The organism is Sphingobium sp. FG125 (assembly GCF_057809795.1).
On record NZ_JBMDKQ010000003.1, the window covers coordinates 1 to 54,136 of the forward strand.

The 54,136-nt window shown below is 62.8% G+C and carries 62 protein-coding genes (1 of these 62 cut by a window edge); 36 read left to right on the forward strand and 26 right to left on the reverse strand.

All coding sequences use genetic code 11. The features are described 5' to 3' along the window. Positions 1-28 precede the first annotated feature (28 nt). Positions 29-643: a superoxide dismutase gene (locus ACODSR_RS03170; RefSeq protein ID WP_489073672.1), complete on the reverse strand. Its 615-nt coding sequence runs from the start codon at positions 641-643 to the stop codon at positions 29-31. Between the two features lie 212 nt (positions 644-855). Here ACODSR_RS03170 and ACODSR_RS03175 point away from each other — a divergent pair, with 212 nt between their 5' ends. After that, positions 856-1,419 carry a urate hydroxylase PuuD gene (locus ACODSR_RS03175; protein ID WP_489073674.1) on the forward strand — a complete coding sequence of 188 codons (564 nt, stop codon included), beginning with the start codon at positions 856-858 and terminating at the stop codon, positions 1,417-1,419. Positions 1,420-1,645: 226 nt separating this feature from the next. Here ACODSR_RS03175 and ispZ read toward each other — a convergent pair whose 3' ends face one another. From ispZ to dapF, 4 genes are all read right to left on the reverse strand, one after another. Continuing rightward, positions 1,646-2,284 carry a septation protein IspZ gene (gene ispZ / locus ACODSR_RS03180; protein ID WP_489073676.1) on the reverse strand — a complete coding sequence of 213 codons (639 nt, stop codon included), beginning with the start codon at positions 2,282-2,284 and terminating at the stop codon, positions 1,646-1,648. Between the two features lie 102 nt (positions 2,285-2,386). Next, the gene (ftsY, locus tag ACODSR_RS03185) at positions 2,387-3,325 is read right to left on the reverse strand and encodes a signal recognition particle-docking protein FtsY (protein WP_489073677.1); all 939 of its coding nucleotides are present in this window, start codon (positions 3,323-3,325) and stop codon (positions 2,387-2,389) included. Beyond that, entirely contained in the window at positions 3,315-4,697 is a 1,383-nt protein-coding gene (gene mtaB, locus ACODSR_RS03190) for a tRNA (N(6)-L-threonylcarbamoyladenosine(37)-C(2))-methylthiotransferase MtaB (RefSeq protein WP_489073679.1), read from the reverse strand. Before mtaB ends, ftsY begins: the two co-directional genes overlap by 11 nt. Continuing rightward, positions 4,697-5,497, reverse strand: a complete 801-nt coding sequence (dapF, locus tag ACODSR_RS03195; RefSeq protein WP_489073681.1) for a diaminopimelate epimerase — start codon at positions 5,495-5,497, stop codon at positions 4,697-4,699. The genes mtaB and dapF overlap by 1 nt, the downstream gene beginning before the upstream one ends. Before the next feature lie 101 nt (positions 5,498-5,598). On the opposite strand from dapF, the gene ACODSR_RS03200 reads away from it, so the two are divergent. Together ACODSR_RS03200 and ACODSR_RS03205 are read left to right on the forward strand one after the other, a co-directional pair. Next, entirely contained in the window at positions 5,599-5,889 is a 291-nt protein-coding gene (locus tag ACODSR_RS03200) for a type II toxin-antitoxin system RelE/ParE family toxin (RefSeq protein ID WP_489073683.1), read from the forward strand. After that, on the forward strand, positions 5,879-6,175 hold the full coding sequence (locus ACODSR_RS03205; protein ID WP_489073685.1) for a HigA family addiction module antitoxin: 297 nt from the start codon (positions 5,879-5,881) through the stop codon (positions 6,173-6,175). Before ACODSR_RS03200 ends, ACODSR_RS03205 begins: the two co-directional genes overlap by 11 nt. Here the strand turns inward: ACODSR_RS03205 and ACODSR_RS03210 are convergent. After that, complete coding sequence (locus ACODSR_RS03210) at positions 6,156-7,574, reverse strand: amino acid permease (protein ID WP_489073687.1); 1,419 nt, start codon at positions 7,572-7,574, stop codon at positions 6,156-6,158. The two genes, ACODSR_RS03205 and ACODSR_RS03210, sit on opposite strands and share 20 nt — an antisense overlap. Before the next feature lie 101 nt (positions 7,575-7,675). Between ACODSR_RS03210 and ACODSR_RS03215 the strand changes: the two genes are divergently transcribed. The 10 genes from ACODSR_RS03215 (at position 7,676) to rplS (ending at position 12,976) form a co-directional block, all read left to right on the forward strand. Next, entirely contained in the window at positions 7,676-7,951 is a 276-nt protein-coding gene (locus ACODSR_RS03215; protein WP_489073688.1) for a BrnT family toxin, read from the forward strand. Continuing rightward, the gene (locus ACODSR_RS03220) at positions 7,911-8,168 is read left to right on the forward strand and encodes a BrnA antitoxin family protein (RefSeq protein WP_489073690.1); all 258 of its coding nucleotides are present in this window, start codon (positions 7,911-7,913) and stop codon (positions 8,166-8,168) included. The genes ACODSR_RS03215 and ACODSR_RS03220 overlap by 41 nt, the downstream gene beginning before the upstream one ends. A 216-nt stretch (positions 8,169-8,384) precedes the next feature. Beyond that, complete coding sequence (gene ffh / locus ACODSR_RS03225) at positions 8,385-9,860, forward strand: signal recognition particle protein (RefSeq protein ID WP_119747831.1); 1,476 nt, start codon at positions 8,385-8,387, stop codon at positions 9,858-9,860. A gap of 41 nt (positions 9,861-9,901) precedes the next feature. Continuing rightward, positions 9,902-10,366 (forward strand): 30S ribosomal protein S16, encoded by a 465-nt coding sequence (gene rpsP / locus ACODSR_RS03230; RefSeq protein WP_489073691.1) that lies wholly within the window; start codon positions 9,902-9,904, stop codon positions 10,364-10,366. Between the two features lie 5 nt (positions 10,367-10,371). Further along, on the forward strand, positions 10,372-10,866 hold the full coding sequence (gene rimM / locus ACODSR_RS03235) for a ribosome maturation factor RimM (protein WP_489073692.1): 495 nt from the start codon (positions 10,372-10,374) through the stop codon (positions 10,864-10,866). A gap of 31 nt (positions 10,867-10,897) precedes the next feature. Beyond that, positions 10,898-11,167: an AbrB/MazE/SpoVT family DNA-binding domain-containing protein gene (locus tag ACODSR_RS03240; RefSeq protein WP_489073693.1), complete on the forward strand. Its 270-nt coding sequence runs from the start codon at positions 10,898-10,900 to the stop codon at positions 11,165-11,167. Then, a complete protein-coding gene (locus ACODSR_RS03245) occupies positions 11,164-11,538 on the forward strand; it encodes a type II toxin-antitoxin system VapC family toxin (RefSeq protein ID WP_489073694.1) in 375 nt (124 codons plus the stop codon). Before ACODSR_RS03240 ends, ACODSR_RS03245 begins: the two co-directional genes overlap by 4 nt. A gap of 56 nt (positions 11,539-11,594) precedes the next feature. Further along, positions 11,595-11,867, forward strand: a complete 273-nt coding sequence (locus ACODSR_RS03250; protein WP_489073695.1) for a hypothetical protein — start codon at positions 11,595-11,597, stop codon at positions 11,865-11,867. Next, positions 11,864-12,601 (forward strand): tRNA (guanosine(37)-N1)-methyltransferase TrmD, encoded by a 738-nt coding sequence (gene trmD, locus ACODSR_RS03255; RefSeq protein ID WP_489073696.1) that lies wholly within the window; start codon positions 11,864-11,866, stop codon positions 12,599-12,601. Before ACODSR_RS03250 ends, trmD begins: the two co-directional genes overlap by 4 nt. Positions 12,602-12,607: 6 nt before the next feature. Further along, complete coding sequence (rplS, locus tag ACODSR_RS03260) at positions 12,608-12,976, forward strand: 50S ribosomal protein L19 (protein WP_217673508.1); 369 nt, start codon at positions 12,608-12,610, stop codon at positions 12,974-12,976. A gap of 94 nt (positions 12,977-13,070) precedes the next feature. On the opposite strand, the gene ACODSR_RS03265 is transcribed toward rplS, so the two are convergent. Next, positions 13,071-15,692 carry a TonB-dependent receptor plug domain-containing protein gene (locus ACODSR_RS03265; RefSeq protein ID WP_489073697.1) on the reverse strand — a complete coding sequence of 874 codons (2,622 nt, stop codon included), beginning with the start codon at positions 15,690-15,692 and terminating at the stop codon, positions 13,071-13,073. Positions 15,693-15,925: 233 nt separating this feature from the next. On the opposite strand from ACODSR_RS03265, the gene ACODSR_RS03270 reads away from it, so the two are divergent. Continuing rightward, positions 15,926-16,444 carry a GNAT family N-acetyltransferase gene (locus tag ACODSR_RS03270; RefSeq protein ID WP_489074142.1) on the forward strand — a complete coding sequence of 173 codons (519 nt, stop codon included), beginning with the start codon at positions 15,926-15,928 and terminating at the stop codon, positions 16,442-16,444. 12 nt (positions 16,445-16,456) lie between these two features. On the opposite strand, the gene ACODSR_RS03275 is transcribed toward ACODSR_RS03270, so the two are convergent. The 3 genes from ACODSR_RS03275 to ACODSR_RS03285 all read right to left on the reverse strand — a co-directional run bounded on the left by ACODSR_RS03275 (position 16,457) and on the right by ACODSR_RS03285 (position 19,198). Further along, positions 16,457-16,948 (reverse strand): DUF4402 domain-containing protein, encoded by a 492-nt coding sequence (locus ACODSR_RS03275; RefSeq protein ID WP_489073698.1) that lies wholly within the window; start codon positions 16,946-16,948, stop codon positions 16,457-16,459. Positions 16,949-16,996: 48 nt separating this feature from the next. Then, positions 16,997-18,286, reverse strand: coding sequence for an MFS transporter (locus ACODSR_RS03280; protein WP_489073700.1), 1,290 nt, complete (start codon positions 18,284-18,286; stop codon positions 16,997-16,999). 114 nt (positions 18,287-18,400) lie between these two features. Further along, positions 18,401-19,198: a TrmH family RNA methyltransferase gene (locus ACODSR_RS03285; protein ID WP_489073702.1), complete on the reverse strand. Its 798-nt coding sequence runs from the start codon at positions 19,196-19,198 to the stop codon at positions 18,401-18,403. A gap of 128 nt (positions 19,199-19,326) precedes the next feature. Here ACODSR_RS03285 and ACODSR_RS03290 point away from each other — a divergent pair, with 128 nt between their 5' ends. Further along, a complete protein-coding gene (locus ACODSR_RS03290) occupies positions 19,327-20,406 on the forward strand; it encodes an AI-2E family transporter (RefSeq protein WP_489073704.1) in 1,080 nt (359 codons plus the stop codon). A gap of 116 nt (positions 20,407-20,522) precedes the next feature. Here ACODSR_RS03290 and ACODSR_RS03295 read toward each other — a convergent pair whose 3' ends face one another. From ACODSR_RS03295 to rplJ, 7 genes are all read right to left on the reverse strand, one after another. Then, positions 20,523-20,795 carry an HPr family phosphocarrier protein gene (locus tag ACODSR_RS03295; protein WP_119747854.1) on the reverse strand — a complete coding sequence of 91 codons (273 nt, stop codon included), beginning with the start codon at positions 20,793-20,795 and terminating at the stop codon, positions 20,523-20,525. After that, positions 20,792-21,196: a PTS sugar transporter subunit IIA gene (locus ACODSR_RS03300; protein ID WP_489073706.1), complete on the reverse strand. Its 405-nt coding sequence runs from the start codon at positions 21,194-21,196 to the stop codon at positions 20,792-20,794. The genes ACODSR_RS03295 and ACODSR_RS03300 overlap by 4 nt, the downstream gene beginning before the upstream one ends. 22 nt (positions 21,197-21,218) lie before the next feature. Further along, entirely contained in the window at positions 21,219-22,157 is a 939-nt protein-coding gene (gene rapZ / locus ACODSR_RS03305; RefSeq protein ID WP_489073708.1) for an RNase adapter RapZ, read from the reverse strand. Beyond that, on the reverse strand, positions 22,154-22,600 hold the full coding sequence (locus tag ACODSR_RS03310; RefSeq protein WP_489073709.1) for an HPr kinase/phosphorylase: 447 nt from the start codon (positions 22,598-22,600) through the stop codon (positions 22,154-22,156). The genes rapZ and ACODSR_RS03310 overlap by 4 nt, the downstream gene beginning before the upstream one ends. Positions 22,601-22,833: 233 nt before the next feature. Continuing rightward, positions 22,834-23,196, reverse strand: a complete 363-nt coding sequence (locus tag ACODSR_RS03315; protein WP_489073711.1) for a hypothetical protein — start codon at positions 23,194-23,196, stop codon at positions 22,834-22,836. Between the two features lie 366 nt (positions 23,197-23,562). After that, positions 23,563-23,934 (reverse strand): 50S ribosomal protein L7/L12, encoded by a 372-nt coding sequence (gene rplL / locus ACODSR_RS03320; RefSeq protein ID WP_006956160.1) that lies wholly within the window; start codon positions 23,932-23,934, stop codon positions 23,563-23,565. 72 nt (positions 23,935-24,006) lie between these two features. Beyond that, a complete protein-coding gene (gene rplJ / locus ACODSR_RS03325; RefSeq protein WP_006956162.1) occupies positions 24,007-24,522 on the reverse strand; it encodes a 50S ribosomal protein L10 in 516 nt (171 codons plus the stop codon). A 386-nt stretch (positions 24,523-24,908) separates the two neighbouring features. On the opposite strand from rplJ, the gene ACODSR_RS03330 reads away from it, so the two are divergent. Together ACODSR_RS03330 and ACODSR_RS03335 are read left to right on the forward strand one after the other, a co-directional pair. Beyond that, positions 24,909-25,199, forward strand: a complete 291-nt coding sequence (locus ACODSR_RS03330) for a type II toxin-antitoxin system RelE/ParE family toxin (protein WP_489073713.1) — start codon at positions 24,909-24,911, stop codon at positions 25,197-25,199. A gap of 46 nt (positions 25,200-25,245) precedes the next feature. Further along, positions 25,246-25,533 (forward strand): addiction module antidote protein, encoded by a 288-nt coding sequence (locus ACODSR_RS03335; protein ID WP_489073715.1) that lies wholly within the window; start codon positions 25,246-25,248, stop codon positions 25,531-25,533. Here ACODSR_RS03335 and ACODSR_RS03340 read toward each other — a convergent pair. After that, positions 25,530-27,635, reverse strand: coding sequence for a RelA/SpoT family protein (locus tag ACODSR_RS03340; RefSeq protein WP_489073717.1), 2,106 nt, complete (start codon positions 27,633-27,635; stop codon positions 25,530-25,532). The two genes, ACODSR_RS03335 and ACODSR_RS03340, sit on opposite strands and share 4 nt — an antisense overlap. A gap of 111 nt (positions 27,636-27,746) precedes the next feature. Here ACODSR_RS03340 and ACODSR_RS03345 point away from each other — a divergent pair, with 111 nt between their 5' ends. From ACODSR_RS03345 to ACODSR_RS03360, 4 genes are all read left to right on the forward strand, one after another. After that, positions 27,747-28,229 (forward strand): winged helix-turn-helix transcriptional regulator, encoded by a 483-nt coding sequence (locus ACODSR_RS03345; RefSeq protein ID WP_489074144.1) that lies wholly within the window; start codon positions 27,747-27,749, stop codon positions 28,227-28,229. A gap of 70 nt (positions 28,230-28,299) precedes the next feature. Next, positions 28,300-29,406: a sensor histidine kinase gene (locus ACODSR_RS03350; RefSeq protein WP_489073719.1), complete on the forward strand. Its 1,107-nt coding sequence runs from the start codon at positions 28,300-28,302 to the stop codon at positions 29,404-29,406. Continuing rightward, complete coding sequence (locus tag ACODSR_RS03355) at positions 29,403-30,206, forward strand: LytR/AlgR family response regulator transcription factor (protein ID WP_006956171.1); 804 nt, start codon at positions 29,403-29,405, stop codon at positions 30,204-30,206. Before ACODSR_RS03350 ends, ACODSR_RS03355 begins: the two co-directional genes overlap by 4 nt. Positions 30,207-30,295: 89 nt before the next feature. After that, positions 30,296-30,589, forward strand: coding sequence for a GIY-YIG nuclease family protein (locus tag ACODSR_RS03360; protein WP_489073721.1), 294 nt, complete (start codon positions 30,296-30,298; stop codon positions 30,587-30,589). Between the two features lie 78 nt (positions 30,590-30,667). Here ACODSR_RS03360 and ACODSR_RS03365 read toward each other — a convergent pair whose 3' ends face one another. Next, the gene (locus tag ACODSR_RS03365; RefSeq protein ID WP_489073723.1) at positions 30,668-31,084 is read right to left on the reverse strand and encodes a GtrA family protein; all 417 of its coding nucleotides are present in this window, start codon (positions 31,082-31,084) and stop codon (positions 30,668-30,670) included. A 42-nt stretch (positions 31,085-31,126) separates the two neighbouring features. On the opposite strand from ACODSR_RS03365, the gene ACODSR_RS03370 reads away from it, so the two are divergent. Then, a complete protein-coding gene (locus ACODSR_RS03370; protein WP_489073725.1) occupies positions 31,127-33,025 on the forward strand; it encodes a hypothetical protein in 1,899 nt (632 codons plus the stop codon). On the opposite strand, the gene ACODSR_RS03375 is transcribed toward ACODSR_RS03370, so the two are convergent. Further along, a complete protein-coding gene (locus tag ACODSR_RS03375; protein ID WP_489074146.1) occupies positions 32,987-33,415 on the reverse strand; it encodes a nucleoside deaminase in 429 nt (142 codons plus the stop codon). The genes ACODSR_RS03370 and ACODSR_RS03375 overlap by 39 nt on opposite strands. A 69-nt stretch (positions 33,416-33,484) precedes the next feature. Next, positions 33,485-33,706, reverse strand: a complete 222-nt coding sequence (locus ACODSR_RS03380) for a hypothetical protein (RefSeq protein WP_489073727.1) — start codon at positions 33,704-33,706, stop codon at positions 33,485-33,487. 143 nt (positions 33,707-33,849) lie between these two features. Here ACODSR_RS03380 and rpmB point away from each other — a divergent pair, with 143 nt between their 5' ends. After that, the gene (gene rpmB, locus ACODSR_RS03385; RefSeq protein WP_119747881.1) at positions 33,850-34,143 is read left to right on the forward strand and encodes a 50S ribosomal protein L28; all 294 of its coding nucleotides are present in this window, start codon (positions 33,850-33,852) and stop codon (positions 34,141-34,143) included. A 183-nt stretch (positions 34,144-34,326) separates the two neighbouring features. On the opposite strand, the gene ACODSR_RS03390 is transcribed toward rpmB, so the two are convergent. Then, positions 34,327-35,310: an esterase-like activity of phytase family protein gene (locus ACODSR_RS03390; protein WP_489073729.1), complete on the reverse strand. Its 984-nt coding sequence runs from the start codon at positions 35,308-35,310 to the stop codon at positions 34,327-34,329. Between the two features lie 188 nt (positions 35,311-35,498). On the opposite strand from ACODSR_RS03390, the gene ACODSR_RS03395 reads away from it, so the two are divergent. Then, the gene (locus ACODSR_RS03395; protein ID WP_489073731.1) at positions 35,499-35,906 is read left to right on the forward strand and encodes a hypothetical protein; all 408 of its coding nucleotides are present in this window, start codon (positions 35,499-35,501) and stop codon (positions 35,904-35,906) included. A 141-nt stretch (positions 35,907-36,047) separates the two neighbouring features. Here ACODSR_RS03395 and ACODSR_RS03400 read toward each other — a convergent pair whose 3' ends face one another. Next, positions 36,048-36,290, reverse strand: coding sequence for a hypothetical protein (locus ACODSR_RS03400; RefSeq protein ID WP_489073733.1), 243 nt, complete (start codon positions 36,288-36,290; stop codon positions 36,048-36,050). Positions 36,291-36,368: 78 nt separating this feature from the next. Further along, positions 36,369-36,584: a circumsporozoite protein gene (locus ACODSR_RS03405; protein ID WP_119747887.1), complete on the reverse strand. Its 216-nt coding sequence runs from the start codon at positions 36,582-36,584 to the stop codon at positions 36,369-36,371. Between the two features lie 216 nt (positions 36,585-36,800). Here ACODSR_RS03405 and ACODSR_RS03410 point away from each other — a divergent pair, with 216 nt between their 5' ends. The 6 genes from ACODSR_RS03410 to ACODSR_RS03435 all read left to right on the forward strand — a co-directional run bounded on the left by ACODSR_RS03410 (position 36,801) and on the right by ACODSR_RS03435 (position 44,285). Further along, positions 36,801-37,772, forward strand: a complete 972-nt coding sequence (locus ACODSR_RS03410) for an ArsR/SmtB family transcription factor (protein WP_489073735.1) — start codon at positions 36,801-36,803, stop codon at positions 37,770-37,772. Next, positions 37,769-38,680, forward strand: coding sequence for a methylenetetrahydrofolate reductase (gene metF / locus ACODSR_RS03415; RefSeq protein ID WP_489073737.1), 912 nt, complete (start codon positions 37,769-37,771; stop codon positions 38,678-38,680). Before ACODSR_RS03410 ends, metF begins: the two co-directional genes overlap by 4 nt. Before the next feature lie 118 nt (positions 38,681-38,798). After that, positions 38,799-39,845, forward strand: coding sequence for a homocysteine S-methyltransferase family protein (locus ACODSR_RS03420; RefSeq protein ID WP_489073739.1), 1,047 nt, complete (start codon positions 38,799-38,801; stop codon positions 39,843-39,845). Between the two features lie 116 nt (positions 39,846-39,961). Then, positions 39,962-42,562, forward strand: a complete 2,601-nt coding sequence (metH, locus tag ACODSR_RS03425) for a methionine synthase (protein WP_489073741.1) — start codon at positions 39,962-39,964, stop codon at positions 42,560-42,562. 109 nt (positions 42,563-42,671) lie between these two features. Continuing rightward, the gene (locus ACODSR_RS03430) at positions 42,672-43,784 is read left to right on the forward strand and encodes a helix-turn-helix domain-containing protein (RefSeq protein ID WP_489073743.1); all 1,113 of its coding nucleotides are present in this window, start codon (positions 42,672-42,674) and stop codon (positions 43,782-43,784) included. Positions 43,785-43,790: 6 nt separating this feature from the next. After that, positions 43,791-44,285, forward strand: a complete 495-nt coding sequence (locus tag ACODSR_RS03435) for a hypothetical protein (RefSeq protein ID WP_489073745.1) — start codon at positions 43,791-43,793, stop codon at positions 44,283-44,285. Positions 44,286-44,470: 185 nt separating this feature from the next. Here the strand turns inward: ACODSR_RS03435 and ACODSR_RS03440 are convergent, their stop codons facing one another. Further along, positions 44,471-45,637: a pyridoxal phosphate-dependent aminotransferase gene (locus ACODSR_RS03440; protein ID WP_489073747.1), complete on the reverse strand. Its 1,167-nt coding sequence runs from the start codon at positions 45,635-45,637 to the stop codon at positions 44,471-44,473. Between the two features lie 135 nt (positions 45,638-45,772). Beyond that, positions 45,773-46,930 carry a pyridoxal phosphate-dependent aminotransferase gene (locus tag ACODSR_RS03445; RefSeq protein WP_489073748.1) on the reverse strand — a complete coding sequence of 386 codons (1,158 nt, stop codon included), beginning with the start codon at positions 46,928-46,930 and terminating at the stop codon, positions 45,773-45,775. A gap of 142 nt (positions 46,931-47,072) precedes the next feature. Here ACODSR_RS03445 and ptsP point away from each other — a divergent pair, with 142 nt between their 5' ends. The 6 genes from ptsP to ftsH all read left to right on the forward strand — a co-directional run. Beyond that, positions 47,073-49,346: a phosphoenolpyruvate--protein phosphotransferase gene (gene ptsP, locus ACODSR_RS03450; RefSeq protein WP_489073750.1), complete on the forward strand. Its 2,274-nt coding sequence runs from the start codon at positions 47,073-47,075 to the stop codon at positions 49,344-49,346. An 84-nt stretch (positions 49,347-49,430) separates the two neighbouring features. After that, the gene (locus ACODSR_RS03455; protein WP_489073752.1) at positions 49,431-50,423 is read left to right on the forward strand and encodes a helix-turn-helix domain-containing protein; all 993 of its coding nucleotides are present in this window, start codon (positions 49,431-49,433) and stop codon (positions 50,421-50,423) included. Between the two features lie 95 nt (positions 50,424-50,518). After that, complete coding sequence (locus ACODSR_RS03460) at positions 50,519-51,457, forward strand: hypothetical protein (RefSeq protein WP_489073754.1); 939 nt, start codon at positions 50,519-50,521, stop codon at positions 51,455-51,457. After that, a complete protein-coding gene (gene tilS, locus ACODSR_RS03465) occupies positions 51,448-52,428 on the forward strand; it encodes a tRNA lysidine(34) synthetase TilS (protein ID WP_489073756.1) in 981 nt (326 codons plus the stop codon). The genes ACODSR_RS03460 and tilS overlap by 10 nt, the downstream gene beginning before the upstream one ends. 94 nt (positions 52,429-52,522) lie before the next feature. Continuing rightward, entirely contained in the window at positions 52,523-52,714 is a 192-nt protein-coding gene (locus ACODSR_RS03470; RefSeq protein ID WP_489073758.1) for a hypothetical protein, read from the forward strand. Positions 52,715-52,791: 77 nt separating this feature from the next. Next, positions 52,792-54,136, forward strand: the 5' portion of a protein-coding gene (ftsH, locus tag ACODSR_RS03475; protein ID WP_489073760.1) for an ATP-dependent zinc metalloprotease FtsH. The gene runs 605 nt beyond the window's last position; the window shows 1,345 of its 1,950 coding nt (coding positions 1-1,345); it begins with the start codon at positions 52,792-52,794; its stop codon lies off the right edge, out of view.

Below are 54,136 nucleotides of genomic sequence, written 5' to 3' on the forward strand. Positions count from 1 at the left end.
GCAATGTCGCAGGGCCACGGCACTTGGATCAGCCCGGCTGGTCGGCGCGGCTGACGCCTTCGCCGTCCAGGTTGAGCGCGACGAAGTCCCAGTCGATCGCTTCCTTCAGCAGCTTTTCGGCATAGGCCGGGCGCAGGTTGCGATAGTCGATATAATAGGCATGTTCCCATACATCGAGGATCAACAGCGGCGCATGGCCTTCATGAGCGACCGGCGTGTCGGCGTCATGATAGGAGGTGACTTCCAGCTTGCCGTCCTTGAGGATCAGCGCGGCCCAGCCGCTGGCGAAATGGCCGACGGCTTCGGCTTTCAGCTTTTCGACCAGCGCATCGACCGACCCGAAGCTTTCGTTGATCAGGTCGAGCAGCTTGCCCGACGGTGCCTTCTTTTCAGGCGACAGGCACAGCCAGTAGAAGCTGTGGTTCCAGATCTGGCCGACCTGGTTGAACAGACCGCCCTTGGACGATTTGATCAGCTCGACCAGCGACTTGCCCTGGAGGGCGGCGTCGGCGGCGACCAGTTCATTGGCCTTTACGACATAGGCGTTGTGATGTTTGCCATGATGATAGTCGAAGGTTTCGGCGGACAGGATGTCGCCAAAAGCATCCTTGGCATAGGGCAGGGCGGGCAGGGTGAAGGCCATGAAATACTCCTCGGTTCATGGATGGGATTGGCCACATAACGAAGCTGCGGCCTTAAGGCTCCGTGCCCGTAGCAGGCTTATTGCGCTGCGGAAAACAGGATATTTTCGTTCTAAATTGAGGAAATATCCATGTGACATATCCGTAACGATGACATAGACTTTCCGGTCAGGCCGCCCGATACATGCGGCGGCCGAAAAATGGGGGTAGGGTCATGGCGAAGTTTTTCGGCAATCTGCATCTCGTGCTGGCGGCGGGGCTTGTCCTTGCGCTGCTGGTGATCCTCGCGGTTCCCGCGAACACGATACCGGAGCAGGCGATTTTGCGCTGGCTCCATCTGTTTTTCGGCATCACCTGGATCGGCCTGCTCTATTATTTCAACTTCGTGCAGATCCCGACCATGCCCAAAGTGCCCGCGGAGTTGAAACCGGGCGTGTCCAAATATATCGCGCCGTCGGCTTTGTTCTTCTTTCGCTGGTCGGCCGCGCTCACCGTTCTGACCGGTGTGGTCATCGCTTGGCGCAGCTTTTATCTGGTCGAGGCGCTGACCTTCAAGCCGGGCTTCGTGCTGATCGGCATCGGCATGTGGCTGGCGCTGATCATGGCGGCCAATGTGTGGTTCGTGATCTGGCCGAACCAGAAGAAGGCGCTGGGACTGGTCCCTGCCGAAGATGCGGTGAAGGCCAAGGCGGCGGTTACCGCGATGATCTTTTCGCGCACCAACACGTTGCTGTCGCTGGCGATGCTCTATTGCATGATCAACTTCAACGGCGGTTGAGGGCGGAATATGTGTCGGGGCTATGTCATCCTCCCCTTTAAGGGGAGGTGGCAACCCGTAGGGTTGACGGAGGGGTGTCGCGCTATCGATAGGGTGACACCGCTCCGTCTGGCCTTCGGCCCGACACCTCCCCTTGCAGGGGAGGATCAGGGGGCGCGCTAAGCAGGTCAACTGGGACTCCAGGACCTTGCCTCGAAACGAACGGGGTGAGGATATGGGTCGGCCCTCAACCCTGCGGCGGAGACGTGCCGCCAATCTCGTCGCTGTCGAGCTTGTCGCCAAGGTTCAGGCCGTGGCGCATCAGCATCGGGATATTGGCGGCGGCAAAGACCACCGACACGATGGTCACGCCCCACACCTTGACCGCCAGCCAGCTGTCGAAGCTCATCGTGCGGCGCATCACTTCATTGGCGATGGCCATGGCGACGAAGAAGATCGCCCAGTTGCGCGACAGCTTGCGCCAGCCGGTTTCGGACAGGCCATCATAGGCGGCCTGGAGCAGATATTTGAGCAGCGGCTTGCCGCGCAGCAGCCCGCCAAACAGCATCAGCGCGAAGAAGCTGTAGATGATCGTCGGCTTGATCTGGATGAAGCTCTGGTCATGGAAATAGATGGTCAGGCCACCGAAAAACAGCACCAGCGCGGCGGACAGCCACAGCATGGGCGACACTTTGCCCAGTTTCCATTTCGATACGATCACCGCGACGACGATGGCCGCCATGAAGGCGCCGGTGCCGACGATCATCCCTAAGAATTTATAGCCCAGGAAGAACACCAGCAGCGGCCCGAAATCGAGCGCCAGGCTGAGCGTGCCCCCATGTCCAGGGCTGTGAGCGGGACTGTTGGCGGGTTTGGTGTCGGCCATTTTTACTCCGTCATGCCAGCGAAGGCTGGCATCCCGCTTTTCTTGAGGTCGGGCAAAAGGAAGAGGGACCCCAGCGTTCGCTGGGGTGACGGTTGAGGCTCATCACCGCGCATAAGCGGTCCCGGCAATCGCCCGCGCCATGTCGCCAGCGTCGAAGGGGCGGAGATCCTCGATCTTTTCGCCCACGCCAATGGCATGGATCGGCAGGCGATATTTTTCCGCCGCCGCGACCAGCATGCCGCCGCGCGCGGTCCCGTCCAGCTTGGTCATGACCAGGCCCGTGACATGGGCGACTTCTTTGAAAACCTCGATCTGGCTCAACGCATTCTGTCCCGTGGTGGCATCCAGCACCAGCACAACGTCGTGGGGGGACGCCGGGTTCAATCGGCCAAGGATGCGGCGGATCTTGGCCAGCTCGTCCATCAACTCGCTCTTGTTCTGGAGCCGGCCTGCGGTATCGACGATCAGCACGTCGATGCCGGTGGCGGTCGCCTGCTTGACCGCGTCGAACACGATACCCGCCGCGTCGCCGCCTTCCTTACCCGCGACGATGGGGATGCCAAGGCGATCGGCCCACACCTTGAGCTGGCCAATCGCGGCGGCACGGAACGTATCGCCCGCCGCCAGCATCACGCCATAATCCTGTTCCAGGAAATTATGCGCCAGCTTGGCGATGGTCGTGGTCTTGCCGGACCCGTTGACGCCGATGACGAGGATGACCTGCGGGCGCGGGAAGGCCTCGATCTCCAGCGGGCGGGCGACCGGGGCTAGCACCTTTTCGATTTCCTCGGCGATGATCTCGCGCAGATATTCCTCGGTCAGTTCCTTGTTGAACCGCCCTTCGGCCAGCCGTTCGCGCACCCGACCCGCCATGGCCGGGCCAAGATCGGATACGATCAGCGCTTCCTCAATCTCGTCGAGCGTCTGATCGTCGAGCGCGGCCTTGCCGAACAGGCCGGTCAGATTTTCGCCAAGCTTGTCGGATGTGCGCCGTAGGCCGCCGAACAGGCGATCGCGCCAGGATGTGCCACTATCTGTCATGGCTGGCCTCTTGCGCGATCAGCGCGCCATTCTCAAGGCCGCTGATCGTTGCGCGCACGATAGAGGAGGGCGTCTGCGGGGTGGCAAAGCGCACCGGGGCGAAATTTTCGGCATGGCCGGAAAGCCCGCTGCGCTCGACCAGCACCGACTGGCGGGTGCCGACCAGGCTGGCGAGCCAGCCGGTGCGCTGGGTTTCGCAGGCGGCGCGCAGCCGGGCGGCGCGGGCCTTGATGATGGCGCGGTCCACTTGCGGCATCCGCGCGGCGGGCGTGCCGGTGCGCGGCGAGTAGGGGAAGATATGGCCGTGGACGATGCGGCAGTCGGCCACCAGCGCCAGGCTGCCCGCGAACATCGCCTCATTCTCGGTCGGGAAACCGGCGATGATGTCTGCGCCAATGCTGATGTCCGGGCGCGCAGCGATCAGTCGATCAACGATGCGGACGGCGTCGGCGCGGCTGTGGCGGCGCTTCATGCGTTTCAGGATCATGTCGTCGCCCGCCTGGAGGGACAGGTGCAGATGCGGCATCATCCGGGGTTCGTGGGCGATCAGGTCGAACAATCGATCGTCAATCTCCACGCTGTCGATGGAGGAGAGGCGCAAGCGGGGCAGGTCCGGCACGCCGTTCAGGATGCGCTCGACCAGCAGGCCCAGCGACGGGTTGCCGGGCAGGTCGGGACCGTAGCTGGTGACGTCCACCCCGGTCAGCACGATTTCCTTGTACCCCGCCGCGACCAGTTCCTTCGCCTTCTCGACTACGGCCCCGGCAGGGACGGAGCGGCTGTTCCCCCGGCCATAGGGGATGATGCAGAAAGTGCAGCGATGGTCGCAGCCATTTTGCACCTCCAGGAAAGCGCGGGCATGATCGGCAAAGGCGCTGGCCATATGCGGCGCGGTGTCGCGCACGGCCATGATGTCGGCGACGCGGACTTTCTCCAGGGTTATCCCGGCGAATGCCGGGTTTTCGCTTTCTTCTTCTCTCTGCGTCCTCTGCGCCTCTGCGCGCAAAATATTCTGTTCGCGCAGAGGCGCAGAAGACGCAGAGAAAAAATGGTCTGACTGTCGCCGGGGGTCTGGGAGATAGGAAGCCGCCTCCATCTTCTCCCGGTTGCCGACCACCATGTCGACTTCGGCCATGGCGGCGAAGGTTTCTGGCTCGGTCTGCGCGGCGCAGCCGGTGACCATGATCCGCGCGTCGGGCCGGTCGCGGCGGGCGCGGCGGATCGCCTGCCTTGTCTGGCGCACGGCTTCGGCGGTGACGGCGCAGCTGTTGATGACGATCAGATCGTCCTGATCCGCCGCCATGTCGCGGATCGCCTCGCTCTCGGCAATGTTGAGGCGGCAGCCCATGGTGATGATGTCGGGGCCGCTCATTAGAAGCGCGACCAGTCGGCCTCGCCATCGAACACATGGGTGGCGGGGCCGGTCATGCGGATCGTGCCGCCCGGCGCCCAGTCGATGATGAGGTCGCCGCCGGGCAGGCTGACGGTCACGGGGCCGCTGACCAGCTTGCGACGGACGGCGGCGACGGCGGTGGCGCAAGCGCCGGTGCCGCAGGCGCGGGTCAGGCCAGCGCCGCGTTCCCACACGATCAGGCGGATATGATTGTCGTCCACGACCTGCGCGAAGTTGACGTTCACGCGGGCAGGGAAGAGCGGGTCCGTCTCGATAATCGGGCCAAGCCGGGCGGTGTCCACCGCATCCAGATCATCGACGAAGAAGATGACATGGGGGTTGCCGACATTGACGGCGGCGGGCGGGGGCAAATCCTCCCAGCTGGCGCTCATGGTCAGCGTGTCCATGGCGTAGGCGAGCGGGATCGCGTCCCACTCGAAGCGCGGCGCGCCCATATCGACACTCGCGCCGCCATCGACCGCCTTGGCATCCAGCAGGCCCGCCTGCGTGCGGATCAGCACGTCGCGGCCCACGAACAAGGGCACGCAGCGGGTGGCGTTGCCGCACGCCTCGACCTCGCTGCCGTCGGCGTTGAATATCTGCATCGACACGTCGGCGTCGGGCGCATTGCCGATCAGGATCAGCTGGTCGCAGCCGATCCCGGCATGACGATCGGCAATGGCGCGGGCGCGGCCTTCCGTCATCTCGACCGCGTCGGTGCGCGCGTCGATCACGACAAAATCATTGCCCAGGCCATGCATTTTGGAAAAGCGTCCCATGATGGGGGCGCATGTAATGGGAGGGAAGGGAAAAGGCCAGTGGCTGCCGCGATGTAACGTCTGGGTTGACATGCTGGGCATTGTAACGTATAACGTTACATATGGAGATTGAGAGCATTGCGCATAAAGCGCTGCGTCGCTTTTTCGAGACGGGTAACGCCAAAGGATTGGTGGGCGATGTTGGCAGGCTCCGCAAGATGCTGGCTTTCATCGATGCGGCACCGTCTCTGGATGTGCTGGCTCAGCCGCCCAACTATGGTCTGCATACCCTGACCGGGGACCGGGCTGGCACATGGTCAATGACGGTTACGCGCAATTGGCGATTGACCTTTCGCATGAATGACGAGGGGGCATTGATCGATATGGATTTGGAGGATTATCATGGCGCTTAAGATGCACGCTTCGCTGGCGGTCCATCCCGGCGACTGGCTGAGGACTGAAATGGTAGAGGCGCATGGCCTCAAGATCGGCGATCTGGCCGATCATCTGGGAGTGACGCGGCAGACCGTCAGTCGCCTGCTCAACCAGCGGCAGGATTTGACGGCTGACATGGCGATCCGCTTTGAAAAGCTGTTCGGCATCGACGCCGATACGCTGATGCGGATGCAGATACGCCATGATCTTGCTGTCGCGCGAGACCATGCCGATGAACTGTCGGTCAAGCCGCTGGCGGCCTGAGACCAGCCGCCGCCGTCGCCCGCTTCTGCCCATAGAGAAAATACACCAGCAGCCCCACCGCATTCCATCCCAGGCAGGCCAACATCGTCTGCATCGGCAGGCTGATGAACAGATAGGCGCAGCCGCCCATTGCGCCGAGGCCAACGAACCAGGCGGCAGGCGTGCGGAAGGGGCGGCGCATGTCGGGGAGGCGACGGCGTAGCACCAGCAGGCACAGGCCGACCGAGGTGAAGGCGATCAGCGTGCCGGCGTTGGCCAATGCGGCGATCTCGTCGATCGGCAGCAGTCCGGCGATGATCGCGACCAGTATGGCGGTCACCATCGTGATCCGCGCAGGCGTGCCGCGCCTGGAGATTTTCGCCAGGCTTTGGGGCAGAAAGCCGTCGCGCGCCATCACCAGGAAGATGCGGCTCTGGCCATAGAGGAAGCCGAGCAGCACGGTCGGCAGGGCGATGACGGCGGCGATGGCGACGATCCGTGCCACGCTGCCTTGACCCATTTCGCGCAGGATCAGCGCCAGCGGCTCCGGGCTGTCGGCAAAGCGGGTGAAGGGCATCGCGCCGATCGCGGCGGCGGCGACCAGAACATAGATGAGCGTGCAGACAACCAGCGATCCGACGATGCCAATGGCCAGATCCCGCTCCGGGTTCTTGGCTTCTTCCGCTGCTGTCGAGATGGCGTCGAAGCCGTAAAAGGCGAAGAAGATGATGGCGGCGGCCGCCATGACGCCGCGCTCCACCCCGTCCGGTCCCATATGCTTGGCAAAGCCGAACGGCATGAACGGCTCCAGATTCTGCGCGTCGAAGGCGGGCAGGGCGACCCAGACGAACAGGCTCAACGTCGCGATCTTGATGAGGACGAGAATGGTGTTCAGTCGCGCGCTTTCGTGGGTGCCGAGCATCAGCAGACCCGCGACCACGGCGATGATGAAGATGGCAGGCAGGTTGATGAGGCCGCCCAGTTCCGGTCCCTGCGTTAGCGTTTCGGGAAAGCCGATCGCGGTGAGCAGCGGCGCGGCATAGCCCGACCAGCCGACCGCCACGGTCGATACGACAAGGCTATATTCCAGGATCAGGCTCCACCCCACGATCCAGGCTATGCCTTCGCCCAGCACGGCATAGGAGTAGCTATAGGCGCTGCCCGCCGCGGGCATCATGGTCGACAGCTCGGCATAGGCCAGCGCGGCGCAAGCGCAGATCGCACCTGCAATCGCAAAGGAGAGGAGGACGGCTGGCCCGGCCCGGTCTGCACCGACCCCGATCAGCGTCAATATGCCGGTGCCGACGATCGCGCCGACGCCCAGCGCCAGCAGATGCGGCCAGGACAAAGTGCGCGCCATGCGATGCTGGTCGCCGCTCGGCGTCATCGCCTCCATCGGCTTGCGGCGTGTCCAGCTCATGACGGTCTGCTCCCCTGATTGCCGCGCTACCATGCCGAAAGCTGCGGGACTGGCAAGGGTTGTGATTGACGAGCGATGTTTTTGCATATACATAAACATAGGTGGAAATCGAGTTCGATCCTGCGAAAGACAAGATCAACCGGGGCAAGCACCATGTGCCGCTTGCCTTTGGCATAGAGGTTTTCTTCGATGCCGAAATGCTGATCGTTCCAACGATCAGGATTGAGGATGAAGAGCCGCGATACAAGGCGATCGGACTGATTGATGGCAGGTTGTGGACCGTCATCTATGTGATGCGCGAATATAGGCATCGCTTCATTTCGGTGAGGAAGAGCAATGGAACTGAACAAAGACTATATAGTGGGATTGCCAGCTGATCCTGACGATCCTGAGGATCGCGACGTCAGTGTCGCGGCGATCGAGCAGGCATTGGCCGAGCGGGAGGCGCGCCGCCGCCTTGGCGGTCGTCCGGCAGGCTCCAACAAGGAACAGGTCGCGTTGCGCATAGACAAGGATGTGCTGGCACGCTTTCGCGCGACCGGGCCGGGGTGGCAGACGCGGATCAACGCGATATTGCGCGCGGCCAAGCTGTAGCTTTGCTTGCGCGGCGGCGGGCTTTCCGCTATGGGCGCGTCTGCAATCGGGCGGTGTGCCGTTCGGTCCCTGACATATCCATTGAGCGCGCGCCCGTGAAAACGGAACAGCATCAGGCGCTTTGTATGGACGCTGGTTGGCGAGGTTTCGCCCACCGGCGATTTTGTCGTTCGATGGGAATGCAAGGATTTTCAGGCCCTTGGGCCAATTGAGGTGATGATGTTCGATTCGCTGAGCGATCGTCTGGGTGGGGTATTCGACAAGCTGCGGGGGCGTGGTGCGCTCACGGAGGACGATGTCCGCGCCGCGATGCGCGAGGTGCGAATCGCGCTGCTGGAAGCCGACGTCGCCCTCTCTGTCGTGCGCCAGTTCGTCGATCAGGCGACCGAGCGCGCGGTGGGCAGCGACGTGCTGCGGTCGGTCACGCCGGGGCAGATGGTCGTCAAGATCGTCTCCGACACACTCACCGAAACATTGGGGTCCGATACGTCGGACCTGATGATCGACGTGACCCCGCCCGCCGTCATCATGATGGTCGGGCTTCAGGGGTCGGGCAAGACGACCACGACCGCCAAGATCGCCAAGCGGCTGAAGGAAAAAGACCGCAAGAAGGTGCTGATGGCGTCGCTCGACGTCCAGCGCCCCGCTGCGCAGGAACAGCTCGCTGTGCTTGGCACCCAGTGCGATGTCGCCACCCTGCCGATCATCGCCGGGCAGCAGCCGGTCGATATCGCCCGCCGTGCGCTCCAGTCGGCCAAGCTCCAGGGCTTTGACGTCGTCATGCTCGACACCGCCGGTCGCCTGCATGTCGATCAGGCGCTGATGGACGAGATGAAGGCGGTGGCCGATGTCGCCACGCCTGCCGAAATCCTGCTGGTCGTGGACTCGCTGACGGGGCAGGATGCGGTCAATGTGGCGCAGAGCTTCACGGCACAGGTGCCGCTGACCGGCGTGGTGCTGACCCGTATGGACGGCGACGCGCGCGGTGGTGCGGCGCTGTCGATGCGCGCGGTCACGGGTCGTCCGATCAAATTTGCAGGCACCGGCGAAAAGCTCGACGCGATTGAGGTGTTTCACCCGCAGCGGGTCGCGCAGCGTATATTGGGCATGGGCGACGTCGTTAGCCTAGTCGAGCGCGCTGCCGAGAGCATCGATGCGGACGAGGCCGACAAGCTGGCCAAGAAAATGGCCAAGGGTCAGTTCGATATGAACGACCTGCGCGCGCAACTGGGTCAGATGCGCCGGATGGGCGGGCTGGGCGCGCTGGCGGGGATGATCCCAGGCCTGAAAAAAGCGCAGGCGGCGATGGCCAACAGCGGCGCGAACGACAAGACGCTGATCCATCTCGACGCGATGATCGGATCGATGACGCCCAAGGAGCGGGAACGCCCGGCGCTCATCAACGCCAAGCGCAAGATCCGCATCGCCAAAGGCTCCGGCACCACGGTGCAGGAAGTCAACCGGCTCCTGAAAATGCATCAGGAAATGGAAGGCGCAATGAAAAAGATTCGCAAGATGGGTGGCCTCAAAGGGCTGGCCAAGATGTTCACTGGTGGTGGCATGGGCGGATTGGGTGGTCCTGATGGCGGAGCTGGTGGCCCGCCTGACCTGTCGGGGCTGGGCGGCCTTGGCGGACTGGGCGGTAACATGCCCAAACTGCCGCCCGGTTTTCAGAATTTCATGAAGAAATAAGCAATTTTTCGTTTTCAGTTTACGTCAGAAAGGTAAGTTCCATGGCAACGTCCATTCGTCTCTCGCGCGGTGGTTCCAAGAAGCGCCCCTATTATCGCATCGTCGTGGCCGACAGCCGCGCGCCGCGTGATGGCAAGTTCATCGAGCGCATCGGCAGCTACAACCCCGTCCTGCCCAAGGGCGACGAAAAGCGCGTCGTTCTGGACGTGGAACGCGCCAAGCATTGGGTGGCAGCCGGCGCCCAGCCGACCGACCGCGTTGCCCGTTTCCTCGACGCCGCTGGCGTGAAGGAGCGCATCGTGCGCAACAACCCGAACAAGGGTGTGCCGGGCCAGAAGGCCAAGGATCGCGCCGAAGATCGTGCGACCAAGCTGGCCGAGGCCGAAGAAGCCCGCATCGCCGCCGAGGAAGCCGCCAAGGCTCCGGTCGAAGCGCCTGCCGCTGAAGAGGCTCCTGTTGCCGAAGCACCCGCTGAAGAAGCGGCTGCCGAACAGGCCGAGGGCTGATCCTCTTGACCGACAAGCCCGTCACTCTCGCCGCGATCATCGGTGCGCATGGGGTGGCGGGCGAAGTCCGCCTGAAACTGTTTGGCGAAGGGGTCGAAAGCCTCAAAGCCTATGGCAGTTTCGATGCGGGCGGGCGCAGGCTGACATTGAAGTCGCTGCGCCCCGGTTCCAATGGTGCGGTCGCGCGCTTCGCCGAAATCGGCGATCGCAGCGCTGCCGAAGCCATGCGCGGCACGGCGCTCACCGTCCCGCGTTCCGCCCTGCCGCCGCTGGGCGAGGGCGAATATTATCATGCCGACGTCATCGGCCTGCTTTGCCTGTCGAGCGATGGCGAGGCGCTGGGCGAGATCATCGCGATCGAGAATTTCGGTGCTGGCGACATTATCGAGGTTCAGCGCCCGCCGGTGGACGGCAAGCCCGGCAAACGTTTCATGGCCCCGATGCACGCGGTCACGCTGGACGCGGAGCGGGCGGTGATTGACGCGGCGTTCGTGGAATAGTATATACTTTCCGTATATACGGAGGTCTGCGATGAGCGAAGAGTATAGGGCCAAGATTTTCAAGTCGGGCAACAGCCTGGCCTTGCGCCTGCCCAAGGCTCTTGGCCTCAAGGAAGGCGCGGAGATGACCCTGCGCGAGGATCATGGCCGCTTCACGTTCGAGCCAGCACAGAATGATCGCAAGATCGACGTCAGCAAATTCGCGGGCAAGGCGCCGTGGCTGGAGCCTCTGCCGCGCGAGGACTTCGATGATTCCCCTCGCGATTGGCACTTGCTGGGTCGTGATGCGTCCGGGGCATGATGCGGCTGCTGGATACCAATAGCTGCATCTATGTCTTTACCGGCATCTATCCGTCGCTGATTACCCGGATGGCGGAGCAGGCGGCGGGCAGCCTGTTCATATCGTCGATCACCTATGCGGAACTCGCCTATGGCACGGTGCGGGGCAAACCGCCGCCACCCGAAGCGCTCGCGGCCTTTGTCGCGGAGATCGCTATTCTTCCCTTCGATGAGGCGGCGGCGCAGGCCTATGCGGCGCTTCCCTTCAGGCGGGGCAGTTTCGATCGCCTGATCGCGGCCCATGCCCTGTCGCTGGACGCGGCGCTGGTGACCCGCAACGAGGCCGACTTCGCCGACATGCCCGGCCTCCGGGTCGAGGACTGGACGCGCTGACGTTTGCGTTTCGCCGGGAACTGGACGCTGCCGCCTCCATCGCCTAAGCGGCGATCATGGCTCAAATCCTTACCGCTCTCTATCTTCTTGCGATGCTGGCCGCTGGCTGGCGGCTGTTCGGCCTTGGCTGGTCGCGTCGGATCAAGATCGCCGCGGCGGTGGCGCTGGTGTGTCCGGTGCCGCTATTGGTGCTGCTGCCCGGCCTGATCCACCCTGAGCGGCCCTTTGCCGACCTGCTGCGCGCCATCGGGCTGGCGCTGCTCGCCTGTGGTGCGCTGTGCCTGGCGGGCGGGCTGTCGGCGGCCTGGCTGCGTGCGCGGCGGCGATGAGCTTTGCCGCGCAGATATTGACGCTCTACCCGGAGATGTTTCCGGGGCCGCTGGGCGTATCGCTGGCGGGGCGGGCGCTGGCTGAGGGGCGCTGGTCCTGCGCGCCGATCCAGATACGCGATTTCGCCACCGACAAACACCGCACCGTGGACGATACGCCGGCGGGCGGTGGCGCGGGCATGGTGCTGCGCGCCGATATATTGGCGCGCGCGGTCGACCATGCGCTGGAACAGCGGCCCGACCTGCCGGTCATCGCCATGACCCCGCGCGGTGCGCCGATCAGCCAGGGCCGCATCCGCGCGCTGGCGGACGGTCCGGGCGCGACGATATTATGCGGGCGATTCGAGGGGTTTGACGAGCGGATTTTCGAGGCCCGGCCGATCGAGCAGATCAGCATGGGCGACATCATCCTGTCCGGCGGGGAAATGGGCGCTTTGATGCTGCTGGATGCTTGCGTCCGGCTGCTTCCCGGTGTAATGGGCGCGGCTTCCAGCGGGGTGGAGGAGTCCTTTGAAACGGGGCTGCTCGAATATCCGCATTATACCCGACCGGTCGAATGGGAGGGGCGCACGATCCCGCAAGTGTTGCGATCGGGGGATCATGCGAAGATCGTTGCCTGGCGGAAACACCAGGCGGAGGTCGATACACGGTCACGGCGGCCGGACCTTTGGGAACGTCACATCGGCGTTCGGGTCCAGTCGCCCTCTGGCGCGCAACGCGACTTGAAGGACTGACGTTTCATGAACATCCTCCAGCAGATCGAGGCGGAAAGCATTGCCGCCCTCGCCAAGGACATTCCCGATTTCCGCCCCGGCGACACGCTGCGCGTCGGCGTGAAGGTGGTCGAAGGCGAACGCAGCCGCGTCCAGAATTACGAAGGCGTGTGCATCGCGCGTTCGAACAAGGGCATGGGCAGCAACTTCACCGTCCGCAAGATTTCGTTCGGCGAAGGCGTGGAGCGCGTATTCCCGCTCTATTCGCCCAACCTCGATTCGATCGTCGTGGTCCGCCGTGGCGTCGTGCGTCGTGCGAAGCTCTATTATCTGCGCGGCCGCACCGGCAAGCGCGCGCGCATCGCCGAACGCCGCGACGTGCGCACCGAGGGTTGATCACTTAGCAAACGCGACGTTCGCCGCTTGGCAACTGGGCATAAAAAAACGGGCGCCTTCCGGCGCCCGTTTTCGTTTTGCGTTGTGCTGGCTATCAGATTTTTACCTTCAGGCGGGCATACCAGAAGCCGCCATTGGCGCCAAAGGGACCACCGCTGTTGGGATAGACCTGACCGTTGGACAGGCCGTTGGTCAGCACATAGATCGGGTTGGCGGGCGTCGCCTTGATCTTGTCCGGATAGGCATTGAACAGGTTGGTGGCGCCCACCGCCAGCGTATAATGATCGGCGATGGTGTAGCTGACTTCCAGATCCGTGGTAAATTTGGACCCAAATGTCTGACCGGGGAAAGCGTCTGCCAGAATGAACGAGCCGTAGAAATTCTCGCGTGCGGTGAGCGTGAAATCACCGATGGCGTAGTTGCCCGTGAAAGTAGCGCGATGCTTCGGGATGGTGCCTTCAATATCCATTTTCTGGGTGTCGCTGATGATCGTATCATCGAACTTCGTGACCTTGGTCTCATTATAGTTGTAGGCAAGCGTCAGGTTGAGTGAGCCCGCACCCAGGCCTGTCCGATAGGTGCCGACAAAGTCGATACCGGCGGTACGTGAGTCATAGGCACTTGTGGGATAGTTCACGTCGCCACCTATCCCGACCGCCGCAAGGGCGGGCTGGGCAATGATGTCCGCCGCAGTGACGGTCTGGGTCGCCGATGTTCCGATACGATCCTTGATCTTGATCCAATAACCATCAACCGTCACCGTCAGGTTCGGCATGGGCTTGAATACAAAGCCGACACCGTAGTTGGTGGACTTTTCCGGCTTCAGCGGCGTTGCGCCGAAATATTGCGCGATCACGTTGCTGACGGGATATGTTCCCGTCTGTACCTGCTCACCGTTGGTGAAGGCGGTTGTCAGGATCTGTACGTTGCTCTGCCCCGGCGACGGTGCGTGATAGCCGGTGCCGACCGTACCACGTACCGAGATATCGGGCGTGATCTTATACAGTGCGTTCACCTTGCCGACGGTGGCAGAGCCGAACGTATTATAGTGCTCATAGCGGCCGGCGACTCCAACTGACAGTGCGTCAGTCAGGTCGGTTTCCACGCTGAGATAACCGGCATAGGATTGCTGCGAAAAGCTGTCGGCTGCATCCGGGCTGGTACCGCCATAGCCACTCGCACCCGGAGGCATGGTGACGGTAGAATCCAAAGCGTAGACACCCGGTGCAGTCTGGACATACAGCGCCTGCGTGGCGTAGGGGCCGATGCCGTAGGACTGCTCATCACCCTCGGTCGCCTGATAGGTTTCTTTCCGATACTCGGCGCCGAATGCGACGGTGAGCGGGCTGGCCAGGCCAGCATCGACCGACCAGACGAAATCGGCGTTCAGGTTGGATTCCCTCTGGATCAGCGACCCAAACTGGAACTTCGTCTGCGAGAGCGGGCCGTAGGATGCGTTGAGCGAGTCGAACATGGACAGGGTCAGCGCGTTGCGGCTGAGCGATCCCGACACGTCGAACGTGAGGTTCTCGATCAGGTCGCCCTTGATGCCCAGGACGCCGAATGCCTGGTCCTTCACGCCAACGAACTGAGGCGTGAAGCCCGCCGGATACAAGTCGGAGAAGGAGAAGGTGTTGCCATCCTTCACGAACCCGCCAGCGGCGCAGGTCGCGCTGCCCATCGGGCAAGGAGTGAGGTAAATCGGGTGCGAAAACGAGGTGTTCCTGCCCTGACTGCGCACGACGCCGGCCGTATCGGTCGCAGAATAGGTGATGGGCGGACGATAGTTGAAGCTTTGCGTGATCTTGGAGTGCGCAAAGTTGCCGAACGCATAGAGTGTAGTCGCGTCGGTCACATCGTAGTGGGCGTTAACCGTGGCTTTCCAACCCTCGGCCGGCGAATTGCCGAAAATCTGCACTGGACCGGGGAAATTGGGCAATTGCGAGGCCAGACCCGGATTGTTCTGCGCAAACACCACGGCGCTTGGCCGCGTCGCGTTGCGGATCGTGCCGTCGTCTTTGTTATATTCGCCTGCGACCGAGATGAAGCCACGATCACCCAGTTTGACGCCGGCATAGCCCGCGATCTGCCGGGATATGCCGTCGCCACCATTATCGTAGAACTGGCCGTAGCGCGTGGTCAGTTCGAGCCCCTCGTCCTCTTTCAACGCATAGTTCAACACGCCGGCAATGGCATCCGAACCATATTGCGCGGTCGCACCCTCACGCAGGATTTGCAGACCGCCAAAGGCAATGGAGGGCAACACCGAAATGTCGGAGCCTTGCGAAAGATTGTTGGTCGGGTCGCCGGCCGCTACCTGCACCAGCGCGGATCGGTTGAAGCGCTTGCCGTTGATCATGACCAGCGCCATGTCGCCCGCCAGACCGCGGATAGACGGCGCGCGAACGAAGGTGGAAGCGTCGGAAATCGCGTTCTGCGCGACGTTGAAGCTGGGAACGAGGTTCTTCACGATTTCGAGCATGTCGGCGGCGGGCTGGGTTGCCAGTTCTGCTGACCCGATCACGTCGATCGGCGAGGCCGAGTCCGTTACGGATCGGTCCGTGCGGCGCGTACCCAGAACCACGATGGTCGCATCCGCTTCGACTGCAGGCTCCGCGGCGGGCGTCTGAGAGAAGGCCGGTGCCGTAACGGCGGCAAGTGCGGTAGTCGCTAGCAGAGCCTTGGTCAGCCCACCAGCGAGTAAATTGTTCATCATCTATAGCCCCCTACTTTGGTGTATGGGCCTTTCCATCCATCCCCTGGCACTTGGTTTTGTTGCTAGAGTGTAAAACGGGCGATGTGGTTCGATCCGCCATGTCGTTTCACATTTGCGCGGCATCTGTTTTAACTGTTACATAAATGTAACAGATTCTTCGATTTTTGCTGAAGCATTGTCGGACGAGACTGGGTCGGGATTGAAAAGGCGAGGGGATTATGCAGCAGAAGAATATGCTGCTTACCCACCGCCCCGCCACCCCGGCCGACGAAGCCATACTTGCTGCGTTGATGCAGCAGGCGATCGACCGGTTGCAAACGCCGTTCCTGACGCCAGATCAGGTGCGGGCCAGCCATGGCTTCATGGGGCTGGACAGTCGCCTGATCGCCGATGGCACCTATTTCGTGGTGGAGGAGGGCGGTGCGATCGCGGGCTGTGGCGGCTGGAGCCGGCGGGCGACCGCCTATGGCGGCAATCACAGCGCCGGGCGCGATGACCGGCTGCTCGATCCGGGGACCGAGGCGGCGAAGGTCCGCGCGATGTACACTCACCCCGATCATGTTCGCAAAGGCGTGGGGACGTTGGTCCTGTCCCTGTGTCAGGCCGCGGCGCGGGCCGAAGGCTTCGCCGCGCTGGAATTGTCCGCGACGTTGGCGGGCGCGCCGCTCTACCGCAGCTTTGGTTTTGTCGATGTGCGTCCGTTTCAGGATAGCGGCGTGCCGATGATCCTGATGCGCAAGGCGCTGGACTGACCGACGGCGGCCTCAGTGATATTGCACCAGCACGTTGAAACTGCCGCGATAGGCGCCAGCCGCCTGATTGGCGCGGACCTGCAACGTGCCGAAAATCTGGAACACCGCTTCGCCCCCGTTCAGGCGGATGAACGAATGGGACCGGCTGAGGCTGGCCGCTATCCGGTTGCCCGCTGCATTGGTCAGGTCCACTGACGACCGGTCGAGATCAATCTCTACCCGCTCATTTGGCCGCCCGGAGATGGTAAAGGAGGCCGCGCTGGCGCTGCCCATGCAGACCAGCCCGTTGCTGCAAGTGCGGCTATTGTCGGCGCGCACCCGCACGACGCCCGGTTGCCCAGGCACCGCCAATTGCCCGAAATTGAGATCGCTGGTCTTGGTGACGCGCAGGCCGCCCAATATGGTTGCGCTGGATCCGCCGGTTGCTGGCGCAGCATCTGCCGTCGGCGCGTTGGCCAAGGTCAGCATCATGCTGGCAGCAAAGGCAAGGCGTCGGATCGTCATCCGACTGGCTTTGCCACGACATGGTAAAGCCGGGATTAACGCTGTTTGTCAGCGATCCGGCAAGCTGTGCTGGCGGCTGGTCCACCACAGCCCGCCAAGGCTGATGAGCGCCGCCAGCGACATATAGAGGCCGACCAGCCCGACACCCTGTGCGCCGATCAGCCAGGTGGCCACGATCGGGGCGAGCGCGCCGCCGATGATGCCGCCCAGATTGAAGGCGAAGGATGCGCCGGTATAGCGCAGCTGGATCGGGAAGAGGGCGGGCAGATAGGCACCCAGCGGCCCGTAGATGAAGCCCATCATGAAGAGGGCGAGGCTGAGCGCCGCGAAGATCGGCAGCAGCGCGCCGGTGCCGATCATCGGGCCAAAGACAAGTCCCATCACGACCGTGCCGACACAGCCCCAGGCAAGCGCGGTGGTGGGGCTGGTGCGGTCGGCCCACCATCCCGCCAGGATGATGCTGGCCGCCATGAACAGGATCGCGCCCAGCTGGATGGCGAGGAAGATTTCCCGGTCGATCTTCAGCGCCGTGGTGCCGTAGCCGAGCGCGAAGGCGGTGGCGATATAATAGACCGCGAAGCAGGCGGCGCAGGCGAAGGTGCCGGCGATCGCCGCGCCCAGATGCGAGGAGAACAGGGTGGCGAGCGGCACGGCGGGCGGCGGCGTTTCTTTCTGGGCGGCGGCAAATTCGGGGGTTTCGGTGAGTTTCAGGCGAACCCACAGGCCCAATATCACCAGCACCGCGCTGCCCAGGAAGGGGAGCCGCCAGCCCCAGGCCAGAAAATCCTCTTCGGTCAGCAGCGCGCCCAGGATCAGGAACAGGCCATTGGCGGCGATGAAGCCGACCGGGGCGCCCAGTTGCGGGAACATGCCAAAGCGTGCGCGCCAGCCGGGCGGGGCATTTTCCACCGCCAGCAGGGCCGCCCCGCCCCATTCGCCGCCCAGCCCGAAACCCTGACCAAAGCGCAGCACACACAGGATCAGCGGCGCCCAGTAACCGATCATCGCATAGGTCGGCAGGAATCCGATCAGCAGGGTGCAGCCGCCCATCAGCATCAGCGACGCAACCAGTGTCGCCTTGCGCCCGACACGATCGCCATAATGGCCGAACACCGCGGCGCCCACCGGTCGCGCGAAGAAGGCGAGGGCCAGGCTGCCATAGGAGGCCATCAGCTGCGCAGTGGGCGAAGAGGAGGGGAAAAAGAGCGAGGGGAAGATCAGGCTGGCGGCGGTGGCGTAGATATAGAAGTCGTAAAACTCCACTGCCGTGCCGACCAGGCTGGCGGTCAACACCCGCTTGTGCCGCCACATTTCGCCGATGCCGTCGGTTTTCGTCATCTCTTGCCCCCTGATCAATTCAACATCCGTCATTCCAGCGAAGGCTGGAATCCCTGTTCTTTCTTCCCGCGCAACGAAGAAGCGGGATCCCGGCTTTCGCCGGGATGACGGGCGCTATCTCTTCCGTTTCTGGTTCAGCAGCTCATAGGCCATCACCGCCGTCGCCACCGCCGCGTTCAGGCTGTCGGCCTTGCCCAGCATCGGCATCTTGACCAGCAGGTCGCATTCCGCCTCGTACGATTCCGGCAGCCCCTGCGCCTCATTGCCGACCAGCAGGAAGGACGGGCTTTGGTAGCGGGGTTCTTGATAATCATGGGTGGCCTTCAGGCTGGTGCCGATCAGTTCGCCCGGACCCTGACGCAGCCAGTGCATGAACTCGCCCCAGCGCGCCTGGGTGATCGACTGGGTGAACAGCGCCCCCATGCTGGCCCGCACCGATTCGACCGAGAAGGGATCGACGCAATCGTCGATCAGGATCAGCCCGCCAGCCCCCACTGCGTCGCCGGTGCGCAATATCGTGCCCAGATTGCCCGGATCGCGCAGCGATTGCGCGACGATCCAGATGTCGGCGCTGGTCCGGTCCAGCCTCTCCAGCGGGGTCAGCCGGTCGCGATAGACGCCGACCACCGCCTGCGCATTGTCCTTTCCGCTGATCTTGGACAATATGTCGGCGGATGTTTCGATCACGTCGCCACCCGCCGCCTCCATCGCCGCGATCAGCTCGATCGCCAGCGGATGCGTCGATCCGGCATGGAACAGCATTTCGGGCAGCACGCCTTCCTCGCGCGCTTCGGTCAGGATGCGCAGCCCTTCGGCCAGGAACAGCCCCTCGGCCTTGCGAAATTTCTTTTCGCGCAGGGATCGGACGCGCTTCACCAGCGGGTTGGAAAATCCGGTGATTTCGCGTGCCACGTTGCGTCTGTTCCCGATCGGCGGATGAAGCGGCTTCTCTACCGGGCGAATACATAAAAGGACAGGGGGCAAGGACCGGTTCGGTTCAGTGATGGATTTGCCGCCGTTTTTTTGCGAAGGGACAGGGCATGAACCCAGACGCCCCTGCGCCCACCCGTATCGAGGATGGCTTTTTCCTCGCCCTCGTGCTGATCGTGTCCATCGGCTTCGCGCTGGTGGTCGAACCCTTTTTCGCGGCGATATTATGGGGGGTGATTGCGGCGATCCTGTTCGCGCCGGTCAACAAGCGGCTGCTGGCGGCCATGCCGACCCATCGCAACAGCGCGGCGCTGATCACCCTGCTGCTAATCATCGGCATCGTCATCGTGCCGGCCATCGTGCTCGCCATGGCGCTGTTGCAGGAAGCGGCCTATTTTTACGGCAAGATCCAGTCGGGCGAGATCGACTTTGCCCGCTTGTTCGCGCAGGTGCAGGCCAGCCTGCCGGGCTGGGCGACCCGTTGGCTGCGCGACTGGGGCTTGACCAATTTCGACGCGGCACAGGCGATGCTGACGCGCGGCATCACCAGCAGTTTCCGCACGCTGGCGACGCAGGCGCTGGTGATCGGCCAGAGCGCTTTTGGTTTCCTGATGGCGCTGGGCGTGATGCTCTATCTCGCCTTCTTCCTGCTGCGCGATGGCGAGGATCTGGGGCGCCGGCTGATCGATGCCGCGCCGCTGCGCGCCAGCCAGCGGCAGGCGCTGATCCACCAGTTCGTCGTCGTTATCCGCGCCACGATCAAAGGAAGCATCGTCGTCGCCATCGTTCAGGGCCTGATCGGTGGCATCGTGTTCGGGATGCTGGGGATAGAGGGGGCATTGCTGTGGGGCGTGCTGATGGGCGCCTTCTCGCTGCTGCCCGCGATCGGCACCGGCCTCATCTGGGTGCCGGTCGCCCTCTTCTTGTTCGCCACCGGGGCGATCTGGCAGGGCGTCGTGCTGGTGCTGTGCGGGGTACTGGTGATCGGCATGGTCGACAATGTGCTGCGCCCGGTCCTGGTCGGCCGCGACACGCGCATCCCCGATTATGTCGTGCTGATTTCGACGCTGGGCGGGATCGAGATGTTCGGCTTCAACGGCATCGTCATCGGTCCGGTGATCGCGGCGCTGTTCATCGCGACGTGGAATATCTTTACCCGGATGCGGCGCGAGGGCGAAGTGGGGCAATAGGGCGGTAGGTTATATCCGTTCGGGCTGAGCTTGTCGAAGCCATCCACTGAGCGGAGCGAAGTGCCTCCCTGCGGTCGGCTGAGCCCTTCGACTTCGCTCAGGGCGAATGGATATTTTTATTCCTCCCCGAACTTGTCCTCAACCAAACCCACCAGCTTGCCCAGCGAATCGACCGCTTCCGGCCCGGTCGCCTTGATGGTGATGCTGTCGCCCATCGCCGCGCCCAGCATCATCAGGCCCATGATCGACGTGCCGGTCACGTCGCTGCCATCCTTGCTGACGATGATGTCGGCGGGCAGGCCGCTGGCCAGGGTCACGAATTTGGCGCTTGCGCGGGCGTGGAGGCCGCGCTTGTTGCTGATAAGGACTTCCCGGCTGACTTCATTCATGTGGTGCTGCCCAACAGTTCCGACGCGACGCTGATATATTTCTGTCCTGCCTCGCGCGCGGCGGCGACGGCGGCTTTCACGTCCATCACCTTGCGCGCGCTTTCCAGCCGGATCAGCATGGGCAGGTTGATGCCCGCAATCACCTCTACCTCGCCCGCTTTCAGCAGCGAAATCGCCAGGTTCGATGGGGTGCCGCCGAACAGGTCGGTCAGCAATATGACGCCGCTGCCGTCATTGACGCGCGCAACCGCGGTCGCGATGTCCGCGCGGCGCAATTCCATGTCATCTTCCGGCCCGATACAGATGGTTTCGATCTGCTGCTGCGGGCCAACGACATGCTCCATCGCGACGACGAATTCGGTCGCGAGCGACCCATGGGTGACGAGTACGAGTCCGATCATGTGCTTTTGCGGCCCACCTGCTTCATGATATTGCTTTCGGGCCTCCCGGTGGGCGCTTCTCCAGACTATCCTGTGGCGCCGATTCCATATTGCGGTGCGAGACCGTGGGCGAAAAGCCCGCATCTTGCAAGTATCTGGCGACGCGTTCGGCCACATGGACCGACCGATGCCGTCCCCCGGTGCAGCCGAACGCTACGGTAATATAGGCTTTTCCGGCTTCTGCGTAGCGCGGCAGGACGATTTTGAGCAGCTCCTCGATCTTGCCCACCGCCTCCTCATAGGCCGGATCGGCGACGATATAGGCGGCGACATCCGCATCCTGCCCCGTCTTGGCCCGCAGCGCCTCGTCCCAATGCGGGTTGCGCAGGAATCGCATGTCGAACATCAGGTCGGCGTTGCGCGGCATCCCGCGCGAAAAGCCGAAGGACAATATGGTCAGCACCGGGTCCGACAGGCGCTCACGCGAGAAACGGTCGCGGATTTCCTGTTGCAGCGCGTTGCTGGAGAAACTGGTGGTGTCGATCACCTGGGTCGCCCAGCGGCGCAGCGGCTCGGTCAGTTCGCGTTCGCGCGCAATCCCGTCGGCCGCCGGGCGATCGAGCGCCAGCGGGTGCCGCCGCCGCGTCTCGGCAAAGCGGCGCTCCAGTTCGGTGCCGGAGCAATCGAGGAACAGGGTCTCGACATCATGGCCATGATTGTCGCGCAGCGCCTTGATCCGCTGGACGATGGCATTGGCGTCGAACCCACGGGTGCGCGCGTCGATGCCCAGCGCCAGCGGCCGGTCGTCCGCGCCGGCATGGCCCGCGGGCAGGGGGGTGTCGAGCAACCGGTCGAGCAGGACCAGCGGCAGATTGTCCACCACCTCCCAGCCCATATCCTCCAGCGTTTTGAGCGCCGTGGTCTTGCCCGCGCCCGACAGGCCAGAGAGTAGGAGGATGGATTTGGGGTGGGATTGGGTCATGGCGTGCCCGATCCCTGATCCAGCGTCCGCAGCGCCAGTTCGACCTTGATTGGGGCGGAGCATTCGAGCGGCGCGATCTTCACGACGCGCACATCCATCCCCGCCACCGTGCGCATCAGCGGCTCCAGCGGCATCCGGTCGATTTTATCGAACAGATCGACCAGTAGCGCGACCGGCACATCGGCGACATGGGGCATCGCCACGACCCCCAGGCCCCGCACCTCCATCTTGCCGATGATCGTCATGGGCGCGGTGGCGACCAGTTGCCCGTCCACCCGCTTGACCAGCGTATAATCGTCGCTGATCAGGATCGCACCCCGATCGATCAGCCGCAGCGCAAGGTCGGATTTCCCAATCCCGCTCACCCCGCACAGCAAGACCGCGCGGCCATTTATGGCCACGCTGGTCGCATGAAGCGTCTCGGATGAAAGGGCGCGCGGCATATCTGTTCCGCTTGTAGAACAGACTGGGGGAAAGTGGGAACGGGTTTTTGGGGTGGGGGCGTGCCAGTGTGGGGCGGGGAGGGGGCCGGTCGTGCGCCCGTCCCGTCATCCCGGCGCAGGCCGGGATTCAGGGCGGCCCTACGCGACCCTAAATGCTTATTTTTGTCAGCATGACGGGGTGGGGTGGGGAGGTGACCGACGGCTTTCGGTCAAGCAGATCGAGTTGACGCGATTTACGGCCTGCCCAGCTGGCTTTCTCGTTTTGCTCGGTCACTACGAATGCGATTCAGCATATTGAAGAAATTGGGCTTCGCTGAAACATCCATAGAGGCTATAACCTTGGCAGCTTCCGGTGGCGAAACTTGCTGGCGGATTACTTCGATCAACTTATCCTTCAGCGGCGAACATGACTTTGTAGCTTCCGCGTAAATGGCATCGTCGGGTGCTGTGGTTCGTGTGAGGCGCACGGCGTAGGTCGCCATGCAACGGTCATATGCTTGAGCGATGATTTGGATGTTTGGCTGCGCCTCTTGCGCAGAAGCATTCTGGAGGCAAATCGCAAAAGAGAACGCGATTGCTGAGAATTTCAACTGCATGATCGATCATTACCTTTTCAATCCTGCATTCGCGTTATCTACTCAGCATTAACAAATCATCACTCACACGAAATCCGACGATAATGTCAGCTATGTGGGCGATCAGGGTCGCTCACGACTGCCTGCCCATGGTCGCCACCCGCCCATCACCGCCGTCATCCTGACGAAAGTCAGGATCCATTGGCTCTACCGCCGCGCAGTATCACGACCGTTGCGTGAATGGATCCCGGATCAAGTCCGGGATGACGGGGGAGTGCGGACGCGACGCCCCAACACAGAAATAGGGGCGGCACCTTTCGGCACCGCCCCTATTTCTGCCAGCCCAAAGGCTAGCCGTTCAGCCCCGCATGAAGCAGGGCATCCCGATTACTTGAGTTCGACGGTCGCGCCGGCTTCTTCAAGCTGCTTCTTGACCTTCTCGGCCTCTTCCTTGTTCACGCCTTCCTTGATCGCCTTGGGCGCCGACTCAACCAGGGTCTTGGCTTCGGTCAGGCCGAGGCCGGTGATGGCGCGGACTTCCTTGATGACGTTGATCTTCTTGCCACCGTCGCCGGTCAGGATCACGTCGAATTCGGTCTGCTCTTCAGCAGCCGGAGCAGCGGCAGCGGCCGGGCCGGCGACGGCGACGGCGGCAGCGGCGCTAACGCCCCACTTTTCTTCCAGCGCCTTCGACAGGTCGGCGGCTTCGAGGACGGTCAGGGCCGAAAGCTGTTCGACCAGTGCGTTGATGTCTGCCATGATATTTTTCCTTCTAAACGGGGTGAACCCCGCAATATGTTGAAACGATTACAGGAAGTTGGTTGCGACCGATCAGGCCGCTTCCTTCTCCGCATAGGCGTTGAAGACACGAGCGAGCTGCGAAGCCGGCGTCTGGATGACGGTAGCGAGCTTGGTTGCCGGCGCCTGGATGAGGCCGATAATCTTTGCACGCAGTTCGTCCAGCGAGGGCATCGATGCGAGCGCCTTGACGCCCTCTGCATCGAGCAGCACACCGCCCATTGCGCCGCCAACGATCTCAAGCTTGTCGTTGGTCTTGGCGAAATCGATCACCACCTTGGCGGCGGCGACCGGATCGGCCGAAGTGGCCAGCGCAACCGGGCCGGTCAGCATGGAGCTGATCGTTTCGTATTGCGTGTCCTTCAACGCGATCTTGGCGAGCTTGTTCTTCGTAACCTTGTAGGACGCGCCCGCTTCGCGCATCTTCTGCCGCAGGACTGTCGACTGTGCGACGGTCATGCCCAGGTTGCGTGTGACCACGACAACACCCAGGTCGGCAAAAGTAGCGTTCAGCGTGGTGACGACCTCAGATTTCTGATTACGATCCATGCCATTCTCCACTTCATGTCCACCGGAAAGCCCGATGAACGGCAAAAACCCGCGTGCAAGCACACGGGATGCCAGCACACGGAATGTTAGTCCGAAGGGGAGAGATCGACTGGCCGTTCGTCCGTTTGAAGGAAGGCGGCAGACCCGAAACAGACCGTAATGGCCTGTCCGGTAAAGAACTTTTCCCCGTCTAGGCTGGGAATTAAGAGGGGCAAATCCCCCTCACCAACTGTCTCGGACGGTGAACCCACAGGGGGTTCGCTGCGGCGCCATTACAGCCGTTGGCGGATAAAATCAACGGATAACGTCTGCCCCATTTTGCCGAGGCGTGGCTGGCGTCTCTTATATGTTGACACTTTGCGAAGTGTCACTTATATATTGACAATATGGATGTGCAGCAGACGTCGGCCTTTGCAGAGTGGTTTGCGGGTCTTCGTGATCGCCGGGCGCGCTCGAAAATTGCAGGCCGGATCGCCCGTTTTGAATTAGGCCTGATGGGTGATGTGAAATCGGTGGGCGATGGCGTGCTGGAAGCGCGGATTGATTTCGGGCCGGGATACCGCCTCTATTTTGTCAGGCGCGGCGAACAATGGATCATCCTGCTGATGGGCGGAGACAAGTCGAGCCAGCAGCGGGACATAGCCAAGGCAAAAGATATGGCGGCCCGGATCGACTGAGCCGCCAGACAGGAGCAGCGCCGATGGCCTGCGAAAGGACATGGGAATGACGATTACACTCACTCGCTTCGATGCGGCCGACTATCTGACCGAAGCGGATGACCAGGCCGATCTGCTGGCGGATGCGCTGGCGACGGGCGATGTGCATGTTATTGCGCAAGCGATCGGCATCGTCGCGCGGGCGCACGGCATGACCGAACTGGCGAAGGAAACCGGCATGAAGCGCCAGCAGCTCTATCGTGCGCTCGGCCCGGACGGCAATCCGACACTGGGCACCATGCTCAAACTTCTGCCCGCGCTCGGCCTGCGGATGCGGATCGAGGCTGCCGCCTAAACCCTGTCCGCCTGCACCACTGTGTCGAGCGCGCGCAGCGCCGACAATATGCGCATCAGATGCTGGGCGTCGGCGACTTCCAGGTCGATGATGTCGGTGTGGAACGGGCCTTCGCGGTTGACCAGTTGCAGGTTGAGGATGTTCGCCTTGGTCGCGCCGAACACGTTGGTGACCGCCGCCAGCGCGCCCGGCTGGTTCTTGACGATGACCTGCAACCGCGCGGTGCCGCCCTTGGACTTGCTGTCCCAGGACAGGTCGACCCAGTCATCATCCTGCCCGGCCTCCAGCGTGCGGCAGTCGATCGTGTGGACCTCGATCGGGCCGCCGGTGCGGCGGATTCCGACGATGCGGTCGCCCGGCACGGGGTGGCAGCAATCGGACAGGCTGTAGGCGATGCCCGGCGTCAGCCCGCGGATCGAGATGGGCGCGTGCTGGCGCGGATGGGCTTCTTCCATACCGGTGCCGGTGGTGGAGCCGGGGACCAGCGCCTCCATGACTTCCGAATCGAGCAACCGATGGGTGGCGATCGCGACCATCAGCGATGCGCGATCGTCCAGTTTCAGCCGTTTCAACGCGGCTTTCAATGCCTTGTCGCCCAGCTCACTGGCAAGGTCATGGGAGAAGCGGCCGACAATCTCTTCATAAAGTTTTTCGCCCAGCGCGACTTCCTCGCCGCGTTGTTTCTGGCGGATATAGCGGCGAATCGCCGCGCGCGCCTTGCCGGTGATGGCGAAGGTCAGCCAGCCGGGCTGCGGTTCCTGCCCCGCAGATTTGAGGATTTCGACCTGATCGCCATTTTCCAGGCTGGTGCGCAGCGGCACGACCCGGCCATTGACCTTCGCGCCGACCGTCTGGTTGCCGAGCGACGTATGCACCGCATAGGCGAAATCCACCGGGGTCGATCCCTTGGGCAGCTGGTGCAACTCGCCCTTGGGGGAGAAGGCGAAGATGCGGTCCTGATACATCGCCATGCGCGTATGTTCGAGCAGTTCGTCCGCGTCCTGGCTCTGCTCCAATATTTCGACCAGATCGCGCAGCCACGCCGCATTCTGGTCGCCCGCATCGCCCTTTTGCTTGTAGGCCCAGTGCGCTGCCAGCCCCAGTTCGGCGTCATTATGCATGTCGCGGCTGCGCAATTGCACCTCGATCCGGGCATTGTCCTGATGGATGACGGTGGTGTGGAGCGAGCGATAGCCGTTGCGCTTGGGGGTGGAGATATAATCCTTGAACCGGCCCGGCACCATCTTGAACATCTGGTGGATGACGCCCAGCGCACGGTAGCAATCCTCGGTCGTCTCGGTAATCACGCGGAACGCCATCACGTCGGTCAGCTGTTCAAAGCTGATATGGCGTTCCTGCATCTTCTTCCAGATCGAGAAGGGATGTTTCTCGCGCCCCGACACGGTGACCGGGATGTTCGATCCGCCCAGCAGCAATTGCAGTTCCGCGCCAATCCGGTCGACCTTGTCATGGCCGCCTTCCTTCAGCTGCTCCAGCCGCTTGGTGATGCTGGCATAGGCTTCCGGCTCAATCTCGCGAAAGGCCAGCAGCTGCATTTCGCGCATGAAATCATACATGCCAATCCGCTCGGCGAGCGGCGCATAGATATCCATCGTCTCCTTGGCGATGCGGCGGCGCTTGTCGGGATTTTTGATGAAGTGCAGCGTGCGCATATTGTGCAGCCGGTCGGCGAGCTTGACCAGCAGCACGCGAATATCGTCCGACATGGCGAGCAGGAATTTGCGCAGATTCTCCGCCGCCCGCTCATTTTCGGACATGGCTTCGATCTTCGACAGCTTGGTCACGCCATCGACCATGCGCGCGACATCCTTGCCGAACGCGGCCTCTATCTCCGCATAGGTGACCAGCGTATCCTCGATCGTGTCGTGGAGCAGCGCGGTCACGATCGTCTGGTCGTCCAGGCCAAAGTCGGTCAGGATGCCCGCCACCTCGATCGGGTGGCTGAAATAGGGGTCGCCGCTGGCGCGCTTCTGGCTGCCATGCTTCTGGACGGAAAACACATAGGCGCGGTTGATCATCGCTTCGTCCGCATTGGGATCGTAGCGCTTTACCCGTTCGACAAGTTCATATTGGCGTAGCATCGTTTCCCGATTGTGTGGGAAGTGCCTTGCTGCGCAACAAAAAAATCCCATTTCCCCTAAATACACTGCGCTTTTGCAAGTGAGGCCGCTTTGGGCTATCCAGTCATGACGATGAAACATAATCTGGCACAGGATCTGGAACAATGCGCGCTACCCAGCGCGCTGGAGGCGATGGGCGAACGCTGGTCCTTCCTCATCCTGCGCGGCGCCCTGTCGGGAATCCGCCATTTTGAGGAGTTTCAGTCGACGCTGGGCATCGCCCGCAACATATTGGCCAACCGCCTGTCCCGACTGGTCGAAAATGGCATCATGCTGCGGCAGCCGATGCAGTGCGACAAGCGCAAGGTGGAATATCGCCTGACCGAAAAGGGGCAGGAACTGGCCCCGGTCATGATCGCGCTGCGCCAATGGGGTGAAAAATGGGGCTGCGGCACCGTGTCCTGCCAGGTGCTGGCCGACCGGCGCGATGGCCTGCCGATCCGCAGGGTCACGATACAGGCGCATGATGGCCGCGTGCTGGAACTGAGCGATCTGGTCTGGTTGTGTCCCGATGAAGTCACGCCGATGGCGGAGGAACCCGCTGCCGCCGCCTGAGGGGCGGCCGCAACAGGGGATAGGTCGCAGCGGCTTCACCCGCCGCCTCAAATCGCCTAGGCTGCCTGTAATGTCTGTTCATCCCTTTCAGCCCCAGCCCTTTTTCGCGGACAAGAATCGCGCTTTCTGGAACCTGCAGTCGCTGGGCTGGGCCGGCGCGTTCCTGCTGCGCGGATCGTCCACCATCGCCAATGGCCAGCCGCTTTCCAGCCTGGTGCCGGTGCTGATCTCGACCGTTACCGGCTATTCGGTGACGCTGCTGATCGCGGTGATGTTCCGCTTTCTGCTCCGGCAAAAGCCGATCATCACCTGGGGCGTGTCGATCGTCACCGTGGTGGCCGCGGCTGCGCTGGTCGCCTTCATCGACGCCTGGGTGTTTTCAACGCAGAATAAGGGCAGCGAAACCGCGGGGCTGCAACTGTTCCTGGGTGCTTTCTATTTGTCGATGACGCTGCTGGGCGCATGGTCGGCGCTTTATTATGCCATCAACTTCTACCTGACGGTCGAGGAGCAGGCGGACCAGCTGCTGCATCTGGAAAATCAGGCGTCGAGCGCGCAACTGGCGATGCTGCGCTATCAGCTTAACCCGCATTTCCTGTTCAATACGCTTAACTCCATCTCCACGCTGGTGCTGCTCAAACAGACCGACCGGGCCAATGCGATGCTGTCGCGTCTGTCCTCCTTCCTGCGCTATACCCTCATCAACGAGCCGACCGCGCAGGTGACGATCGAGCAGGAGATTGAGACGCTCAAACTCTATCTGGAGATTGAGAAGATGCGATTCGAGGACCGGCTGCGGCCGGTGTTCATCATTGACCCGGCGGTCGGACAGGCGCGGCTGCCATCGTTGCTGCTCCAGCCGCTGGTCGAAAATGCTATCAAATATGCCGTCACGCCCAAGGAGGAAGGCGCGGAAATATCGGTCAGCGCGCAGCCTGCCGGTGAAAATGTGCGGATCGTCGTATCCGACAGCGGGCCGGGATTGAATGAAGGCGGAATGAAGCCACACATTGCCGTCAGCGAAGGGACGGGCGTTGGCCTGCCGAACATCCGCGATCGGCTCATTCAGGCCTTCGGGGAACGACAGAGCTTTGAAACACGTTCAAGTCCCAGTGGTTTTTCGGTGATCATCGAAATACCGCTCAATTTGGAAGATTCATCGAAAGTGGCCGCATGACGATCAGAACAATCCTCGTCGACGACGAAAGCCTGGCGACCCAAGGGCTTATGCTCCGTCTGGAAGCGCATGAGGATGTCGAAATTATCGAAACCTGCAACAATGGGCGCGAAGCGATCCGCGCCATCAAGACGCACAAGCCCGACCTTGTGTTCCTCGACATCCAGATGCCGGGCTTTGACGGTTTTTCCGTGGTGCAGGGGATTATGGAAGTCGAGCCGCCGCTCTTCATTTTCGTCACCGCTTACATGGATCACGCGATTCGCGCGTTCGAGGCGCAGGCCGTCGACTATCTGCTAAAGCCCGTGGAAGAAGGCCGTCTGGCCGATGCGCTCGACCGGGTGCGCTTGCGCCTGTCCGACAAGCGGCAGGTGCAGGAAGCAGAGAAACTGCGCGAAGTGCTGGCCGAAGTTGCGCCCCAGGCCATGAGCGATTTCAACGCAGCGGACGAGGAAGGCCCGGCCTCCAACCGTTTCGAGAAGCTCATCAACATCAAGGATCGCGGCCAGATTTTCCGGGTCGATGTCGATTCGATCGAGCGGATCGACGCGGCGGGCGACTATATGTGCATCTATACCGCCGACAATTCGCTGATCCTGCGCGAAACCATGAAGGATCTGGAAAAACGGCTCGACCCCCGCAACTTCCAGCGCGTCCATCGCTCCACCATTGTGAATTTGAGCCAGGTCAAGCAGGTCAAACCCCACACCAATGGCGAATGTTTCCTGGTGCTGGAATCGGGCGCACAGGTCAAAGTCAGCCGCTCCTACCGGGACGTGGTGGCGCGGTTCGTACATTAAATAGAACAATGTGTTCCCGCAAAGGCGGGAACACAGGCCCACGCTCCGAACTGGGTTCCCGCCTTCGCGGGAACACGTTATCTTAAAGCATGACCAGACCGGGTTACGTCTATCTGATGGCGAGCGGCCAGAACGGCACGATGTATCTCGGCGTAACCAGCAATCTCATCCAGAGAGCATGGCAGCATCGCAATGGCTTTGGCGGCGAATTCAGCGCTAAATATCGCTGCCATTTTCTGGTTTGGTATGAAGCTCATGACGATATTCAGGAAGCACGCCAGCGCGAATTGCGGATCAAGAAATGGGATCGCAAGTGGAAACTGCGGCTCATCGAGGAAATGAACCCGAAGTGGCGTGACCTGTTTGACGATATCGCCACATGACCCGTGTTCCCGCGCAGGCGGGAACCCAGTCCCACGCTCCGAACTAGGTTCCCGCCTTCGCGGGAACACGTCGGATAATCACCTAAACACCCACTTTCGGTTCAGCCCGAACATCACCGCTGGCGTGACGAAGATCATTGCCGGGATCGGCGACCATGCCGGCCACCCCATATGGGTCACGCACAGCCACACCCACAGGGCGTTAAGCGCATAGCTGACCAGCGACACTGCGACGAAGCGGAACCCCCGTGCCGCCGCCTTGTCGCGGGTGCCATGGCCGCGAAAGGTGAAGGCGCTGTGGCTCACATAACCGATGATTACCGCCGCGCCATAGCCGACCAGATTGGCCAGTTGCGGATGCAGGCCGGCCAGCGCCGCCAGGCTCCAGTAGATTGCCGCCTGGCACGCCGTCACGAACAGGCCGGTCACGCCATAGCGGACGATTTGCCAGAACAGCGCGCGATGCTGCTGTGAAAGTCGGTTGATGATGGCCATGGTCCCCGTTGCGCTTTGCCACGGCTCGTTTAGGGGGCAAGGATGAGCTTGAAAAGCGCCGATGCCCTGCGCGCGCGGGTGACCCATATCCTGCCCCCCTTGCTGGCGTGGAGCGCGCGGCACTGGAAGTGGCTGACCTTCCTGATCTGGATCGTCATTGCGGTCGCCATGGTCACGACTCGCTGGCCCGCGATCCACTGGCTGGTGCTGAGCGATACCGACGACAATATCCGCTATGTGCAGGTGAAGGACTGGCTGGCGGGTCAGGGCTGGTATGATCTGCGCCAATATCGGCTCGATCCACCGGGCGGCGCGAATATCCACTGGTCGCGGCTGGTCGATATCCCGATCGCCGGGCTGATCCTCTTCTTCCGCGCCTTTGTCGATCAGGGGCTGGCCGATCGGCTGGCCTGCGGCATCGCGCCGCTGCTCCCGCTCTTGCTGCTGATGCTGAGCCTTGGCTTTATCGGGCGGCGGCTGGCCGGGCCGCATGGCTGGTTGCTGGCGGCGCTCGCCCCGCTCGCCGCGCAGATGGGGCTGGGCATGTATGCGCCGATGCGGATCGACCATCATGGCTGGCAACTGGCGCTGGCGGTGACGATGCTGGCGGGCGTCATCGACACAAATCGGCTGCGCGGCGGGGTGATGGCCGGGGTCAGCAGCGCGCTGTCGATTGCTATCGGCATGGAGATGATCGTCTATCTGGCGGCGGGTGGCGGGTTGATCGCGCTGCGCTGGGTGTTTCGCGAAGGGGCGGAGCGGCGGATGCTGCCCTATGCGCTCAGTTTGGGCGGGGCGACCTCACTCTGCTACCTGCTGTTCGCCAGCTATGCCAATCGCGAAATGGTGTGCGATGCGATCTCGCCGATCTGGGTGGCGGTGTTCGGCGCGGCGTCGGCGGGCATGGTGCTGCTTTCGGTAGCGCCGTTGCGCGGCTGGGCGATGCGGCTGGCGGCGGGCCTCATCGTCGGCGGTGCGGTTGCGACTTTCTTCTGGCTGAACTGGCCGCAATGCCTCAGCCCCTATCAGATTTCGCCCGAACTGGAGCGGCTCTGGCTTGCCAATATTCGCGAGGCCAAGCCGATCACCGCGCAGGCGCAAAGCCTGGTCGTGCCGCTGCTGGCGATCCCGCTGGCGGGGCTGATCGGCCTGCTCTGGGCCTTGTGGGACGCGCGGCGCGACGCTGAGCGCCTCTGGGCCTGGGCGACCGTCGGCCTCATGATGCTCTTTTCCACCGCCTTGCTGTTCTGGCAGCTGCGCGCGGGGCCAGCGGCGCAATTGCTGGCGATCCCGCCCGCCGCATGGGCCGCGCACCGGCTGATCGGCGCGATCTTCACCGGCACGCGCCGGGTGCGAATCGCGGCGGGGGCAGGGGTGGCGCTGCTGGCGGCTATTGCCTGCGCCTATCCGCTCTATCCGCAAATCATGAGTGGGTGGGCGCAGCTGACCGGCAACAAGCCCAGGCCATGGCGCCCGTCCGCCATCGCCCGCAATGATGCGATCAAGAAAGCCAATGGCCGGTGCCGCACGCTGCCTGCGCTCGAAGTGCTGGATCAGTTGCCCCCCGCGACTATCTTCACCATGGTCGATCTGGGACCGCGCATCATCGCCACCACCCATCATAGCGCGCTGGCCGGGCCCTATCATCGCAATGGCGCGACGATCCTGGACATGCACCACGCCTATGATGGCCCCGCCGACGCCTTTCGGCCCATCGCGGCGCAGCATCATGCGACCTATTTGCTGGTCTGCCCCAATTTCCCCGAAGGCACGATCTATCAGTCGCGCAGCCCGCGTGGTTTCTATGCGGATCTGATGCGGGGCAAAATTCCAGGCTGGCTGGTGCCGGTGACGCTCAACAGCGGCATGACCTTGCCCTATCAACTCTACCGGATAAATTACTCAGCGTCGGGCGGCGAAAAAATCCCGCAGCAGCACTGAGGCTTCGACTTCGGCGAGGCCGCCATAGACTTCGGGCCGATGCAGGCATTGCGGCTGGGCGAACAGGCGCGGTCCCTGCTCGATTGCCCCGCCCTTGGGGTCACCCACGCCATAATAGAGCCGCGCGATCCGGGCGTGAGAAATCGCCCCCGCGCACATCGGGCAGGGTTCCAGCGTCACCCACAGGTCGCAGCCGGTCAGGCGAAAATCGCTCAGATGGATCGCCGCCGCCCGCATCGCGACGATTTCGGCATGGGCGGTGGGATCATGGTCGCGGCGGTTGCGATTCTCGCCCTCGCCGATGATGACGCCATCCTTGGTCACCACCGCACCAATCGGCACCTCGCCCGCCGCCTCCGCCGCACGGGCCAGCGCCAGCGCGCGGCGCATGGGATCGGGCAAGGGAAAGGGCGAAGCGTTCACGCCCCGCCCTTACAGCATCTTGCCCCTGATGCGAACTCAGGGCTTTTTGACCGCCACCGTCGGCACTTCGACCGTCTCGTTGCGGGTGCCGACCTCGACCTTGGCCACATTGGCCTCATATTTGGGCAGCGCGCCTTCCTTCACCGCGATTTCGGGCAGGCGTCCGTCCTGCGTTTTCTGCAGGTCGATGAAGCCGGTGGCGATGCCGCCAGCCAGCACGAGCAATATGATGATCAACAGCCCACCAATGAATCGCATTTCAACCTCCCATATGTTACGGAGCCTCAACGCTTCGCCGTGCAAAAGGGTTGCGACCCGCCGTGCGGCGGGTTGACGGCCAGCGGGAATCCCGTTATCGGCGCGGCTTTCCGAACGAACCCGAACTACAAGGTTTATTGATTATGTCGCGCATTTGCGAGCTGACCGGCAAGGGTCGCCAGGTGGGTCACAATGTTTCCCACGCCAATAACAAGACCAAGCGGGTGTTCCTGCCCAACCTCCAGAATGTTTCGCTGATCTCCGAAACGCTGGAAGCCAGCTTCAAACTGCGCGTATCGACCCATGGTCTGCGTTCGGTCGAACATAATGGCGGCCTGGACAACTGGCTGGTCAAGACCAGCGACGACAAGCTGTCGCTCAAGGCCCGTCGCCTCAAGCGCGACATCGTCAAGAAGCAGGCTGCCGCAGCCGCCTGATTTCTCGATTCGTTTCGGCATAAGAAGCGGCCTGGCGACAGGCCGCTTTTTTGCGTGCGAATTGGGCGCAGGATGGCCCGCAAGCCGAGCTTCGATCCGTTCGTTTCGAGCGAAGTCGAGAAACCTGCGCGCGACGTTTCTCGACTTCGCTCGAAACGAACGGAGGTTGTGGCGAGTGAGGGATCAATCTAGCCCGAATTTCAACAATAACGTCCGCTGGAAAAATTCGTGATTATCGTCGGACACGACCCAGATAATCGTCCGGTCACCCTCCCGACTCACCGCCAACCCCTCGAAATTATCGGCCAGCAGCGGCGGGGCGAGGCGGGCGAGGGTGCGGGCCTTCAGCTCCATGCCCGGTTCCAGCCGTTCAGGCAGATCGACGATCGCGATCGTGGCAGTGAACAGCTCCTGCAAGGTCAGGCGGCGGTTGAGCACCAGCAAATGGCGTGCATCCAGCGCCACCGCGTCGGTCGGGCGATAGCCCTGCGGCGGGCTGTAGCGCAGATGGATCGGTTCGGCGGTATCGCGCTCGGCCGGGTCGCCCGGAAACAGCAGCATGTCATGCCGGCCATCGGGCGTCATCCCCATCTCGCCAATCGCCACAAAGCGGCCATCGGGCAGGCGGGCGAGCGATTCGATCGATCCGGTCGGGGGCCATGCCATGATCTGTGGCCAGGTCCGGCACGCCTCCACCCGCGCAAAGCCCGGCGCATAGCGGCAGATCGCCTGTTGCAACTCAAACCCCACCCAGTAGCGGTCGGTCACTGGATCATGGGTCAGCGATTCTGAATCCCACGCCCACCAGGGACGATCGCGGTCCTGCGGCCGGATGGGCAGGGGGGCGATGAAGGGACGGCGGCTTGCCTCTCCCGGCCCGACATGCAGCCCCATCAAAATGCCGGAATCGCTCATCGCCAGCACATCGCCCGGTGGTGATACGAGGAGTGCTGATATGCCGCCGAACCCTGGATTGGCGCTGCGCAATTCCCAGCCACCCAGATAGTCGAGCGCCCCCACATGACGCAGCTGCGGATCGCTCGTGCTGAGCGGCAGCGCCCGTGCAGTGACCAACAGAGCACCTGGCTCCACCGTAGCGGGCTTGCTGTTGTGCGGGGCTGGCAGCAGCAGGATGGCAAGCGCCAGAACGATCAGGATTCGCGTCATTCCCTCCGCCATAGGATAATATCAGGCAGTGCGCAGCAGGGCTGTGCCGGGCCGTTGCCAGCTTAACAACGGCTGTCAGCCCCATTCAGGGTCGGCTCAAGGCGAATCACCCATAAGACGCTCATCACTGGCGAAACCCGTCTCTGGGAAGCGCCGACGAACAGACGAATTTTGGAAGGAGCAACGCCATGAAGATGAAGTTTCTGATCAATATGGGAGCAGCTCTGGCGATGGGCGCTGCTTCCCTGGCCGTGACGGCAACCCCGGCCATGGCCCGTGACGGCTATTATCGCGGTTACGACCGTGGCGATTATTATCGTGGAGATCGCGGCTATCGCGGCGACCGTGGCTATTATCGCGGCAATGACCGCTATTATCGCAGCAACGCCTATCGTGGCGGCTATCGCGGGGGCTATCGTTGCCGGGACAATGGCACGGGAGGCACCATCATCGGCGCGATTGCTGGTGGCCTGCTCGGCAATGAAGTCGGCAAGGGTTCGGGACGCTATGGCCGTCGCGGTGACGGCACGACCGGTGCGATCATCGGGGCAGGCGTAGGCGCTCTCGCCGGCCGGGCGATCGACCGCAACTGCTAATTCCGTGCAAGTGAGACTGCGTGTTCCCGCGAAGGCGGGGACCCAGTCCCGCCCTCTCAACTGGGTTCCCGCCTGCGCGGGAACACATAGTGGCAGAAGCAAAAACGAAAAGGCCGTCTCGTCCGGGGCGGCCTTTTTGGGTCAGGGCCTGGGATCAGGCTGCGGCGCAACCCGGCCACGATCGGCACCCGCTGCCACGCTGGCGGCGGGATTAAGGCCCGCGTCACCGCTCTGCGCTGCGCCGGTGCGCGCGTCGAGCATGGCGGCTGCATCATTGAGCGCGCTGGCTTCGCTGGCGCTGACCCCGCCGACGCCATCGGGCGATCCCGAACCGCAGGCGGTCAGTGGCAGCAGCCCAGCGGCGATGAAGATGGTGCGGATCATCGATCAGTCCCCAATGGAAAAGGGGCCGCCCCGTTCCCGGCGCGACCCCTTTCCGAATTCTGAAAAGTCCGTCTGGACTTACATCGCGTTCGCGACGTTGTTGGTCGCGTTCGACGCAGCGTTCGCGGCGTTGTCAGCAGCGTTCAGCGCGGCGTTCATGGCGTTGTCGGCAGCGTTCGACGCGTTCTCAGCCGAGTTGGCGGCATTGTTGGCGGCGTTTTCCGCGCCACCCGAACAGGCGGCCAGGCCGAGCGAAGCGGCGAGAACGAGCGAAAGAGCGATAGACTTGGTCATGGGCAGAAACCCCTCTCTGAGAATAAAAACGGTGCAGACCACTCTCGGAGAAAAGCTCACCCCCCATTGCGCCTGCGCGTTGATTCGTAATGCTTTGGTTGATGCAAGGCAATCCCATTCCTGCAATCCGGGCGGGAAACGGGTGCGCTTTTGTTCGCAGTTGCGGAAAAACTGCGGCCATTGACGCATATAAAGATTTCTTTATATGATGCAGCCATGCACACGGCACTCGATATTTTCCGGGCACTTGGCGACCCGACGCGGCTGCGCATCATCCATCTGCTGCGGGCGATGGAGCTGGCCGTGGGGGAGATCGCGCAGGTTGTGGGGCAAAGCCAGCCCCGCGTATCGCGCCATGTTCGCATCCTTGCCGAAGCGGGCCTTGTCGAGCGGCGCAAGGAAGGCAATTGGGTATTCCTGCGGCTGGGCAAGGGCGATGATGTCGCCCCGTTCGTGTCGCTGTTTGACCGCCTGGCCCCGTCGGACAGCGAAACATTGTGGCAGGCGGCCGATCTGGCGCGGCTGGCGGCGGTGCGGGCGGACCGGGCGCGGGCAGCGGAGGGCTATTTTGCCGACCATGCCGAGGAATGGGACGCGATCCGATCGCTCCATGTGGCGGAGGCCGATGTCGAGGCGGCGATGACCGCGCTGCTGGGGCGCGAACCGATTGGCCATTTGCTGGACATCGGCACAGGGACCGGGCGGATGATCGAATTGTTCGGCGGCGCGGCGCAGGCGGTGACGGCGATCGATCGCAGCCCGGACATGCTGCGGCTGGCGCGGGCCAAGCTGCCCGAAGATGCAGGCGACAAATATGCGCTGCTGCTGGGCGATTTTGGCGCTTTGCCGCTGGAGCCGGGCAGCGTCGATACTGTCCTGCTGCATCAGGTGCTGCATTATGCGCAGGTGCCGGAGCAGGTGATCGGGGAGGCGGCGCGCGTCACTGCGATCGAAGGCCGGGTGCTGATCGCGGACTTCGCGCCGCATGAGCGGGAAGAATTGCGCGTGCGCGACCAACATGCGCGTCTGGGCTTTTCCGACGAGCAGATAGAGGGCTGGTTCGCGGCAGCGGGCCTGCAACTGGAACGGGTGGAAACTTTGCCCGGCCATGAATTGACGGTGCAACTGTGGCTGGGGCGACGCAAAAGCGCGCCTGTCCAGCAGCAAGAAGGACGGATTTCCGCATGACTTTGAACGATCCCGTCGCCCCGCTCTATGCGGACCTTGCGGGCGACTGCCATGTCAGCTTTGAATTTTTCCCGCCCAAGACGGAAAAGATGGAAGCCCAGCTTTGGTCGGCGATCGAGACGCTGACGCCGCTCCAACCCAAATTCGTGTCCGTCACCTATGGCGCGGGCGGATCGACCCGTGAGCGCACGCATAATACGGTCGCCCGGATCGCGCGGGAAACGCCGCTGGCGGCTGCCGCGCACCTGACCTGTGTGGGGGCGAGCAAGGCCGAGATTGGCGAGATTGCCGACGCCTACTGGGACGCAGGCGTGCGCCACATCGTCGCCCTGCGCGGCGATCCACCGGAAGTCGGCGGCACATTCGAGCCGCACCCGGACGGTTACAAGGGTGCCGCCGAGCTGGTCGAAGGGCTGATGCAGCGCCATCCGTTCGAAATTTCCGTGTCGGCCTATCCCGAAGTCCATCCCGAAGCCGCCAGCGCGCAGAGCGACCTGGACAATTTGAAGCGCAAGCTGGACGCCGGGGCGACCCGCGCGATCACCCAGTTCTTCTTTACCCCCGACGCCTATTTCCGCTTCCTCGACAAGACGCTGGCGGCGGGTATCACCGCGGACATCGTGCCGGGCATCATGCCGGTCAGCAATTTCGCCGCGACCCAGCGGATGGCGGCGATGTGCAATACGCAGGTGCCCAGCTGGATGGGCCGCCTGTTCGAGGGGCTGGACGATCATCCCGCCTCGCGCCAGCTGGTGTCGGCAACGATCGCGGCGGAACTGTGCCGCAGCCTCTATGGCGGCGGCGTGCGCGACTTTCATTTCTACACGCTCAACCGGGCGGAACTGAGCTTTGCGATCTGCCATTTGCTGGGCTTGCGGGCGAAGCCGGCGGCTGAGAAAATAGCATGACCTATATTCTTCCGTTCGCCCTGAGCTTGTCGAAGGGTTCCACCGACCGCAGGGAGGTGTCTTCGCCTCCGCTCAGACAAGGGCTTCGACTTCGCTCAGCCCGAACGGAGCTTTTAATATGACCGCTGAACAACAATTACGCGCCCTGGCCGGCGAAAAAATCCTGATCTTCGACGGCGGCTATGGCACGTCGATCCAGAAACATGGCCTGACCGAGGCGGATTATCGCGGTGACCTCGACCTGCCAAAGGACCAGAAGGGCAATAACGACCTGCTCTGCCTGACCCGGCCGGACATTGTCGAGGGCATTCACAGCGCCTATCTGGACGCGGGTGCGGACATGATCGAGACCAACACGTTCAGCTCGACCAAGATCGCCATGGCCGATTATGGCTGCGAACATCTGGTGTGGGACATCAACATCGCCGCCGCCAAACTGGCCCGCAACGCGTGCGAGAAGGCGACAGCAAAGGACGGCAAGCCGCGCTTCGTCTGCGGTTCGATCGGCCCGACCAACAAGACGCTCTCCATCTCCCCCGACGTCAACGATCCCGCCTTTCGCGAGGTCGATTATGACACGCTCAAGGCCGACTATCGCGAGCAATGCGACGCGCTGATCGCGGGCGGGGTCGATTTCCTGCTGGTCGAAACCTGCTTCGATACGCTGAACGCCAAGGCCGCTGGCATGGCTGCGCGCGAGGCGGAGGAGGCGGCGGGCCGATCGGTGCCGCTGATGCTTAGCTTCACCATCACCGATATGTCGGGCCGCAACCTGTCGGGCCACACGATCAACGCCTTCTGGTATTCTCTGCGCCATCTGAAGCCGCTCACCATCGGGGTGAATTGCGCGTTCGGGGCGGATCTGCTGCGCCCCTATCTGGCCGAGCTGTCCAAAAATGCTGACACGCTGATCCTGGCCTACCCCAATGCGGGCCTGCCCAACGAACTGGGCCAATATGACGAACTGCCCGCCACCACCGCGCGGCTGATCCGTGAATGGGTGGATGAAGGGCTGGTCAACATGGTCGGTGGCTGCTGCGGCACGACGCCCGCGCATATCGGCGCGGTGGCGAAGGCGCTGGACGGGCATAAGCCCCGTGTCGTGCCGGAACTGCCGGTCGTGACGCGGCTGGCAGGCCTGGAGCCGATGCACATCGCAGCGTAACACCAAACCGTCATTCCCGCGAAGGCGGGAAACCATCTCCCAACATCTCGCCAGGTGCGACGTCGGGAGATGGATCCCCGCCTACGCGGGGATGACGAAAGAAAGAAATGCAGGGAATGACCACCAAATCCACCGCCACCTTCGTCAATATCGGTGAACGCACCAACGTCACCGGATCGGCCAAGTTCAAGAAGCTGATCATGGCGGGCGATTATGCCACTGCCATCGACATCGCGCGCGAGCAGGTGGAAAATGGCGCGCAGATCGTCGACGTCAACATGGATGAGGGGCTGCTCGACGCGGTCGAGGCGATGACGACCTTCCTCAAACTCATGACGTCGGAACCCGACATCAGCCGGGTTCCCGTCATGATCGACAGCAGCAAATGGGAAGTCATCGAAGCGGGCCTTAAATGCGTGTCCGGCAAGCCGATCGTCAATTCGATCAGCATGAAGGAGGGCGAGGAGGCCTTCCTGTTCCACGCCCGCAAATGCATGGCCTATGGCGCCGCGGCGGTCATCATGGCGTTCGACGAGACGGGCCAGGCGGACACCAAGGCGCGCAAGGTCGAAATCTGCGAGCGCGCCTACAAGCTGCTGATGACCATCGGCTTCCCGCCGGAGGACATCATCTTCGATCCCAATATCTTCGCGGTCGCGACCGGGATCGAGGAGCATAATAATTACGGCGTCGATTTCATCGAGGCGTGCAAGGAGATCAAGGCGCGCTGTCCGCACGTCCATATCTCCGGCGGCCTGTCGAACCTCAGCTTCTCCTTCCGCGGCAACGAACCCGTCCGCCGCGCGATGCACAGCGTGTTCCTCTACCACGCCATCCCCGCCGGGCTGGACATGGCGATCGTCAATGCGGGCCAGCTCGACGTCTATGACACGATCGACCCCGAACTGCGCACCGCCTGCGAGGATGTCGTCCTCAACCGCGACCCGGAAGCGGGCGACCGCCTCGTCACCCTGGCGGAGAAATATCGCGGCACCGACGCGGTGGCGGACAAGGCCGCCGAAGCCTGGCGCAGCTGGCCGGTCGCCAAGCGGCTGGAACATGCGCTGGTCAAGGGCATCGACATGTATGTCGTCGATGATACCGAAGAAGCCCGCCTGACCGCCGAAAAACCGATCCATGTGATCGAAGGGCCGCTGATGGACGGCATGAACGTCGTCGGCGACCTGTTCGGCGCGGGCAAGATGTTCCTGCCCCAGGTCGTCAAATCCGCCCGCGTCATGAAGAAGGCGGTCGCCCATCTGCTGCCCTTTATCGAGGCCGCCAAGGAACCGGGTGCCAAGGGCAAGGGCAAGATCATCATGGCCACGGTCAAGGGCGACGTCCATGATATCGGCAAGAATATCGTCGGCGTGGTCCTCCAGTGCAACGGCTTTGAAGTCGTCGACATGGGCGTGATGGTCCCCTGGCATGACATCATCAAGGCCGCGATCGAGCATGACGCCGACATGATCGGCCTGTCCGGTCTCATCACCCCCTCGCTGGACGAGATGGTGACGGTGGCGGCCGAAATGCAGCGCGCGGGCATGACCATGCCGGTGCTGATCGGCGGCGCGACTACCTCCAAAGTCCATACCGCGCTGCGCATCGACCCTTCCTATACCGGCCCTGTCGTGCATGTGCTGGACGCCAGCCGCGCGGTCGGCGTGGCGACGGCGCTGGTGTCCGAAACCCAGCGCAACGATTTCGTCCAGAAAACCAAGGATGATTATGAGCATGTCCGCGTCGCCCGCGCGAACAAGGGGCAGAGCGCGCTCGTGCCGCTGGAGGACGCCCGCGCCAATGCGTTCGAGATTGACGAGAGCCTGAAAGCCCCGCGTCCGCGCCTGCCCGGCGTCCATCGCTTCCCCGACTGGGATTTGAAGGATCTCATCCAATATATCGACTGGACGCCTTTCTTCCGCGCCTGGGAGCTGGCAGGCAATTATCCCGCGATCCTGACCGATCCGGTGGTGGGCGAAAGCGCGTCCAGCCTGTTTGCCGATGCGCAGGCGATGCTGGATAGGATCGTCAGCGAGAAATGGCTGACCGCGCGCGGTGTCGCGGGCCTGTGGCCCTGCCGCCGCGAAGGCGACGACATCATCGTCCATGTCGAGGATGAGAAGCACTATACCCTGCCGATGCTGCGCCAGCAGATTCAGAAGCGCGAAGGCCGGGCGAATATGTGCCTCGCCGACTTCATCAGCCATGATGGCGACTGGATGGGCGGCTTTGCCGTCGGGATGCACGGCATCGAACCGCATCTGGCCCGGTTCAAGAATGCGATCGATGACTATTCGGACATTCTTCTGAAAGCACTGGCCGATCGCCTCGCCGAAGCCTTCGCCGAACGCCTCCACCATTATGTCCGCACCGCACTATGGGGCTATGCGGAGGGCGAGCAGCTGACCAACGAAGCCCTGATCAAGGAACAATATCGCGGCATCCGCCCCGCTCCCGGCTACCCCGCCTGCCCGGAACATAGCCTGAAAACGATCCTGTTCGAGATGCTCGACGCTCACCACGCCACCGGCATTACGCTCACCGAAAGCTTCGCCATGCTGCCCACAGCAGCCGTCAGCGGCTTCTATTTCGGTCATCCCCAGTCCGAATATTTCGGCGTGGCGCGGGTCGGGCGGGACCAATTGGAGGAATATGCGGTCCGGCGCGGGATCGATATCGACACGGCGGAACGGTATTTAAGGCCGAATTTGGATTGAGGGGTGGGGTCGCCCTCCCACCGTCATGACGCGACCGTCAAATCGCAAAGATTTCTTGCGAAATAGGATTTGCAAGATCATACTGGATTAGACGGAGCTGACGAGAATCATGATCGAAACCAACATTGGCGGACGCGTACGGGCGTTACGCGAAGCTGCTGGCATGGGCCAAACGCGGCTTGCGAAGATACTTGGACTCGACAATCGCCAGTCTATTTCTGATTTGGAGCGCGGCAAGCGGCGCCTAAGCGCAGAAGAGCTGATCACCATCGTCGATACGTTTGATGTGAGTTTCGATCAGCTTACCAATCCATTCTTGCTTTCCAGTAAGGAGAGTTTCTCTTGGCGTCAGCGCGACGTTCCCCTCGTGGAACTCGATGCTTTCGAGGCACGTGCGGGCGAATGGATTGGTGCCTATCACGAACTCAATCGACTAAACGAGACGCCACTCAAAAAGTTACTTCCGCGGATAGGGCTGACCCATGCGAGCAGCTTCGAAGACGCGGTCGATGCGGGTGAGGCCGTGGCTGAGGAACTAGCGCTCGGTGAACGACCAGCATTGGAACTCGCTGAGGCGCTAGAGAGGCAGTTGGGCGTGCTTGTTCTCATGGTAGACGCTATTGATGGCGTTTCCGGAGCGGCATGTCGGCTTAGAACGCTCAACGCGATTCTCATCAACCGCCGTGAACGACAGGCTCGTCGAAACTCTGATCTTGCGCATGAAGTGTTCCATCTTCTCACTTGGGAACAAATGAAGCCTGAGCGTGTGGAGTCTTCGGTTGAAGCGTGGGATCGGGCTCCGACCCGTTCGGCTCAGCGCAATGTGCGCATCGAGAATCTCGCGGACAATTTTGCTTCGGGGTTGCTGATGCCTTCGAGTGAGCTTGATCGAATCGGCGAACCCCAAGGCGACCTCGTCGAATGGCTCACGGCTGCTGCGGCCGAACTCGGAGTGACCGCTCGCGGTCTAAAATGGCGTCTCGTTAACAGCAAGCGTCATCCCCATTTGAGCCGCGTTCCTAATGAACATCTTAATGAAGCGGCACGTGCGCTAGAAGAGGTGCCGTTGCCATTTAGCGCCCGGTTTCTTCAGACTCTGCTGCGGGGGATCGAGGGCGGACATATCTCAACAGCGCGTGCGGCGCGTCTGACCGACTTATCCAAGTCCGACCTCGGCAAATTGTGCGAGGCCTATGGACTGGATCGCACCTCGGAGCTTTGAAGCGTCATGAAGGCTGGCGATGTGGTGTTGGTAGACACCAATATCATAATTGAGAGCCATCTTCGCAGCTGTTGGAATGCGTTGACTGGTGCCTACCAGGTCGAGACAGTCGAAACCTGCGTCGTCGAAGCTATGACTGGCCGTCACGACTGGGGCGGGACGAAGCCGACAGAGGTGGACCTTCGAGGAAGTTTCTCCCGAATCCATGACATAACCCGCATCGGTCTGGCCCAAGTTATGCTGAATGGCGGATCGCAGTTGGATGAGGGGGAGCAACATTTGTGGGCACATGCCCTTATTCGCGAGGACACATGGATACTGTGTGGCCCTGACCGCGCGAGTATGCGGTTCGGCTACGAGCAGAAACAGCGCGACCGTCTGGTTTCACTTGGCGCGTTGCTTCAGATGATCAATCACACCCCGAAAGCACCGCTGCGCGCACATTTCGAACAGAGTTGGTTGGACGATGTCATACGCAAGCTTGTTCTAGGACTGCTCTAGGGGTTGTTGGTGGCGCTGAAGCAGAGACGGAAAGTCGTCGACTGTTGCCAGCGGCTTCTCGGAAGCGCTTATAAGCCCGCTCATAGAAAAAATGGCGTATCCAAGGCATTCCAACCTCCACTCCACAAAAAAGGGCGCCCGGTTGCCCGGACGCCCTTCTTCGTTTCGTAAGGAAAGGGGATGCCTTACGCTTTATAGACCTTGTCGACCGCAGCGCGGAATTTGGCCATGTCGTCGGCGGAGCCTACGGTGACGCGGGAGACGGTGGGCCAGATCGCCCAGCTGCGGCCGATCTGCACCTTTTCCGGGGCAGCCAGCAGCGCGGCCTGCATTTCCTTTGCGGGCTTTTTCCAGTTGACCATGAACATATTGGCCTGGCTGCCGGGGTGGACCTCGATGCCCTTCTTGGTGAGCCAGGCGATGGTTTCCTCGCGATTGGCGATCATTTCCTCGCGTCGCGCCTTTATGAGCGCCGCTTCGGTATAGACCGCATTGCCGCAATGCATCGCGGTGATCGCGAGGCCCCCGGCTGCCGGGCCGAACAGCATGATGCGCTTCTGCACTTCGGGATCGGCGAAGGTGAGGCCGAGGCGCACACCGGCCATGCCGAACAGCTTGGAGAAGGTCCGCATGACGATGATGTCCTTGCGGGTGCCGATCAGCGTGGCGGCGCTGGGGCTTTCCGAGAAGTGGAGATAGGCTTCGTCCACCAGCAGCATGGAATCGGCGGGCTTGTTGTCGAGCAGCCACTGGATGTCGGCCAGCGGCGTGATCGTGCCGGTCGGGTTGTTGGGCGAACAGATATAATAGAGGCCCGCATTGGGATTGGCGGCCAGCATCGCCTTCACATCATGGCCCTTGCCGATGGCCTGGGGTGCCTTGGCGATGGGAGCCTTCATATAGTCGGCGGTGCGCCAGGCCGACTCGAACGTCGGATCGGCGGTCACCAGACCCTTGGTCGGCGAGCAATAGGCCGCCACGATGCTGACCAGCGGGCCGCCCGAACCGGGCCAGGGCATGACATGACTTTCGGGAATGCCCTCTACCGTGGCGACGGTCTTGACCAGGTCGCCGCGATAATTGTCGGGATCATACCAGTTGCCGAACGAAGCGGCTTCTGCGGCGGCGGCGACGCCCGACGGGAAGGGACCGGTCCAGCATTCGTTCGCGCCGATCCGCACCGCGCCCTTGATGCCGCGCCCGGCCTGCTGCTGCGCCATTGCGGCATTGCCCAGCAATGTGCTGGCAGCAACGCCCGCACCCAGCAGCGCGGCCACTTCGGCCAGCTGGCGGCGTGAATAGCCGCGTTCGATCAGATCGTCTCTGGCATCCTTGTCGAGCATCATGGTCATGTCGTCTGTCCCTTTGTCCAGCCATCCGGGCGTTCGTTCCGGGGGTTCATGGGGATAAACGAAGCGGCGGCGCATTTCCGCAATGCGCCGCCGCCGGAGTTTGTAAAATTTATGGTGGTGAAGAGGGGCGTGACGTTACGCTTTCCACACCTTGTCGACTGCCGCGCAGAAAGCGTCCATTTCCGCCGCAGACCCCACCGACACGCGCGAGACATTGGGCCAGATCGGCCAGCTGCGGCCAATCTGCACATTTTCCGCCAGCAGCGCGTCGGCCATGGGCTTGGCGGGCTTGCCCCAATCGATCATGAACATATTGGCGTGGCTGCCGGGGATGACCTTGATCTTCTTCTTGGTCAGGAAGGCGATCGCCTTGTCGCGATTGGCGTTCATCTCCGCGCGCCGCGCCTTGATGAGGTCGGCCTGCGCGACCGATACCGTGCCGCACGCCACGGCGGTCATCGGCAACATGCCGGTTACCTGCCCGCCATCATAACGCATCATCTTTTCCATCAGCGCTGGCGCGGCGAAGGTCAGGCCCAGCCGCATCCCCGCCATGCCGAACAGCTTGGAGAAGGTGCGCAGCACGATGACGTCATCGCGGGTTGCGGCCATGCTGGCGGCGGTGCCGGTTTCGGTCCAGTGGATATAGGCTTCGTCCACCACCAGGATCGCGTCCTTGGGCTTGTTGTCGGCCAGCCATTGGATGTCGGCGATCGGCGTTACCGTGCCGGTCGGATTGTTGGGCGAACAGACATAATAAAGCCCGGCATTGGGATCAGCCGCCAGCATCGCCTTGACGTCATGCGCATAATCCTTGGTCAGCGGCACTTTGGTCACTTTCGCGCCCAGCCAGTCGCCGGTCCGCCAGATCGCCTCGTAGGTCGGGTTGGCGGTGACGATGCCGCGCGTGGGCGAGGCGAAGGCGATTGCGACGCGGCTTAGCGGATCGGACGATCCGGGCCAGGCGACGATACGCTCGGCGGGAACGCCCTCGACAGCGGCCACGGCATCAAATAATTTCTGATGCTCATTGTCCGGCTCATACCGATTGCCCTCGGTTACCAGCTTGAACGCGGCCTCGGCAGCGACCGGGAAAGGGCCGGTCCAGCATTCGTTCGCGCCGATTCGGACAGCGCCCGCAACCGGCTTGGCCGCCTGCTGCGCCACAGCGCTCGTCGCGCGGATCGCCGCTGCGCCAGCGCCCAGCAGCGCGGTCGCCTTGGCCAGTTGCCGCCGCGAATAACCCCGGTCCAGAAGATCGCGTTCAAACGCCGTTTCACCTGATGTCGCCATGGTCCCATTCTCCCTGAAAGCCGATTTTACATTCTTAGACGATTGTACAGAATGTTTCCGCCATGCAAATGACCTCTGCTTAACTATCGCGCTGCATGAATCGCCTTGGAAAGCAGGCCGCCAATCTGATAGCGCTGATGCCATGCCCAGCACACCCGCCGCCGCCGCCCGCCAGATCCTCACCCGCCTTCAGGAAGTGATGGCGTCGCGCACCAGCGCGCAGGCCAAATTGAACAAGGTGGTGGAGATTATCGGCCAGTCGCTGTCGAGCGAGGTCTGCTCCATCTATCTGGTGCGCGAGGGCGTGCTGGAACTGTTCGCGACCCGCGGCCTGAAGCAGGAGGCGGTCCATGTCACCCGCATGGCGATGGGGGAGGGGCTGGTCGGCCTCATTGCCACCAATGTCGAAACGCTGAACCTGGACGAGGCCGCGTCACACCCCGATTACAGCTATCGCCCCGAAACGGGGGAGGAATTGTTCCACAGCTTTGCCGGCGTGCCGATCGTGCGGCGCGAACGGGCGATCGGCGTGTTGTGCGTGCAACATGCCGAACCGCGCAAATATGAGGAAGTGGAGATAGAGGCGCTCCAGACCGTCGCGATGGTGATGGCGGAATTGATCGCCAATGCTGAACTGGCCGATGACGGTCCCAGCGACCAGCGCGTGACCGACACCGGCACGACGATGCTGCACGGGCTGCAACTGGTGATGGGCATGGCGCGCGGTCATGCGGTGTTCCATCAGCCGCGCGTCCATATCGAACATACGGTCGCGGAGGATACGGAGGCCGAGCGGCAGCGGGTCATTTCCGCCTTCGCCAAGATGCGCGAACAGATTGACCGGATGACCGGCGCGGCTGAATTCGGCATGGAGGGCGAGCATCAGGAGGTTTTGGAAACCTACAAGATGTTCGCCTATGACGAAGGCTGGACCCGCCGGATCAATGAAGCGATCGACAGCGGCCTGACCGCCGAAGCGGCGATCGAACGGGTGCAGCAACGCACCCGGATGCGGATGCGCCAGATTGACGATCCGCTGCTGTCCGACCGGATGCACGATCTGGAGGATCTGGCCAACCGGCTGCTGCGGATCGTGTCGGGGCAGCTGGGTACGGCGGCGCAGATGGGCTTGCGGCAGGACGCGATCCTGATCGCGCGCAATCTGGGTCCGGCCGAACTGCTCGAATATGATCGCCGCCGGTTGAAGGGCGTGATCCTGGAGGAGGGATCGCTGACCGCCCATGTCACCATCGTCGCGCGCGCCATGGGCGTGCCGGTGCTGGGCCGCGTGCGCGACATCCGTCATTTGGTGAATGAGGGCGACCTCATCCTGATGGACGTCAATGCCAATGCGCTGCTGGTCCGTCCGACGGCGGACATGGACGAGGCGTTCGACAACAAGCTGCATGTGACGCAAAAGCGCCGCGCCGAATTTGCCGCCATGCGCGATCTGCCATCGGTCACCGCCGACGGCCAGCGGGTGGAGCTGATGGTCAATGCGGGCCTGCGGGAGGATGCGCAGGCGCTCGACATGGTCGGCGCTGACGGCATCGGCCTGTTCCGCACGGAGTTCCAGTTTCTGGTGTCCGCCACATTGCCGCAGCGCGAAAAGCAGCAGCGGCTTTACAAGGATGTGCTGGACGCGGCGGGCGACCGCCCGGTCATCTTCCGCACTGTCGATATCGGCGGCGACAAGGCGCTGCCCTATATGCAGCGTGAAGATGAGGAGTTGGAGGATAATCCGGCGATGGGCTGGCGCGCGCTGCGGCTGGCGCTCGACCGCGACGGACTGATGAAGGCGCAGGCGCGCGCCTTGCTGGAGGCGGCGGCGGGCAAGGTGCTGCACGTCATGTTCCCGATGGTGTCGGAACCCTGGGAATATGAGGAGGCGCGTGCGCTGGTCGAACATCAGCGCCTATGGTTGCAGGAGCGCAGGAAGAAGCTGCCCATCGCGGTCAAATATGGCGCGATGCTGGAGGTGCCTGCGCTTGCCGAGGTTCTGGACATATTGCTGCCCCGGCTCGATTTCCTGTCGATCGGCACCAACGACCTGACCCAGTTCCTGTTCGCGGCCGACCGCGCCCATCCGCGCCTCGCTGAACGCTATGACTGGCTCAGCATCGCGATCCTGCGCTTCCTCGACAGGGTGGTGCGGACCTGCAAGGACTATCAGGTGCCGGTCGGTGTCTGCGGTGAAATGGGCGGGCGCACGCTCGAAGCCATGGCGCTGGTTGGCCTGGGTATTCGCCGCCTGTCGATCACCCCGGCTTCGGTCGGGCCGGTCAAGGCGATGATCCGCGCGATCGATGCGGCGCAGTTGCAGGCGCTGATGCGCGAATTACTGGATAGCGGCGCGCGCGACATCCGGGCGCGGCTGACGCAATGGGCGGTTGAACGGAACATCGAACTGGGGTGAGGTGAGCGGCAAGGGCGCGGCGCGCCGTTGACAATCCCCGCCCCACAGTGAGACAAGACCGACCATCTAAGGTCGCGGAGCAGCATGGCAGACGAAACAGAATTGGACACCGGTGCGGACCGCGCACCGGAAATGCAGCCCGACACCCCCGGCGCGAAATTGCGCGCCGCGCGGGAGGCGTTGGGCCTGTCGCTGGCGGAGGTCGCCACCCGCACGCGCATCGCGCTGCGGCAGCTCGAAGCGGTCGAGCGAGACGATTATGCCGCCCTGCCGGGCATCCCCTATGCGGTCGGTTTCGCGCGCGCCTATGCCCGCGCGGTCGATCTGGACGAGGTGGCGATTGCCGCCGAAGTGCGCCAGGCGGTGCATAGCAGCGACATGGGCGCCAATCGCTACGAAGCGTTCGAGCCGGTCGATCCCGCCCGCGTGCCGTCGCGCACGCTGGCCTGGACTGCGGCTATCATCGTCCTTGTCCTGATCGCCGGTTATACGCTTTGGCGCTCGCAATCGCTGACGCCGCCGACCGGCGAGGAAATCGCCCAGGAACAGGCAAAAGGCACAGCCCCCGCCGCTGCCAGCGCTGCACGGGTCGCGCCCGCCGCACAGCCGGTCGTCTTTACCGCCATCGATGACGTATGGCTGCGTATCTATGATGAAGCGGGCGAACGGCTGAAGGACGGCCTGCTTAAGAAGGGCGAGGCGTTCACCCTGCCAGCGGGTGCACGTAACCCGATGATCCTGACCGGGCGGCCGCAATCGCTGAGCGTCACTGTCGGGGGCAAGGTCGTGGCGCCGCTGGGCGCGCCGGACCGGACGATCGCCGATGTGCCGGTCAGTGCCGAAGCGCTGCTGGCGCGCGGTACTACTGCTGCTGCGCCCGCCGCCGCTGCATCCTCTGCAACGCCGTCGTCCCGTCCCGCGCAGCGCCGGGCGACCCCGCGCCAAACCGCGTCTCCGTCGGCTGGCGACGTGGCACCCGTCGCAGCGCCTGCATCTGCTCCGCCCGCACCGGCACCGGCACCGGCACCGGCACCGGCACCGGCACCGGCGGCATCGGGCGATGGCACGGGCGGCTGAACGTTGGTTCCGGGCGCGGGCGTGGCTAAACGTCACGCTTTACCGCGCGAAATAACGCCTTATGGTTAAGGCGATAGAGTTAGTCGGGGAATATCATGCGTCACGCCTTTTTCGCGACCTCCTGCCTGGCATGGAGCGCGCCGCTGCTGCTGGCGATCGCGCCGTCCGCCATCGCGCAAACCGCGCCGGTCGAGGTGCGGGTCGACCGGCTGGAAAAGGAAATGAAGGCGGTCCAGCGCAAGGTGTTCCCGGCAGGCGCGCCTATCGAAGCGCAGATTGTCCGCCCCGCTGCCCCGACGCTCGCGCCCGGATCGCCATCCTCTTCGCCCATATCGGACCTGACCGCGCGCGTCGGCGCACTGGAATCGCAGCTGGCGTCAATCACTGGCCAGGTCGAGGAAAACAGCTTCAAGCTCAAGCAGCTGGAAGAGTCTTTCAACAAATATAAGGCCGAAATCGAAGGCCGCCTGCTCCAGCCTGAAACGCCGTCAGCGGTGAAGCCGACGGCGGCGGCAGCGCCCGTGGCGGTCGATCCCGCACCGGTTGCGGCCAAGCCAGCGGCACCCAAGCCCGCGCCCGCCACCCCGGTCGCCACTGAAGCCCGCAAGGCGGGGGTCGCCGCCATCGAGCGGCCCGACACGGGCGACGCGCCATTGGACGCCTACACCTATGGCTATCGCCTGTGGGACGCGAAATATTATCCTGAAGCGCAGGTGCAGTTGAAAGCCACGGTCGAAAAATATGGCACATCTTCTGTCGCCAGCCGCGCCCAGAATTTGCTGGGCCGTGCCTATCTCGACGAAGGCAAGCCCGCATTGGCCTCGGTCGCATTCTATGAAAATTACCAGAAGCGCCCGCGCGGCGACCGCGCACCCGATAGCCTCGCTTATCTGGGCGAAGCGCTGATCCAGCTCAAAAAGCCCGCCGACGCCTGCAAAGTCTATGCAGAGCTGGAGCAGGTCTATGGAACGAGCCTGTCCGCCAGCCTGCGGGGCATGATGGACAAGGGCCGCACCAGGGCGAAGTGCAGCTGACGAGTGACCGCGCTGGCCTGCAAGCCCGGCTGATCGCGGCGACACAGGCGCTGGTGGGCGATGACCCGGCGGCGCGCTTTGGTGTCGCGGTGTCGGGCGGGCCGGACAGCATGGCGTTGCTCTATCTGGCCGCCCACGCCTTTGCCGGGCGGGTGGCGGCGGTGACGATCGATCATGGCCTGCGCCCGGCTTCCACCGACGAAGCGGCCATGGTCGCGCGCTGGTGCGCGGGGCAGGGCATCGCTCACCATGTCGCGAAGCCCGACGGTCCGCCCACCGGCAACATTCAGGCCTGGGCGCGGACGCAGCGTTATGCGCTGATCGACCAATGGCGTGTCGCGCAGGGCATCGACTGGATCATGACGGCCCATCATGCCGACGATCAGCTGGAAACATTGCTGATGCGGCTCAACCGGGGGTCGGGGGTCGGTGGTTTGGCCGGGGTGCGCGCGCGGTCCGGCACGATCATCCGCCCGCTGCTGGGCGTGCGCAAGGCCGCCTTGCAGCAACTGGTGGATGAAGAAGCGCTGCCGCATGTCCATGACCCCTCCAATGCCGATCCACGGTTCGACCGGGCGGCATTGCGCGCGGTGCTGGCGGGGGCGGATTGGCTGAACCCGGAAGCCGCAGCCCGCAGCGCAGCGGCGCTGGCAGAAGCGGAGGTTGCGTTGGACTGGAGCGTTGCCGAATTGGCGGCGCACCATGTCGAGCGCGATGGCGCGCAGTGGCGGCTCGATCGCACCGACCTGCCGCGCGAATATTTGCGCCGTCTGATCCTCCACATGCTGCACGCCGCCGCGCCCGATGCAGCCTTGCCGCGGGGCGATGCGCTGGACCGCGCTATCGGCGCGGCGCAGGCCGGGGGGCAAGCGAATCTGGGGGACTGGCTGCTGCGTGGTGGGCCGGTCTGGACGTTACGTCCCGCGCCACCGCGCGCCGATCCCAAAAAAGTTCCGCAACCCGACGCATGAACCCAACGGCCTGCCGTTTTTGTGCGCCGCAACACTCTTTCCTTAACGCCGCCCATGCGTCATTCTGCGCGGAAATAAGCGGAGATTTGCAGCGATGGTGGAATTTGCGGCCCTGACCTATGGCCTGTTGGCCAGTGTCATTCTTTCGGCAGCGCAACGTAACCACAAGCTGGCCCGGCCACACCCGCCGCTGCTGCTCTATCTGGGCTATCTCCTGTGCGGCCTTTCGGCGGGGCTGGCGCTGGGGTTGGCCTATCTCATCATTGTCCAACTCACCGTCGGTTAATCCTTGCCATATAGGGTCAGGCCCAAGCTTGCGCTTTGCCCGACGCGCCCTATCTTGGCCGGTGAAAGAGAGTGATGATGAACGACGAGAAAGACCCGCAGGGCAATCCCTGGATCAAGAGCGCGATGATTTGGGCAGGGGTGATTGTCGCCCTGTTGCTGTTCGTGTCCATGTTCGATAGCCGTTCCGCGTCCACTGCCGGGACCGGCATTGCCTATTCCGAATTCCGCTCGAAAGTGCAGGAAGGGCAGGTCAAGGACGTCGCCATCGCGCCCAACAAGATTTCGGGTACGCTGGCCAGCGGTCAGAAGTTCAACACCATTCCGGTCAGTGACCCTGGCCTCACAAACCTGCTGGACGACAATGGCGTCAAATATTCTGGCCAGGCCGAAGAACAGCCCAGCTTCTGGATGATCCTCATCTACCAGTCGCTCCCCTTCCTGCTGATCCTTGGCATTGCCTTTTTCGTGCTGCGCCAGATGCAGAAGGGCGGCGGCGCGGGCGGCGCGATGGGCTTTGGCAAGTCGAAGGCCAAGCTGCTGACCGAAAAGCATGGCAAGGTCACCTTCGATGATGTCGCCGGTATCGACGAGGCGCGCGAGGAATTGCAGGAGATCGTCGAGTTCCTCAAGAACCCGACCAAATTCGCTCGTCTGGGTGGCAAGATCCCCAAGGGCGCGCTGCTGGTCGGTTCGCCCGGCACCGGCAAGACCCTGCTGGCCCGCGCGATCGCGGGCGAAGCGGGCGTGCCTTTCTTCACCATTTCCGGCTCCGACTTTGTCGAAATGTTCGTGGGTGTCGGCGCCAGCCGCGTGCGCGATATGTTCGAGCAGGCGAAGAAGAACGCGCCCTGCATCGTGTTCATCGACGAAATCGACGCGGTCGGCCGCCATCGTGGTGCGGGCCTTGGCAATGGTAATGACGAGCGCGAACAGACGCTGAACCAGTTGCTGGTCGAGATGGACGGCTTTGAAGCCAATGAAGGCATCATCATCGTCGCGGCCACCAACCGTCCCGATGTGCTGGACCCGGCGCTGCTGCGTCCGGGCCGCTTCGACCGTCAGGTCGTCGTGCCGCGTCCCGACATTGAAGGCCGCGAGAAGATTTTGGCCGTCCACATGAAGAAGGTGCCGCTGGCGCCTGACGTCGAACCGCGCACGATTGCGCGCGGCACGCCGGGCTTTTCCGGCGCGGACCTTGCCAATCTGGTCAACGAAGCGGCGCTGATGGCGGCGCGGCGTGGCAAGCGGCTGGTCGCGATGGATGAGTTTGAGGCGGCCAAGGACAAGGTGATGATGGGTGCGGAACGCCGCTCCATGGTCATGACCGACGATGAAAAGAAGATGACCGCCTATCATGAGGCGGGCCATGCCATCGTCTCGGTCCATGAAGCCGCGTCCGACCCGATTCACAAGGCGACGA

Excerpts from the sequence above, each read along its gene's own strand:
- ACODSR_RS03170 (WP_489073672.1), bottom strand. The coding sequence starts at position 643 with ATGGCCTTCACCCTGCCCGCCCTGCCCTATGCCAAGGATGCTTTTGGC.
- ACODSR_RS03175 (WP_489073674.1), top strand. The coding sequence starts at position 856 with ATGGCGAAGTTTTTCGGCAATCTGCATCTCGTGCTGGCGGCGGGGCTT.
- ispZ (WP_489073676.1), bottom strand. The coding sequence starts at position 2,284 with ATGGCCGACACCAAACCCGCCAACAGTCCCGCTCACAGCCCTGGACAT.
- ftsY (WP_489073677.1), bottom strand. The coding sequence starts at position 3,325 with ATGACAGATAGTGGCACATCCTGGCGCGATCGCCTGTTCGGCGGCCTA.
- mtaB (WP_489073679.1), bottom strand. The coding sequence starts at position 4,697 with ATGAGCGGCCCCGACATCATCACCATGGGCTGCCGCCTCAACATTGCC.
- dapF (WP_489073681.1), bottom strand. The coding sequence starts at position 5,497 with ATGGGACGCTTTTCCAAAATGCATGGCCTGGGCAATGATTTTGTCGTG.
- ACODSR_RS03200 (WP_489073683.1), top strand. The coding sequence starts at position 5,599 with ATGGAGATTGAGAGCATTGCGCATAAAGCGCTGCGTCGCTTTTTCGAG.
- ACODSR_RS03205 (WP_489073685.1), top strand. The coding sequence starts at position 5,879 with ATGGCGCTTAAGATGCACGCTTCGCTGGCGGTCCATCCCGGCGACTGG.
- ACODSR_RS03210 (WP_489073687.1), bottom strand. The coding sequence starts at position 7,574 with ATGAGCTGGACACGCCGCAAGCCGATGGAGGCGATGACGCCGAGCGGC.
- ACODSR_RS03220 (WP_489073690.1), top strand. The coding sequence starts at position 7,911 with ATGGAACTGAACAAAGACTATATAGTGGGATTGCCAGCTGATCCTGAC.
- ffh (WP_119747831.1), top strand. The coding sequence starts at position 8,385 with ATGATGTTCGATTCGCTGAGCGATCGTCTGGGTGGGGTATTCGACAAG.
- rpsP (WP_489073691.1), top strand. The coding sequence starts at position 9,902 with ATGGCAACGTCCATTCGTCTCTCGCGCGGTGGTTCCAAGAAGCGCCCC.
- ACODSR_RS03240 (WP_489073693.1), top strand. The coding sequence starts at position 10,898 with ATGAGCGAAGAGTATAGGGCCAAGATTTTCAAGTCGGGCAACAGCCTG.
- ACODSR_RS03245 (WP_489073694.1), top strand. The coding sequence starts at position 11,164 with ATGATGCGGCTGCTGGATACCAATAGCTGCATCTATGTCTTTACCGGC.
- ACODSR_RS03250 (WP_489073695.1), top strand. The coding sequence starts at position 11,595 with ATGGCTCAAATCCTTACCGCTCTCTATCTTCTTGCGATGCTGGCCGCT.
- trmD (WP_489073696.1), top strand. The coding sequence starts at position 11,864 with ATGAGCTTTGCCGCGCAGATATTGACGCTCTACCCGGAGATGTTTCCG.
- rplS (WP_217673508.1), top strand. The coding sequence starts at position 12,608 with ATGAACATCCTCCAGCAGATCGAGGCGGAAAGCATTGCCGCCCTCGCC.
- ACODSR_RS03265 (WP_489073697.1), bottom strand. The coding sequence starts at position 15,692 with ATGATGAACAATTTACTCGCTGGTGGGCTGACCAAGGCTCTGCTAGCG.
- ACODSR_RS03270 (WP_489074142.1), top strand. The coding sequence starts at position 15,926 with ATGCTGCTTACCCACCGCCCCGCCACCCCGGCCGACGAAGCCATACTT.
- ACODSR_RS03275 (WP_489073698.1), bottom strand. The coding sequence starts at position 16,948 with ATGACGATCCGACGCCTTGCCTTTGCTGCCAGCATGATGCTGACCTTG.
- ACODSR_RS03280 (WP_489073700.1), bottom strand. The coding sequence starts at position 18,286 with ATGACGAAAACCGACGGCATCGGCGAAATGTGGCGGCACAAGCGGGTG.
- ACODSR_RS03290 (WP_489073704.1), top strand. The coding sequence starts at position 19,327 with ATGAACCCAGACGCCCCTGCGCCCACCCGTATCGAGGATGGCTTTTTC.
- ACODSR_RS03295 (WP_119747854.1), bottom strand. The coding sequence starts at position 20,795 with ATGAATGAAGTCAGCCGGGAAGTCCTTATCAGCAACAAGCGCGGCCTC.
- ACODSR_RS03300 (WP_489073706.1), bottom strand. The coding sequence starts at position 21,196 with ATGATCGGACTCGTACTCGTCACCCATGGGTCGCTCGCGACCGAATTC.
- rapZ (WP_489073708.1), bottom strand. The coding sequence starts at position 22,157 with ATGACCCAATCCCACCCCAAATCCATCCTCCTACTCTCTGGCCTGTCG.
- ACODSR_RS03310 (WP_489073709.1), bottom strand. The coding sequence starts at position 22,600 with ATGCCGCGCGCCCTTTCATCCGAGACGCTTCATGCGACCAGCGTGGCC.
- ACODSR_RS03315 (WP_489073711.1), bottom strand. The coding sequence starts at position 23,196 with ATGCAGTTGAAATTCTCAGCAATCGCGTTCTCTTTTGCGATTTGCCTC.
- rplL (WP_006956160.1), bottom strand. The coding sequence starts at position 23,934 with ATGGCAGACATCAACGCACTGGTCGAACAGCTTTCGGCCCTGACCGTC.
- rplJ (WP_006956162.1), bottom strand. The coding sequence starts at position 24,522 with ATGGATCGTAATCAGAAATCTGAGGTCGTCACCACGCTGAACGCTACT.
- ACODSR_RS03330 (WP_489073713.1), top strand. The coding sequence starts at position 24,909 with ATGGATGTGCAGCAGACGTCGGCCTTTGCAGAGTGGTTTGCGGGTCTT.
- ACODSR_RS03335 (WP_489073715.1), top strand. The coding sequence starts at position 25,246 with ATGACGATTACACTCACTCGCTTCGATGCGGCCGACTATCTGACCGAA.
- ACODSR_RS03340 (WP_489073717.1), bottom strand. The coding sequence starts at position 27,635 with ATGCTACGCCAATATGAACTTGTCGAACGGGTAAAGCGCTACGATCCC.
- ACODSR_RS03345 (WP_489074144.1), top strand. The coding sequence starts at position 27,747 with ATGAAACATAATCTGGCACAGGATCTGGAACAATGCGCGCTACCCAGC.
- ACODSR_RS03350 (WP_489073719.1), top strand. The coding sequence starts at position 28,300 with ATGTCTGTTCATCCCTTTCAGCCCCAGCCCTTTTTCGCGGACAAGAAT.
- ACODSR_RS03355 (WP_006956171.1), top strand. The coding sequence starts at position 29,403 with ATGACGATCAGAACAATCCTCGTCGACGACGAAAGCCTGGCGACCCAA.
- ACODSR_RS03360 (WP_489073721.1), top strand. The coding sequence starts at position 30,296 with ATGACCAGACCGGGTTACGTCTATCTGATGGCGAGCGGCCAGAACGGC.
- ACODSR_RS03365 (WP_489073723.1), bottom strand. The coding sequence starts at position 31,084 with ATGGCCATCATCAACCGACTTTCACAGCAGCATCGCGCGCTGTTCTGG.
- ACODSR_RS03370 (WP_489073725.1), top strand. The coding sequence starts at position 31,127 with ATGAGCTTGAAAAGCGCCGATGCCCTGCGCGCGCGGGTGACCCATATC.
- ACODSR_RS03375 (WP_489074146.1), bottom strand. The coding sequence starts at position 33,415 with ATGCGCCGCGCGCTGGCGCTGGCCCGTGCGGCGGAGGCGGCGGGCGAG.
- ACODSR_RS03380 (WP_489073727.1), bottom strand. The coding sequence starts at position 33,706 with ATGCGATTCATTGGTGGGCTGTTGATCATCATATTGCTCGTGCTGGCT.
- rpmB (WP_119747881.1), top strand. The coding sequence starts at position 33,850 with ATGTCGCGCATTTGCGAGCTGACCGGCAAGGGTCGCCAGGTGGGTCAC.
- ACODSR_RS03390 (WP_489073729.1), bottom strand. The coding sequence starts at position 35,310 with ATGACGCGAATCCTGATCGTTCTGGCGCTTGCCATCCTGCTGCTGCCA.
- ACODSR_RS03395 (WP_489073731.1), top strand. The coding sequence starts at position 35,499 with ATGAAGATGAAGTTTCTGATCAATATGGGAGCAGCTCTGGCGATGGGC.
- ACODSR_RS03400 (WP_489073733.1), bottom strand. The coding sequence starts at position 36,290 with ATGATCCGCACCATCTTCATCGCCGCTGGGCTGCTGCCACTGACCGCC.
- ACODSR_RS03405 (WP_119747887.1), bottom strand. The coding sequence starts at position 36,584 with ATGACCAAGTCTATCGCTCTTTCGCTCGTTCTCGCCGCTTCGCTCGGC.
- ACODSR_RS03410 (WP_489073735.1), top strand. The coding sequence starts at position 36,801 with ATGCACACGGCACTCGATATTTTCCGGGCACTTGGCGACCCGACGCGG.
- metF (WP_489073737.1), top strand. The coding sequence starts at position 37,769 with ATGACTTTGAACGATCCCGTCGCCCCGCTCTATGCGGACCTTGCGGGC.
- ACODSR_RS03420 (WP_489073739.1), top strand. The coding sequence starts at position 38,799 with ATGACCGCTGAACAACAATTACGCGCCCTGGCCGGCGAAAAAATCCTG.
- metH (WP_489073741.1), top strand. The coding sequence starts at position 39,962 with ATGACCACCAAATCCACCGCCACCTTCGTCAATATCGGTGAACGCACC.
- ACODSR_RS03430 (WP_489073743.1), top strand. The coding sequence starts at position 42,672 with ATGATCGAAACCAACATTGGCGGACGCGTACGGGCGTTACGCGAAGCT.
- ACODSR_RS03435 (WP_489073745.1), top strand. The coding sequence starts at position 43,791 with ATGAAGGCTGGCGATGTGGTGTTGGTAGACACCAATATCATAATTGAG.
- ACODSR_RS03440 (WP_489073747.1), bottom strand. The coding sequence starts at position 45,637 with ATGACCATGATGCTCGACAAGGATGCCAGAGACGATCTGATCGAACGC.
- ACODSR_RS03445 (WP_489073748.1), bottom strand. The coding sequence starts at position 46,930 with ATGGCGACATCAGGTGAAACGGCGTTTGAACGCGATCTTCTGGACCGG.
- ptsP (WP_489073750.1), top strand. The coding sequence starts at position 47,073 with ATGCCCAGCACACCCGCCGCCGCCGCCCGCCAGATCCTCACCCGCCTT.
- ACODSR_RS03455 (WP_489073752.1), top strand. The coding sequence starts at position 49,431 with ATGGCAGACGAAACAGAATTGGACACCGGTGCGGACCGCGCACCGGAA.
- ACODSR_RS03460 (WP_489073754.1), top strand. The coding sequence starts at position 50,519 with ATGCGTCACGCCTTTTTCGCGACCTCCTGCCTGGCATGGAGCGCGCCG.
- ACODSR_RS03470 (WP_489073758.1), top strand. The coding sequence starts at position 52,523 with ATGGTGGAATTTGCGGCCCTGACCTATGGCCTGTTGGCCAGTGTCATT.